This window comes from Maribellus luteus, assembly GCF_003576475.1.
GTDB classification, from domain to species: domain Bacteria; phylum Bacteroidota; class Bacteroidia; order Bacteroidales; family Prolixibacteraceae; genus Draconibacterium; species Draconibacterium luteum.
Genome location: NZ_QWGR01000019.1, coordinates 1 through 57,671 on the forward strand (window position 1 = coordinate 1; position 57,671 = coordinate 57,671).

Sequence of the window (57,671 nt, forward strand, 5' to 3'; positions counted from 1 at the left end):
ATAAAAATGCTGCCGAATAAAATGGCATTACAAATGCAAAACAACTTACCCCTCGTTGCAAACGAGGGGTAGAGGCGAACGGTTCCCTAAGTCAAGCGATTATTCCCTTACCTCGTCGGGATAGGGCACCCTCATCCCTGTGCTTTTAAACGCAGGCATGGGCGCCTTCCATTCGCGCAAACGATCGGAAATTAACGCGGCCAACTCTTTTACTTTTGCCGGATGCTGCAACGAAAGGTCGTTTAACTCGCCAATATCGGTATCAAGGTTGTAGAGCTCTCTTTTCCCGTTTCGCATGTTGTACACAAGCTTCCATTTTCCTTGCCGCACTGCACTGAAATAATTGATTCCGGGTCCGTCATTCCGGGTCCATTTATTCGGAGAATGCCACACCAAAACACGTGTTGTATCCGAATATTCCGGGTTTTCGAGGATCGGCACAAAGCTTTTTCCATCCACCGGCTGTACTATTTTGTAGTCTTTCACTTCGGCCATTTGCAGAATGGTAGGGAAAAAATCTTCGACAATTACATACTGACTGGCAACGGTTTTTGGCTGCACCACACCCGGCCATTTTACAATCATGGGTTCGCGAATCCCCCCTTCATACACCGATCCCTTTCCGGCTTTCAGTGGCAGGTTGTGGGTAAACGGCTCGCCGCCGCGTGGAGGAGTCAGGCTCAGTCCACCGTTATCGCTCATAAAAATGATAATGGTATTCCCGTCAACATCCATTTTCTCGAGGTAGTCCATAATATCGCCCAAACTCTTATCCATTCCCTCGATCAGCGAAGCATACCGGGCTTCTATCGGGTCGAGGCCGGCGTCGTAATATTTCTGTACAAACCTTTTGTCGGCCATAATGGGTGTGTGCACCGCATACTGGCACATGTTCAGGAAAAAAGGCTGTTTGTTCCGGATGGGTGCTTCCATGGCACGGATGGCTTCCAGCGTCAATGCTTCGGTTAAAAAAGTGTCGGTGCCAAAATATTCTTCCAGATCGGGAACGGCCTGTGGTTGGGCTTTCCCCGGAATATTTCCGTAGTTATCTTCACCGAGGTAACTCTGAGGATGACCGCCGGCATGACCGGAAATGTTCACCATAAAACCCATGTGGTGCGGGCTGGCACCGGGTGTTCCTTGCGAGGCCCAATGTGCTTTCCCTACGTGGATGGTAAAATACCCCGCCTCCTTTAACAGTTCAGGGAATGGGGTTGCATGGATGGTTTTTTCGATGCCCGGAACAGGACTCAATCCATTGAAATTCCACGAAGCGCCTGTCATTTGTTCATCGGAATTGTCCGTGTTGCGGTCTTTTAGCGGCGAGGTCCAGTTGGTAATGCCCTCGTGTGCCGCATTCATTCCACTCATCAAGCTTGTCCGGGTAGGTGTGCAAACCGGGCAGGCATAGGCGTTCGTAAATTTCATCCCTTCGGATGCCAGACGCGACATCGACGGGGTACGGTACCTTTTATTTAAGGGAGTAACCTGGTCCCAGAAAGGTTCCGACGTATCCTGCCACCCCATGTCGTCGACAAGAAACACAATGATGTTGGGTCTTTCCGAAGCCCGCGTCATCAACGAAAAAAATACAATGATTGCCGCAAGGCCAAGTCTGATTTGTTTGTACATAGCTGCTAATCTGTTTTGTAAAAATTAATCAATTAAAAAGGCTGAAAAATTACGGATCAATGGTTTGTCCACACTTTTCTCCACCGTAAGACGCAGGGCCGAGCAACTCACCGTATCAAAAGACTGAATTCGTTTGTGCCCCACCGATTCTCCCTCACACAGTTTTTTCCAGACACCGTTTATCCGGGCATCTACTGTATAGGTACGAATCCGTTCCCCGTGTTCAATATCTTCCTGAATGACGATGTGATTCAGTTTTTTCCCGGCAGGAATTTCAAGGGTTATCGTTTCTCCCGTTCCCTTGGTTTGAGCCACAGGAGCATCAAACCTGTTTTTAATTTCGTCGCCCAGCTCTTTGAGTCGTTTTACATCCGGCTCAGGCATTAGTCCGTCCGGATCGGGTGTAAGTCCCAAAATCAGCGTACTGTTGTGCCCCACCGAATTGTAATACATGTTCACCAGGTTTTCGAGCGGGAAAATATGTTCTTCGTCACCGGGTTCCCAGAACCATTCGTGGCGTCCGTTGTACCCCCGCAGCGGCGCATCACTCATGGCGGGCATGTAATACGCCCCATCCGGATCACCTTCTTTCAACAACTGAAAATTGTTTTTAAAAACAACTTCCTGGTTGGTTGAATGAGAATACACAAAGGGATAAGTGCCCCAACACGGATACGGAACAGTGCCACTTTCACTTCCTCCCCAACGGATATCGGCGCGTTGCGTGTTGTGGTAGAAAATGCCGTTCGGCTGGTGCTTCTCGAAAATTCCTAACACATCGGGTCCACCTTTTTCCGGGCCATGTGCACCACCGTCGAACCAAACAATGGCTAAATCTCCGTAACGCGACATCAGTTCTTCGGTCATCCCCTCGCACATGCGGTTGTAATATTTTTGCCGGTTTTCGGCAAAAGGTCCTTCGCCGCTCACTTTAAAATCGTGAATCCCCAAAAAAGAATTCCAGCGGATACCTATGTAAATTCCCGGTAAAACGTCGTATTTTCTGCACGATTCAACAAAATCCTTTACTATGTCACCCTTTCCATCTCTCCATTTTACAGCTTTCAGGCAATACGGATTTACATCGCTTTGGTACAAGGCAAAACCGGTTTCGTGAGTCGCAGTAAGAATGGCAATTTTACATCCGGCATCCTTTGCTGCTTTTATCCACTGGTCGGTATCCAGTTTTTTCGGATTGAAAATATTGTAATCCGGCACCGGTGTTATCCGGTTTTCGCGCTGGTTGTATTTCTTCCCGTCAAAAACATGCAGATCGTAATGGAAAACGGCAACAAGTTCAGCATTCTGCCAGTTGAGTTGTGCCTGGGTGGGCACAGGGATTTCCCTGGTTTCCTGGGCTTTCAAAAAGCCAGTACTTAATAAGGTAATACAAACAATTTTCAGAAATCTTGATATCATCATTTTTTCGTTTTAAATTTTAATACATAACTAATCGTACAATCGCCGCCATAAATATTGGTTCCCGAAGGCATATAAAGATATTGCGGCAAGCCATTCTTAAACAGCAGTTGCGGGCGTTCGAACTTGGCATAAGGGCGGTTCTTTGGGCCATAGTGAACGGCTACTTTATCCATATCGACATCAGCGTATGCATTTATGCGGTTAAATCCCTTTTCGTAGTTATCGAAATGAATGCCATCTTCCGAAGTCCAGAGGATCCCTCCGCCTTCCTCCATAATTCCGTGATTGTCGGTAGTAAGCAAGGCAAATTTTCCGTTGTACATAAAAGCGTATCCATCTTCAATGTTCCGGTCGTTAACGGTTACCGGGAAAGGCATTTGCACATACGGCCCTTCCAGGTTTTCTGCAACAGCCAGTCCCATTTTTGCTTTTTCTGATTTGAAGTACAGAAAATACCCCCCATCCGGATGTTGTAAAAAGGCCGGATTATTGACACCGTTACTTGCCTGGTAATTCCAATAATCAGGATTGTCGGGAGGTGTAAGAATTTTTCCGTTTTCGCCAGTCCTTTCCCATGGCCCGTACAAGCTTTTTGAGGTAGCCAGGCAAATAAACTGATTGGACGGATGTTTTTCAATGCCGGTATTCATAATAAAAAAAAGCGCATACAAACTATCTACTTTATGAATGGCCGGATTATGAGCGGCATAATAAGGTTCACTCTTTACTTTGTGAATAGCAGGATTACAAGGAGCTTGTCCCTCCATATCACCTTTCACCGCCACATCGGAAAACACGAAGGGACCTTCGGGAGAATCGCCTACATAATGTGCTATTTCGCTGTGGGTACGCCATCCCGGATCAACTTTTAATTCGCCGGGCCAGCGAGCCACAAACAGGTGTACTTTCCCGTCGTCGTCGTAAATGGGTGATGTTCCCCAAATGGTATAGCCCGAATCCTGCACTGCAATTCCCTTAAATTCCCATTGGTCGGCAAATGCATTTTGGGATTGAACGTTCATTGTGAAACAAAGGGCAAACAGAATCGAAAGTATCAGTACGCGTATCATATTAAAGTTCATTTATCCTACTATTTTGTAATTTATTTGTCGAACCTGAATTCAGCAATTACCGGATAATGATCGGATAAATACCAATTATCCTCGCCATTACAAACCTTTGCATTTGTACAATTTGCGTCAAGTTCGGCAGAAACCAGGATATAATCGATTCGTTCCAACCGAGCCCGCAGTTGTTCATGGCTTTCATTATTAACCGGCGCCAATGCCATAGCCGGAAAGCTTCCTCGTTCTTCTATTCCATTCGAAAAATTACGTGTAACATCGTACAATGGAGCTGAAAGAAAACCTGAAATGACCGAATAATCGAGATTGCCGTTATCAATATTTCCATCCAGCCCCTTACCTTCGTTACTGTTACGCAGACGTGTCAGAAGATCACCATCAGGTAGATACAAATCGGCATCGAACGGCGAATGTGCATTAAAATCGCCTAGTACAATGTATTTCGTATTTTCAGCTTTAATTTGCTCCAGTTTGACGAGCAGGATTTTCATCTCTTCGCGTCTGCGGCTTATGCTTCCGGGATGAAGATGAACGACCAGAAAATCGATACCGCTGGTTTTGCAATGCAAGGCTCCGTGATGCATTCCTTCAATCATTTTTTCTTTTACCTCGATTGGATACCTGGAAGTTAAACCGACCGAATAACCACTCTCCTTCAATAGTACAGAGTAATTGTGTCCCCAACTTTTGGCATCTGCCTGCAGCTTTTCCGGAGTATACATACACAATTCCTCAAGCGCAAACACATCTGGCTGCTGGGTATTCACCCAATGCTGAAGTTTTGCCCGTCGCGTTGCGTCTTTTCCCCAATCGAAACCGTTCCAGATATTGTAGGTCATCACTTTCACATTCTTTTCATTATTCTGAGAAAATGAGAAAAGAGGAAACACAAGAATTATCAGTAGGATAGCGAATTGTTTTAGCATTGTTTATAATTTATTCTTCAATATAATAAGCTGAAAACTCAAGAAGCTGGGTTTCACCAATGGATTCAGGAACTTTTATCCGGAGTGCTGAAACTTCCATATCATCAAATCGGTGAATAAATTTATGCCCGATGCAGGATCCCTCGAAAAGGATTTGCCAGCCCTGTTTTGTTTTTCCTTCCAGAATAAATTTTCGTACCCGCTCGCCTTTCGCGATATCCTCCATTACGACCACTTGGTTTACGCTTTGTCTTTCCGGTAGTTTCAGCATCAATTTTTTCCCCGTACCGGAAATGGTTGCAATGGGATTTGAGAAACGGCGTTGAATTTCATCGCCAAATTCTTTCATTCGTTTCACATCGGGATCTGGCATTAATCCGTCGGCGTTTGGTGTTACTCCAAGAATGAGTGTGGTATTGTGGCCTACGGAATTGTAGTACATGTTCACCAGTTTATCGAGCGGGTAAATAATCTGCTCGCGATTGGGTTCCCAAAACCAGTCGTGTCCACCGTTTCCGCGCAGCGGGGCATCACTCATGGCAGGGATGTAGTATTTTCCGTCGGGATCGCCGGTTTTCAACAATTGAAAATTATTGGCTCCTATTTCCTTTTTCGCCGATTCGCCCGCGCCTGTTGAAGGATAAGGGAAAGTCCCCCAACACGGGTAAGGAACAGTGCCTGTTTCGCTTCCTCCCCAACGCATATCGGCACGTTGCAGGTTGTGATAGAACAGGCAGTCAGGCTGGTATTTCTCGAAAACCGAAAGTACATCGGGGCCGCCTTGTTCCGGGCCGTGAGCACCACCGTCGAACCAAACCATCGCCCAGTCGCCGTAGTTGGTAAAGATTTCTTCCACAATATTTTCGATCATCCGGTTGTAGTGTTTCTGGCGGTTTTCAGCAAACTCGTCTTCGCCCTGCACTTTAAAATCATGCACACCGTAAAATGCATTCCATCGTGTACCGATGTACACGCCCGGCAACATATCGTGCCGTTCGCAGGCTTCTTTAAAATCGCGGAGAATATCGCCTTCCCCATTTTGCCATTTTAGTGCCTTCATACAATAAGGTGTGGCATCGCTCTGGTGAAAAAAGAACCCCGTTTCGTGGCTAACTGTAAAAATGGCGATTTTAAAACCGGCATTTTTCAGCGACACAATCCATTGATCCATGTCGTATTTCGAGGGATTGAAGGTGTTGTAATCCTTTACCGGCGTGATACGTACATTTTTTTGCACATAAAATTCGCCGTCGAAAACATGCAGGTCCCAACAAACCAAGGCAGCTAATTCGGTTTTTTGCCATTGTAACTGAGCCGGAGTTGGCAGCGGAACTGTTTCTTGTGCCAATAAAGCCTTACTACCTATCAGGACCAGAAATACTAAGCTGACAGTCTTTCTATAAAACACATCCTTCATAAAAACAAATATTGAAACGAACATACTTTCTTACGAATTTAACGAAATAGGCATAATTGCCCTTTGCCTTGCGAAAGTCGGGTGGTCTGTTATTGCCTGCCCGGGTTTTTATACGAAAATGTACTAATCAGTTATGTTATTCGGAAAAAAGAATCAGGCCATTAAAAAATGGCCTGATTTTATTGTTTTATTTTACCAACCTGGATTATTCGGTAAAAGATTTTCGTTCAACTGCCATTGCACTATAGGCAATGGGAACAAGTAGTTCTTGTCGGTAAAGTTTCTTGTCGATGCTTCTTCCAGCCAAACAAAATCAACTCCGTCGATTGTTTTCTTCTTCCCGGTGAACGCACTGTAAACTTTGGTTGTAGCCCCCAGCACATCCTGGTTCAGTTCTGCAACTGCAGTTCTCCAGCGAATCAGATCGTCGTATCTGAAGCTTTCATTGGCAAGCTCAACTTGTCGTTCCCTTCTGATCTCGGTTAACATATCCAACGAATTACTCGTTACGAAAGCAGATGTTAAATGCGGCATTCCAACACGGTCTCTCAACACATTGATTGACTTATTGAGTACCTGGTCCAGTTCTCCTCCGGTTGCCCCCAGTTCAAAGCTTGCTTCAGCATAATTAAGCAGAACCTCTGCGTATCTGATCACCATTACATCTCCATAACGTCTTTCTCCGCTCAAGTCGCCCACTGCATCCAAATAGGTATATTTTCGCGGGCAATAACCTGTTGTTGAAAAAGTTCCGAGCGAATTTATTTCAAAGGTTGCTCCCGAATTATCTTTATCAATACCTGGTCTGTAAAATGTGCCGAACATACGCGGATCCCGGTTTTCGAATTCTGAATTCTTCGTAACGTAACCCGTGAATCCGGAAGAAGAATGCGTAATGGGGAGACCATTATTCATCAGAAATGCATCAGCAAGATGTTTTAACGGAGATGAATAGTTATCAGTAATCAAAGCTCTTACCCAGATGTTGTAAGAACCATGATCCCGACTGTATTGGTAAGCCAGTATCGTCTCATCGTTCGCCTCATTCTCTTCATAGAATAAGTCAGAAAAATTCTCGTACGAAGACAATTCAAACAAAGAATATTCCTGGCTTGTAATCACCTTATCGGCAAAACTTTTTGCCTTTTGAAGCAGTGCTTCAGAACCCGTTTCTCCTGAGTACTTTTTCAGTGTACCGAAATACAATGCAACGCGGCTGGCAAAAGCATCGTTGGCACCTTTGGTAATCCTACCATAAGCCTCTCCCGCGATATCGCTTTTCTTCGGAAGGTAGTCAGAAGCTTCTTCCAGATCCTTCATAATAAAATCAATTACGGCGTCTCTTGAATCTCTGGCCCCATAAAGCTCGTCGGAATCAAAGTCTAATGTATTTTCTGCAATTATGATATCACCAAAGCGTTTACAAAGTTCAAAGTGATAAAATGCACGAAAAAACAGCGCTTCTCCCTTGTATCTGTTTTTGACCGACTCTGACACCGTTGCATTTTCATAATTCTCAAGAAAGTCGTTGGCGATCCGAATGTAGGTGTACGAATTGTTATAAACTCCATCAGAGTTGGGAGCCGAGTTGTTACCTGCGCTCACCGCATTTTGACTTTCAGCATAGGTATCAATGGTTCTGACATCACCCGTAAGGCCCGGGTTAATACCACGGTACAAATAATTCAATCCCAACTGTAAATCAGTTTCAGTTTGCCAAAAGAATTCGGGAGAAAGTTCTGTCATAGGAGTTTTGTTCAAGAAATCGTCAGTACACGATACGCCTATGACTACAAGCAGTATATATATATATTTTCTCATAGTTCGTTTTTTTTGTCTGTTATTCCATTATTAAAAGCGAATATTCAATCCTACCGAATAAGTTCTTTTCAGAGGATAAATAATCGAACCTCCTCTTCCGTTCCCAATTTCAGGATCAAAAGCATCCAATAAATTGGTTACCTCAAAAACGTTTTCTCCGCTTACATAAATTCTGCAATTGTCGATATGCACCTGACTTAAAAGTGATTTGGGCAATGAATAACCCAATTGAATATTTTTCAGGCGCAAATAAGCTCCATCTTCCAACCAATGATCGGAATACCAGTAATTAAATCCTTGGCCAACCGTAGGGCGTGGAAAACGTGCATTGGTATTATCGGGCGTCCAGTAATCGTTGTGATAGGTGTAAGAATAGTTATCCCAGCCGTTCTGAGTTTGGTTGATCAGGTTGGGGTCACCCGACTCCTGGTTGATTGAAATCATACGTTTTCCAACTCCCTGGAACAAAGCCTGAAAATCGAAATTCTTATAACTGGCATCGATATTAAAGCCCCAAACATAATGAGGTGAAGTTTCACCAAGGTAAACTACATCGTTTGGCGAAGTAATTTTATCATCATCGTTTAGATCGAGATACTTGATATCTCCTGCAGTGGCATTGGCATTGATGTAAGCATGACTTTTTGCTTCGGCATCGGTAGCAAAGTAACCATCGGTTCTATAACCGAATACGGCTGCCATTGGATATCCCTGCACCCTCATTAGTCCACGAGAGAATTCAGTAACATTGTATTTTACCAGTTCATCTTTCTGATCTGATATATTGAATCTCAACCCATAGTTAAAATCAGTGCCTATTTTATCGTTCCAGCTTACGGCTACTTCCCAACCTTTAACCTCTAAAGTACCATAGTTTCCGGTAGGTACTGTAATACCAATAATCGAAGGAACAACGGTGGATATCAACATATCCTTGTTCTTTTTGGTATAATAATCACCGGTAACATTTAAGCGGCTATTTAAAACCTGCATGTCAATACCGATATTCGATGTCTCGATCGTTTCCCAGGTTCTATCGGCCGAGGCAAGCTGTTCTTGCGTTGCCCACTGCACCAGGTTATCTCCCATCGGGTAGGTTCCGTTAAAGGAGTATACCGGGATATGGTCGTAATATCCCAATCCGGACTGGTTCCCCATTTGTCCCCACGATGCTCTTAATTTCAGGTTTTGGAACACTCCCCAATTCTTCACAAACTCTTCTTCAGAAAGTCTCCAGCCAGCAGAAAACGAAGGGAATAAAACCCGCTGGTTCTTCTCTGAAAATCTTGAAGAGGCATCTGAGCGAAAGTTGGCTTCAAAAAGATATTTTTCTTTGAAGTTATAATTAAAACGTCCGAAATACGATGACAAAGCCCATTCGTATAGAGAATTACCATTTCTGGCATTATCTGCATTTCCTAAATTTAAAGCAGGCAGAATATTGCTTCCTACAATTTCGTTTCTCCAGGCATACAATTGATCGCTTTTAGCTGATTCGGCGGATTGTCCTAACATAAGCGTAAGCTTGTGATTTGTTGCCAGCGTTTTATCAAAAGTGATGTAATTCTGAGTCGACATGTAATTGTATTGTGTGCTGTACCGTGTAACACTGTAATTCGACGGGCTTGGTTGTGCACGCATAGTGCCGTCAGCCATCCACTTCGCCACAAAATTACTGTAGTTATTTTCCTGTTGAAAGTTAAAACGTCCTCCGTTCAAACTGGTAAATGTCAAACCATCCATAATCTTTAAGGTCAACTTAAAGTTACCGTCAAAACGATTGTTTATGGTTGAATTTTCACCTCGTTCTTTCGCCTCCTGAATAGCATTACCTTGCATACGATACCGTAAATAGTTACCGTTCGTATCTTTCACCGGCATGGTTGGTGGTGTACGGTAGATATTATTTACATCAATATTGTTTCCGGCTGTATTTTCATTTGCATACGCCAGTTTCACATCCAGGCTCAGTATCTTGTCAATAAGATCCGTTTCTACATTTACCCGTCCGTTAATACGCTTATAGGAATCCGGAGCCCATTTTTCAAAAAAGCCTCCGTCGTCAATATACCCAACTGAGATTCGGTAATTTACATCACCGGCTTTTGCAATACTCAGGTTATGCGACTGATAGTTTGACTGGTCAAACATCATTCCCAACCAGTTTACGTCAGAAGCATGAAGCCAGTTATCTAAACTTGCAAAAGCAACTGTCGCACCCGCTTCAACAGGTATTACCGATACACTTGGATCTTTAATGGCAGCAATATGTGCATCAGAATAACCGATTTTACCCACCGAAGCATAAGCAGCATTCCATAAAATGGCATGTTCCAATCCTGAATTTGTCTGAGGCATTCTGGTTGGTGTTCTTACTGCAAAGTTGTTGCTGTAGGAAAATTGAGTCTTTTCGCTTTTTGCATTCTTCGTAGTTATCAATATTACACCGCCGGCAGCCCTCGATCCGTAAATAGCAGCCGAGGCAGCATCTTTTAAAACCGACATGCTGGCAATGTCATCAGGGTTAACGGTATTTAAAGTTCCTTCAACACCATCGATAAGAACCAGAAGAGGGTTACCGTTCACCGAGGTGTTTCCCCGCACGGTAATAGTTGATCCGGCTCCCGGCCGGCCATTTGTGCTGGTAACAACAACACCCGGACTAAGTCCCTGCATTGCAGATGAAACATTTGTTACCGGTCTGTTTTGAAGCGTTTCCTCATCAATAATCGCTACCGAACCGGTTAAATTTACTTTCTTTTGTGTACCATAGCCAATAGCCACTATTTCGTCCAAGCCAATAGCCCCCGACACCATTTCTACGTTTATAACGCTCTGCCCGGCAACTGCCATTTCTGTTGTTTCCATTCCAACAAACGAAAACTGCAGCGTAGCATCATCCGGAACACCGGATATGGAGAAATTTCCGTCTGCATCTGTAATCGTTCCCTGGGTTGTTCCTTTTACCAGCACAGTTACTCCGGGCAAAGGCTCTTTATTTTCATCCGTAACAGTTCCTGTAATTTTTTTATCCTGCAAGGCATCCAAAACAGATGAAAAATCTTTTGTTTCCGGAGTCAGTACAATCAAGTCATTGTCCAAAACCTTGTAACGGATACCCTGGTTTTCAAACAGAGCACTCAATATTTCGTCCACAGTATTCTGCTGAACACTTATCGACACAACTCTCTCTACATTAACTTGTTCTCTTTGATAAAAAAAGCGAAAATTACTCTGTTCTTCAATCTCGCGAAGCACTTCAACAACCTGTTTCCGGTTCATATCGAAAGAGAACCTGGTAGTTTGCGAATACACTGATGCTGATAACTGCATAAACGCAAGAAACAGAATAAGCAATGTTAGTTTCATCTTTAATAGTAGTTTCTGTCTTCTTCCTATATCCTGGAAAAAGATCAATACATTTTTTTTCATAAATTTGATGTGTTATTGTTTATACTAAATAAGGTGTGACCGCACCTATTTTTTAAACGTACACCGGTTTGATATGACCGTATCAGACCGGTTTTTCTTTCATAAGTTTTGTTTACATAGGCATCGTTTTTATTCGTGTCTTATAATTACTTTTTGATTCTCGATAACATAGGAAATTGGCAAAGTTTCCTTTAATACGTCCAGCACCTCCAGAATACTTTCATTCTTTATTGTTCCGTCGTAGTGATAATTCAAAATCGATGAATCAGTCATTTCGATCTCCACTCCGTATTTTCTTTCGAGCATGGTTACAAGCTCCTTCAAACTCATATTTATAAAAATGAGTTTATTATCCTTCCACGACGTGTAGTAGCGTGTATTTACATTCATGAGCCGGATATTTTTGGATTGACGGTCGAAAACCAAATGCTGCCCCGGTTTGAGAACAACATCCTCAGCTATTTTGAACTGATCGGATGAAGTGATTTGCACAGTTCCCCTTTCCAATGTCGTACTCACGGTATTGTCTTCGGGATATGCTTTTACGTTGAACTGAGTCCCCACTACATTAACATCGTAAAAAGGAGTATGAACAATGAACTGATTGTCCTCAACATGCTCAACATCGAACCAGGCTTCACCACTTAAGTAGACTTCCCGAAGTCCGCGTTTGCCATTAACTGCATATTTCAATTCAGATCCTGAATTCAGATAAACCAATGAATTATCGGGCAATACCACCTGAGAAACAGAGCCGTTGGGTGCGTACGACGTAAAATAGACCGGAGATGAACTCCAGTTATTTACCACAAGTACTCCAATTAAAGCTCCGATGAGAAGAATAGCGGCAATTTTAGCCAGGCCCAGGTAAAGATTTTTCCCTCTGCTTACTTTTTTACCCGTACTTGTAAAATTAATTTTTCGGTGAATCCGAAGAAGCATATCATTGAACTCATCGGGGCCAGGAACACTGCATTGTCCGTAATTCTCGGTTTCCCATACATTATACAATTGTGTCCTGATTTCAAGGTTTTTATAGGGTTCCTCAAATAACGAAAATGCATAATCCAATTCTTCCTTGTCGCATTCGTTATGAACGTAATTCCTTATTGCGTTTGATATCTTTTTCGTGTCTGTCATTTTTTTCGTAAAAATCCCCCAATAAATGGGGGATCTAATTCTATTCTAACCAAACTAACTCTATGATCAACCAAAACAATTTTTGGTTATTGACTTCTTTTCAGTTGTAATACGCAGAACTTGCGCTTACCCCCCAAAAAAAATTACAGAAAAATTGAAATAAATAGTAACGTTGCGATAATTCCTTTTCCCAATCGCTTCCGGATATGACTGATTGACAAGCCTATCTGGTTCTCTACCGTCTTTACAGAAATATTCAGTTTTTCTGCAATTTCTTTATTCGATAAACCAGCTTCACGACTCAAAATAAAAATCTGCTTCCTTTTGGCAGGCAATTCATCAATAGCCTGGTTTACCTTTTCCCGGATCGTTTCATAATCAATACTAACATCAAGTTCAAAGCTCTCCGATTCAAAAAACTGAACCAAGAACTTACGGTATTCTGCATCTTTCAACCGAACCCGTAACTGACTAATGATAAGGTTGTACGAAATTTTAAAGAGAAAAGATTTAAACGACTTTGAAGAATCAATTTTTGTCCGATTTTCCCAGATACGAACAAAAGCTTCCTGAACAATCTCTTTTGCATCCTCGTCATTTTTCAACAGCGAAAAGGCAAAGCGATAAAGCTTCTCGTTGTATTTATGAAAAAGAGCATCAAAAGCCTCTACTTCATTTGCAACAAGTTTATCAACAAGCATTTTATCATTGTTCAAAGAAGAACCCTCCATGAGCAGATTTAATCAGGTTGATAACAAAGATAATAAGGTATCGTTTAAACAGTGCATTCTTTGATACATTTATCGGATACATCAAATAACAAAGGCTGAATTCTGGCGACCAAAGAACTCATTAAAAGCAAAATAGAGTGAACTACTTTTGAAAAAACAATCATCCCGATTTTTTACTTTTCATTTCAGATAAATGATAAAAAGTTGTTTTTTTGACAACACTTACAACCCCGGAAGCAATACCGTGTAAATATTAACTCAATTTTTCCGTGTACGAACACGACAATTGAAAAAATTGCTTAATTTTGTATGCCTTCGAAAGGCGAAACAAAGCTAAAAACCTATAAAACATAGAGCTATCGAATCAAACAGACAAATACGGATCAAAGATATCGCAGCCCGGGCAAAGGTTTCCATCGGAACGGTGGACCGCGTGCTGCACAACCGTGGCGAAGTGGCCGAGTCGACCCGGAAAAAGATCCTCGAAATTGTGGAGGAGCTGAATTACCAGCCCAACATCCTGGCCAGTACGCTGGCATCGAAAAAATCGGCCGTTTTTGCCACTTTAATGCCCCAGCCGCTGTCGGAAGATGCTTACTGGAGCAAACCGTCGAAAGGCGCGCAAAAACGAATCGCGGAATTACGGCAATACGGGCTTCAGATGCAGCCTTTTACCTTTAACCAGGGCGATTCCAAAAGTTTTGAGCAAGAAGCACAACGGATACTCGACCTGCAACCCGACGGTGTGGCACTGGCGCCTTTTTTCAAAAAAGAAGCGCTTCGCTTTATCGATCAGCTGAATGAACTGAATATTCCCTTTGTGTTTATCGACTCCGAAATCAGGGATGCCGGCCAGTTGAGCTACATTGGGCAGGATTCGTACCAAAGCGGACTGGTATCGGGCAAACTGCTCGATATGATCTTACCCGACGGAAATATCCTGGTGATTCACTTTGCACGCGAAATGGACAACCAGAACCACCTTATCCAGCGCGAAAAGGCTTTTTATGACTGGTTTTCGCAACAAAACAACTCGCCCCACCAGCTTTTCACTACCGATGTACCTGACACCGACGATCCGGCATGGGAAGAAAAAATAGAGAACAAAATACGCTCGAACCACATTCAAGGCATTTTTGTAACCAACTCGAAAGTTTTTAATGTGGGGGCTTTGCTGGAAAAAACCGGCATCAAAGGCATTAAAGTGATCGGGCACGACCTGCTGAAGGAAAACGTTAGTTACCTGAAAAAAGGGCTGGTGCATTTTCTGATTTGCCAGCGGCCCGAGGAGCAGGGTTACGAAGCCATCAACAAACTGTTCAGAAGTGTGGTGCAGAAACGAACCATCGAAGAGAAGAACTATACTTCGATTGATATCATTACCAAAGAAAACGTTGACTATTACAAAGAATTTAAATAGCAGCTCTGTATACTTTAAACCGGAATTAAATACATGGATGGAATTGAAAAACAAAATTTCTGGCAAGAAGACCGAAGATGGAAGCCTGAAGATCAGGCAATCACGGGGATTTAATTCCTACTTCTAACTTCGAGCTTCAATTCATTTACATCTAAAGTATTGAAACTTAACAGTTACTACAGAGCTATATGATTTTAACAAACAACAAGAAAAAAAATATCATGAATCCATTATCATTTAACGACTTACAGGGAAAAGTTTGTGTGATTACCGGAGGCGCCGGTGTTTTGGGAAGCGCCATGGTTAAAGCCATCGCATCGGTGGGCACAAAAATAGCCATTGCCGACATCAACAAGGAAGTGGCGGATAAAGTAGCCGCTGAAATTGCAGCCGAATCCGGAGCACAGGTTATTGGCGTGGAAGCCAACGTACTCGACAAGGCTTCGCTCGAAAAAGCCAAAGCCGAGATCAACGAAAAGCTGGGCGAAATCGACATCCTGATCAACGGAGCCGGAGGTAATAGTCCGCAGGCTACCACCAAAGTGGAACAACTCCTCGAAGAAAACATTGACAGGCTCGAAGACAGTTTTTACGGACTGGAAATGGAAGGCTTCGACAAGGTGTTTGCCCTGAACTTCAAAGGCACGCTGCTGCCAACCATGGTTTTCACTACCGATATGCTGAAAAACCGCAAAGGCGTGGTGCTGAACGTGTCGTCGATGAATTCGTACAAACCGCTGACAAAAATTCCGGCCTACTCAGCCGCCAAAGCTTCGATCAACAATTTTACGGAGTGGCTGGCTGTTCACCTGGCCAAAGTGGGGATTCGTGTAAACGCCATTGCCCCGGGGTTCTTTATCACGAACCAGAACCGTTTCCTGGTTACCGATGAAAAAACAGGTGGCTACTCGCCCCGCGGACAAAAAATTGTGGATAATACGCCGATGGGTAAATTCGGAGAACCCGAAGACCTGCAGGGAGCAACCTTGTTCCTCATCTCGGATATTTCCAACTTTATCACGGGCATCGTTATCCCGGTTGACGGCGGATACAGCGCTTTTGGCGGTGTATAGATCTTAATTGTAATCAGTAAAAACCAAAACAATATAAAAGCCGGAGTGCTGCTCCGGCTTTTTAAAACAAGAGCTTCGTTAACGCTAACGATCTACCAAAAATCAAAATAGTAATCGTAAAAAAAGGATTGAAAGAATGTCATTGGAACAAACATGGAGATGGTACGGGCCCTCTGACCCGGTAACTTTGCAGGACATCAGGCAGGCAGGCGCAACAGGCATTGTAACGGCTTTGCACGAGATTCCAAACGGACAAGTTTGGCCTGTGGAAGCACTGGAAGAAAGAAAACGTTTTATTGAATGGGACGAAAGCACCACCCCTGCCCGCCCACGGGGACTTACCTGGTCGGTGATCGAGAGCATTCCCGTGCACGAAGATATTAAACAGGCCCGCCCCAACCGCGACAAGCTGATCGAAAATTACATCGAAAGTATCCGTAACGCTGGAAAAGTGGGAATACCGGTGCTTTGCTACAATTTTATGCCGGTGGTTGACTGGACACGCACCAACCTCCACATGGAACTGGAAGACGGCGCCCGCGCACTGTGTTTCGACATGGTGGATTTTGTGGCCTTTGATGTGTTTATCCTCCGCAGAAAAGGAGCCGAAAAAGCCTACAATGCTGAACTGCTAAAAAAAGCGCAGCGCCGCTTCGAGAGCATGAACAGTGAACAGCGTTACGAACTGGAAAAAACCATTATTGCCGGTTTGCCGGGTGCTGAAGAATCGTACACGCTGGAACAATTTCAGGCTAAACTGGATGAATACAAAAACATCGATGATAAAACCTACCGCGAAAACCTGAAGTATTTTCTGGATAGAGTGGCTCCGGTTGCCGAAGAAAGCGGCGTTAAACTGGCCATTCACCCCGATGATCCGCCTTTTTCACTGTTTGGATTGCCACGGGTAGTCAGCACCGAAAAAGACCTGGAGTACATTCTGAATATTTACGACAGTGTTTACAACGGATTTACGATGTGCACCGGTTCGTACGGTGTACGCGCCGACAATGACCTGGTGGGCATGGTAAAACGCCACGGGGCAAAACTAAACTTTGCCCACCTGCGCAGTACACAGCGTGACGAGCTGAACGGCTTTCACGAAGCCGGTCACCTGCAGGGCGATGTGGATATGTACGGCGTGATGCTGGCTATTTTGAAAGAGCAGCGCAAACGCCAGGCAGTGTACCGCCCCGATTACCGCATTCCGATGCGTGCCGACCACGGCCATACCATCCTCGACGACCTCAAGAAAAAAACCAATCCGGGTTACTCGGCTATTGGTCTTCTACGCGGAATGGCCGAACTTCGCGGCTTGGAAATGGGTATAAAAAGAAGCGGAGCGGTTTTCAGCGAATAAAATTTCCCGGAAATCCGGGTTCAAAAAAGTATAAACCTGTGAAGCCGGTCGGGCTGCAATACCTGGCCGGTCAGTAAAACAAAAAAATATGAGTATCCAACTAAAACAAAACTGTAAATACGCCATGTTGGTGCCTACCAGCATGGGTACGCGTATCACTCCCGAAAACGGGCAACCTGTTCACAGCAGCGACAAGTTTACCTTGTTCGCTACCAGCGCCGAAACCAACGTAGCCAGTATCGCTTCGTACCTCGGCATGCCCGTGAAAGTGCTCACCACTTTTGTAAAGGGAAGTCCGATTGCTCAATTCATCAAAAGCAATTTGCGGTCGAGAAACATGGATTACGAAGGCCCGGAAGTGCCGCAGGGAGATCCGTGGGGCTACCGTCACCAGATCAACATTGCCGACAGCGGTTATGGCTTGCGCGGCCCGCGTGTGTTTAACGACCGTGCCGGAGAAGTGGGAAGAACACTGAACGCAAAAGACTTTGACCTCGAACGTATTTTTGGAGAAGAAGGCGTGCAGATCGTTCACTTATCGGGATTGATCGGTGCTTTGTCGCCCGAAACTACGCAGTTTTGCCTCGAAGTGGCCCGCGCAGCCAAAAAACACGGCAGCCGTATTTCTTTCGACCTGAATCACCGCGCTTCCTTCTGGAAAGGCCGCGAAGAACAACTGCGCAAAGATTTCACCGAAATTGCTTCGGTTTCGGATATCCTGATCGGTAACGAAGAAGACTTTCAGTTGTGTTTTGGCATTGAAGGACCGGAAGCGGGAGGCGAAGGTTTGAATGCCAAGATCGATGGATTTAAAGGTTTGATCAACCGTGTGAAGGAGACTTTCCCGAATGCATCGGTTTTTGCCACTACCCTGCGCGAGGTGATCAGCGTAAACGAACACCTGTGGGGCGCTATTATGCTCGAAGGCGAGAACTGGCATGTGGTTGAGCCTCGTCCGATAAAAGTACTCGACCGCATTGGCGGTGGCGATGGCTTTGTGGGTGGTATGCTTTACGGCATCCTCAAACAATGGGAAGCCGAAAAATGGGCGCAGTTTGGCTGGGCAACCGGTGCACTGGCCACTACCTTCCTCACCGACTATGCACAACCTGCCGACGAAGAACAGGTGTGGAGCATCTGGGGCGGAAACGCGCGCGTAAAACGCTAGGCTGAGGAGAAGGCTAAGGCTGAGAAGAAGGCTGAGGCTGAGGCTGAGGGAAGAAGGAGGAGTTAATTTGAAGATCCATTCAAAATGATAAAGAAATACAATGATTTTAGGGATATGTCGGTGTGGCAAAAGGCTTTTGCCTTGCTTCGTGATGTATATAAAATCATTCGCCTTTTTCCTGTTGAAGAAAAATATGCACTTACCGATGATTTAAGACGGTCGGCGAATTCCTGTGTGCACAATATTGCAGAAGGATTCGGGCGTTTTGAGGCAAAGGACAAAACCCGTTTTTATAAAATATCAAGAGGAAGTGCATACGAAGCCATCAGCCAAATACTTGTCGCCGAGGCAGAAAAATATACCGAAAATGAAATTGCTGAAGATTTAATTTCAAGATACAAAGAGATGATCGAGGAACTAAATGCTTTGATACGTACATTGGAAAAGTAATGCGGTTGTCAGGCACAGTCTTGTTTACCTTAGCCTGTGCCTTGGCCTCCGCCTAAAACAAAAGATATGATATTCTACGAAAAAGGCTCAACCGAAACGTCGCTGTTGAGGGAAGATCTGAAAAAAGGCTTATTTGAAGCCCTCGATAAAATGGGTGCCAAACAAAAGGTGTTGGCAATCCCGCCCGACTATACCCGTCTGCCCTCCAAGGCAGGTGATCTGACTGAATTCACCTGGGAGTATTTCGGGGAAAAACTAACAGACGTTCTTCCGGCCCTGGGTACGCACACCCCGATGACCATGGAGCAGATCAGTCATATGTTTGGCAAATTGCCCACCGACCTGATTCGCGACCACGACTGGCGCAACGACGTGATCACACTGGGCACTGTTCCTGCCGAATACATCAAAGAAGTATCGGAAGGCGCGGTGGAATATACCTGGCCGGCGCAGGTAAACAAGCTGCTGGTGGAAGGCAATTTCGACCTGATCCTTTCCATCGGTCAGGTAGTGCCGCACGAAGTGGTGGGAATGGCCAACTACAACAAAAATATTTTTGTGGGAACAGGCGGTGCCGAAGGGATCAACAAAAGCCACTATATTGGCGCAGCCTACGGAATGGAGAAAATGATGGGACGTGCCGACACGCCGGTGCGGAAGGTATTTAACTATGCTTCCGAGAATTTCTCCAATCATTTACCGATTGTTTATGTGCAAACCGTGGTGGGCCTGAATAAACAGGGCAAACTGCAAACCTACGGGCTGTTTATCGGCGACGATTTTGAGGTGTTTGACAAAGCCGCCAAACTCTCGCTCGAAGTGAATTTCGAAATGCTCGACAAACCGATCAAAAAAGCGGTGGTTTGGCTCGATCCTACCGAATTCAAAAGCACCTGGCTCGGTAACAAAAGTATTTACCGCACCCGGATGGCACTGGCCGACGACGGGGAACTGATCGTACTGGCTCCGGCGTTAAAAGAATTCGGGGAAGACAAGCAGATCGATAAACTGATTCGTAAATACGGGTATTTCGGTACGCCGCACACCCTGCAACTGGTGAAAGAGAACGAAGACCTGCAAAATAACCTCGGTGCTGCTGCCCACCTGATCCACGGATCGTCGGAGGGACGTTTCAGCATTACTTATTGTCCGGGGAAAGGTCCGGAAAACATTACAAAACAAGAGATTGAAAGTGTGGGTTTTAACTGGGCTGATTTTGATGAAATGACCGCAAAATACAATCCTGAAAAACTGAAAGACGGTTACAACACCATGCCCGACGGCGAAGAAGTGTTTTACATTTCCAACCCGGCCATTGGTTTGTGGGCGTTTAGGGATAGATTTGAGTATTAGATACTGGATATTGGATACTGGATGCTGGATATTGGATGCTGGATGCTGGCTATTGGATGCTGGATGCCGGGAATTGGTATCCGAATACCGGTTTTCAGGCACTGAATCCCGGGAATTGGTCACTGATTACCGGGAGTCGCTCACTGATTACCGGGAATTGAAAACCAAATGCCGGTTGCGGGACACTGATTACCGGATACCGAATACTGAAAACTGAGACTGGGACTGAGACTGAATACTGAGACTGAGACTGAGACTGAATACTGAGACTGCATAAATAACTAAAAAACTGGATACCCATTGAAAAATAAAGCGCTACATACGATCCGCTGGGGAATTATCGGGGTCGGAAATGTGACCGAAGTAAAAAGTGGACCAGCCTTTTACAAGGTGCCGAACTCGCAGCTGGTGGCCGTAATGCGCCGCAATGCCGAAAAAGCGGCCGATTATGCACGCCGCCACAACATTCCCAAATGGTATTCCAATGCTTCGGAGCTGATCAACGATCCCGACGTGAATGCGGTGTACATTGCTACCCCACCCGATTCGCACGCTTCGTATGCCATTGAAGCCATGCGCGCCGGGAAACCGGTGTATGTGGAAAAACCCATGGCGCGCCATTATTCAGAATGTCAGGAAATGCTGGAAGTTTCAAAAGAAACCGGTGTACCCATTTGGGTGGCTTACTACCGCCGGACTCTTCCTGCCTTTCTGAAAGCAAAAGAGTTGATTGAGTCGGGAGTTATTGGAAAGCCGCTGATGGTAAACATTAAGCTCTACAAGGAAGCCGGTGAAAGAGGGAAAAAGCCGGATGAAATGAGTTGGCATGTGTATCCGGAGATTGCAGGTGCCGGGCATTTTTTTGATTTGGCATCCCATCAGCTGGATTACCTCGATTTTGTTTTGGGGAAGATCACCGAAGTAAAGGGAAATGCGGCAAATCTAGCGGGCCTCTATCCTGCCGAAGATACGGTTTCAGGAACATGGAAACACGAATCGGGCCTTATCGGAACCGGAAGCTGGTGTTTTGTGGTTGATAAAAATTCTGTCGAAGATTATATTCAATTTGTGGGAGAAAAAGGTGAAATTTGTTTGCCTTGTTTTTCGCATGGTAAAATGAAAGTAACAACAGCGAACGGAACAGAAGAACTGGAGTTTGAAAATCCGCAACACATTTCGCAAAACCTGGTGCAAAAGGTTGTCGAAGAATTACTGGGAAAAGGGAAATCCCCGAGCACCGGAGAGTCGGCAGCCCGAACCAGTTGGGTGTTGGATGAAATGGTGAAGGATTTTTATGAACCACAATAGGAGCAATAGATAACATAGAATAATGATGACAGATATTATAAAAGAAAAAATACTAATGTGTCCTACTGTGGCTAATGTGGTTTAAATAAAGAAATCTTACGAACCTCAATAGGAACAACAGATGCAATAGATAATGATAAAACAAGATCTTATTAACGACCTTATAAAAGAAAAAATAATGATGTGCCCTACTGTGGCTAATGTGGTTCAAAAAAAATTTTACCAACCACAAAGAAGCAGTAGATAACAAAGAACAATGATGATAACGCAAGATCTCATAAACGACATATCTTATGAAATAATCGGATCTGCCATTGAAGTTCACAAAGAGCTTGGCCCCGGATTATTGGAAAGTGTCTATGAAAAGTGCCTTGCCCATCTGCTTGCTCAGAAAAACATGAAAGTAACACGCCAACAAAGTATTCCCATTAATTTTAGGGGAATGGAGTTGGATTGTGACCTAAGATTTGATTTGCTTGTTGAGGACTTAGTAGTGGTCGAATTAAAAACAGTTGAAAACATATTACCAATCCATGAAGCCCAACTTTTAACTTATTTGAAACTGATGAATAAACCGAAAGGGATATTGATCAATTTTAATTGCGTAAATATTTTCAAAGAAGGTCAAAAAACATTTGTAACAGAACAATACAGACAATTGCCCAAAGGATACTAATGTGTCCAACTGTGGCTAATGTGGTTGTCAAAAGATTTATAAACCATAATAGCAACAATAGAAAACAAAGAATAATGATAGCGAAGCATATTATAAAAGAAAAAATACTACTATACCCTACTGTGACTAATGTGGTTCAAAAAATATTTACAAGGACAATAGGCAACAAAAAATGATAATGATAACACAAGGTCTTATAAAAGAAAAATATTTATATGTCCTACTGTGACTAATGTGGTTCAAAAATGAAAATTATCATCGACAATAAAATACCCTATATAAAAGGCGCACTGGAACCTTTTGCCGAAGTCGTTTACCTGCCCGGCAACAAAACCACTGCAGAAGTAGTAAAAGATGCGGATGCGATCATTACCCGCACCCGCACAATTTGCAACCGCGACTTGCTAGAAGGATCGAAAGTAAAATTTATCGCCACGGCTACCATTGGCTTCGATCATATCGATACCGATTATTGCAGATCGACCGGGATACAATGGACCAACGCTCCGGGATGCAATGCAGAAAGTGTAAACCAGTACATTGCTTCGGCGCTTGTTTCCTGGTCGATGCGCAAACGAATTGACCTCGCGGGACTGACCATCGGCATTGTGGGTGTTGGGAACGTAGGATCGCGGGTGGCTAAAACCTGCGAAATACTCGGGATGAAAGTTTTGCTGAACGACCCGCCGCGCGAACGGATGGAGGGTCCGGAAAAGTTTGTTTCGCTGGAAAAAATTCAGCACGAAGCCGATATTATCACTTTTCATGTTCCGCTCAATTTAAGCGGCCACGACAAAACCTATCACCTCGGCAACGAAACCTTTTTTCAGCATTTGGGAAAAACACCTTTGGTTATTAATTCGTGTCGCGGAGAGGTAATTGACTCAGAAGCGGTTTACGATGCCATCGAGGCGCAGGACATTCAGGGATACATTGCCGATTGCTGGGAAAATGAGCCCGACATCAACCTCGACCTGCTCAACCAAACCGAGTTTGGTACGCCCCACATTGCCGGGTATTCAAAAGACGGAAAAGCCAATGGCACCCAAATGAGTGTACAGGCAATCAGCCGCTTTTTCAACCTGGGTATCAACAACTGGCAAGCTTCGGGTGTGGAAGAACCGGCACATCCCATTATCGAGATCGACGGAAATCAGCGACGCGAATATTCAGTTTTAGCCGAGGCGATTCTTTCCACCTACGACATCGAAACCGATGATGAAGCCTTAAAAGAAACACCTCATCTGTTTGAAAAGCTCAGAGGCGATTACCCTGTTCGGAGGGAGTTTGGCTCGTACACGGTAAAGGCGAAGAATATGGAGGAAACGACTTTGGAAAAATTACGATTGTTGGGATTTAAAATCACAAGAGATTGATTGAGACTGATTGTGATTGATTGTTATTTTCCAAAACAATTAGTCACAATCAATTACGATAAGTATCAATAAATTACAATAGAATACAATATGAAAAAATTAGCAGACATTGGTTTGATCGGGTTGGCCGTAATGGGCGAAAACCTGGTATTGAACATGGAAAGCAAAGGTTTCACGGTAGCCGTTTTTAACCGTACAGTTGAAAAAGTAGATCATTTTATGAACGGCCGTGGTGCCGGGAAAAAATTTATCGGTACACATTCCATCGAAGATTTGTGTGCATCGCTCGAACGTCCGCGTAAAGTGATGATGCTGGTAAAAGCCGGTGCTCCGGTCGACGATTTCATCGATATGCTGATTCCTCACCTGGAACCGGGCGACATCATCATCGATGGCGGAAACTCGCATTTTCCTGATACCATCCGTCGTACCAAATACGTGGAAAGCAAAGGTTTGTTGTACATCGGAACCGGTGTATCAGGTGGCGAAGAAGGCGCATTGTTAGGCCCGTCCATGATGCCGGGCGGATCGCCTGCTGCATGGCCGCATGTAAAGGAAATTTTCCAGGCAGTAGCTGCAAAAGTGGAAGACGGTTCACCTTGCTGCGACTGGGTAGGAGAAGGCGGTGCCGGCCACTTTGTAAAAATGGTGCACAACGGAATCGAATACGGCGACATGCAGATCATCAACGAAGCATACCACATGATGAAGGAATTGCTGGGCATGAGCAACGATGAAATGTACGAAGTGTTCAAAAAATGGAATACCGAAGAACTCGACAGCTACCTGATCGAAATTACGCGTGATATTTTGGGATACAAAGATGAAAACGGCGAAGAAACCGTTGATTTCATCCTGGATACTGCCGGACAAAAAGGTACCGGAAAATGGACCGGAGTATCGGCGCTCGATCTGGGCATTCCGTTGACTTTGATCGGTGAATCGGTGTTTGCACGTTGCCTGTCGGCACAAAAAGACCTTCGGGTACAGGCATCAAAAGTAATTTCGGGTCCTGAAGTTGACTTCAAAGGTGACAAAGCTCAACTGATCGACGATCTCAAAATGGCGCTGTACGGTGCGAAGATCATTTCGTATGCGCAAGGGTATAACCTGATGATGGAAGCGGCTGCAGAATACGGATGGAACCTGAACTACGGAGGCATTGCCCTGATGTGGAGAGGCGGTTGTATTATTCGTTCTGCCTTCCTGGGCGACATCAAGAAAGCGTTTGATAACAATCCTGAACTTCCGAACCTGCTACTCGATCCTTTCTTCAAAGGAAAAGTAGAAGCAGCCCAGGCCGGCTGGCGCAGGGTTTGTGCCACAGCGCTTGAAAACGGAATTCCGGTTCCGGCGCTTACTTCGGCATTGTGCTATTTCGATGGTTTCCGCAGCGAACGTTTGCCAGCCAACCTATTGCAGGCACAACGCGACTATTTCGGTGCACATACTTACGAACGCACCGACAAACCGCGGGGCGAATTCTACCACACCAACTGGACAGGCCGTGGCGGCGACACAGCCTCGTCTACCTACAACGTTTAGGCGTTAATTAATCACGATAATAACTGAGAACCGGTCTTTTTACAGAGGCCGGTTCTTTTGTTTATGCAACCTTCTCTGTAATTTGTGCGTCCTATTGTTGACCCATAAAACAAGTTATAAGTAAATTAGAGTCGATGAACCAATTCTTACAAACAGATATACATGATAAAACCGGCACCCGCTAAATATCCCCCGTGAACTGATACACAAGGTGCCTGTTATATATATTTCCCAAGGATTTCTAACATAAAAATTATATGAAAAAACTGTTTACCATTTTGTTATTGCTGGCGACGATTGCTTCAGCATTTGCGCAGGAGACAAGGTTACTGCGCCAACCCACCATCAGCGACTCGCACATTGCCTACATTTACGGTAGCGACCTCTGGGTTTCAGATCTTGCAGGAGAACAAACCCTTCGCTTAACCAGTACCGGGGCTGTTGAGAGCGATCCCCATTTTTCGCCCGACGGAAAAACAATCGCCTTTAGTTCCAACCGTTCCGGAAGCACGGCTGTTTATACCGTTCCGGTGGAAGGCGGCACACCAACGCGTTTAACCTGGTATCCGAGCGCTGCAAACGTAAGAGGCTGGACGCCCGATGGCGAAAAAGTTCTTTATACCTCATCAAGGGAAACGGCACCCGCCGGTTACGGGCGTTTGTGGACGGTATCAAAAGATGGCGGCCCTTCTACCCTGCTCGCCAAACAATTTGGCAACGACGGTTCATACTCTGCCGACGGCAAAAAGATCGTTATCGACCGTGTTTCGCGCTGGGATGTGGAATGGCGTGACTACCGCGGCGGACAAAACACACCGCTGATCATTCTGAATCTGAAAGATTTTTCGGAAGAATTACTGCCCAACAACAAGGAAACAGACATTCATCCGGTTTGGCTGGGCGATAAAATCTATTTCCTTTCCGATCGCGATTTTGTGAGCAATATCTGGTCATACAACACAAAAACAAAAGCACTGGAGCAGGTAACTCAGTTTGAAGGATCGGATGTAAAATGGTTGTCAGGAAAAGGCAACACGCTGACCTTTGAACGCGACGGCTATCTGTCGTTAATGGACGTGAACACCCGGGAAATCACTAAGCTAAATATTTCGATTACAGCCGACTTCCCATGGGCAGAAACACAATGGGAAGACGTAAGCCGCTCGGTAAGCGCAGCTACGATTTCACCCACCGGAAAGAGAGCCATATTTGAAGCGCGTGGAGAAATTTTTACCGTACCGGCCGAGCACGGAGATACGCGCAACATCACACAATCTTCGGGAGTGGCCGACCGTGAACCACTGTGGTCGCCCGACGGAGCAAAACTCGCCTGGTTTTCTGACCGCAGTGGCAAAGGATATGAATTGCTGATCGCTGATCAGGATGGCCTTTCAGAACCCAAAAGTATTTCCATCGGTGAATCAAAACTGGGCTGGGAACCAAGCTGGTCGCCCGACGGGAAATACATCGCTTTTACCGACGACGATGTTCGCATTCGCGTGGTGGATATTGAAGCCGCAACTATCAAAACCGTCGACACCGGAAACAACAACCTGGAGCGCGGAAGAATGGGCCTTACCTGGTCGCCCGATTCAAAATGGCTGGCCTATGCCAAAAACGCTCCCAACAATTTCAGCCAAATCACACTTTGGTCGCTGGCCGACAACAGCATTCACCAGCTTACCAACAACTTTGCAAATGCCATTTCTCCGGCCTGGGACCGCGATAAAAAGCATTTCTACTTTCTGGCAAGTACAGACGTAGCCCTCGGGTCGGGTTGGGCCAATACCAGCTCGATGACTGCCGATGCCAGCTACAGCGTTTATGTAGTTAACCTGCAAAAAGACGAAGACTCTCCCTTCAAGCTGCAAAGCGATGAAGAAGAAGTGAAAAAGGAGGAGAAGAAAGACGAAGGCAAAGGCGAAGAAGGAAAAGAAGACAAGGATAAAAAAGAGGACAAGAAAGACGATAAGAAAGCCGAAGAAAAGGACGATTCAATAAAAATTGATTTTGACGGCATTGAGAACCGCACAATCGCACTTCCGATGCCGAAACGCAACTACAGAACCGTGGTTGCAGGACCGGAAGGAACCGTTTTTATTGCCGAATCTGTTCCCAACCAAACTGGCTACACACTCCAAAAGTTCACTTTAAAAGACAGAGAAGCCAAAGAATTTGTAAGTGGAGTCAGCAGTGTTTCGGTTTCCAACGATGGGAAGAAGATACTGGCACGTGCAGGTTCGTCGTGGAAAATCATGGATACCTCGGGCGCTTCAGGGAAAGACGGGAAAGCCCTTAGTGTAGATTTAAAAATGAAACTCGATCGCGCGCAGGAATGGAAGCAGATTTTTGAAGAAGCCTGGCGTTACGAACGTGATTATTTCTACGATCCGAACTTACACGGACGTGACTGGAACAAGGTTTACGAGCGTTATTCGCCACTCGTATCGCACATTAAACACCGTGCCGATCTGAACTATGTTCTGGATCAGATGAACGGCGAGCTTTCGGTAGGTCACAGTTTTGTGGGCGGAGGCGACTATCCTACAACCGAAAGCAACAAAGTGGGCCTGCTCGGAGCCGATTTTTCATCCGAAAAAGGATACTGGAAAATAGAACGCATTTACACCACTGAGAGCTGGAACCCCGAGCTTTCCAGCCCATTACAGGAACCCGGGCTTAAAGTAGCCGAAGGAAACTTCCTTGTAGGTGTAAACGGAAAAGAACTCAAGAGCACCGACGATCCGTATCAGTTTCTGGACGGGACATCGGGAGTTCAAACCGTGCTTCACATCAACGACAAAGCTGAGTTTGAAAACTCATGGAAAGTGACCGTGAAACCAATCAGCAGCGAATATGCTTTGCGTCAGCGTGCATGGGTGGAAGACAACCGCAGAAAAGTAGACGAACTGTCGGGTGGCAAGCTTGCCTACATTTGGGTGCCCAACACCGGAGGGCCCGGTTTTGTGTCGTTCAACCGCTATTTCTTTGCCCAGCAGGATAAGCTGGGTGCCGTTATCGACGAACGTTTCAACGGCGGCGGATTGCTGGACGACTACATGGTGGATTTAATGACCCGCAGCTTACGTGCCGCACTCACCAACGAAGTTCCCAACGGAAAACCTTTTAAACTTCCGGCCGGAATCCTCGGACCAAAAGCCCTGCTTATCAACGAAAAAGCAGGCTCGGGAGGTGACTTTTTCCCATGGGTATTCAGGCAGCAAAACGCCGGCCCGCTGATTGGAGCTACTACCTGGGGCGGCCTCGTTAAATCGTCGGTTCACTACCGCTTTATTGATGGCGGATCGGCAACTGCACCTGATAATGCAGTTTTTGATCCGATCAACAATAAATGGATTGCAGAGAACGAAGGCGTTGCACCCGACATCGCCGTTCGCCAGGATGCACAATCCCTTGAAAAAGGGAACGATCCTCAACTGGAACGTGCGGTAAAAGAAGTATTGAAAATGCTGGAAGAACAGAAAACAAAAGAGTTTACACCTCCGCCCTTCCCAACTCCTGCCATCAAAAAATAGATTTGAATCGCAAGAATACAAGAAAAACCGTCTTAGTTTTTAGGACGGTTTTTTTATGCCTTTCCAAATCTGAAGTGAACACCGCAACTTTCGTTATTTCATCCCTCTGTCATTCGTCAGTTGACGGATGACATCTCCCCTAAAACTCAGGGGAGAATATAAGGAACCCCGTGGTTTGCCACGAGGAATTATTTGATTAAAATACTTTCAGGTACTTTTACTTTTATAATTCCTTCATTTTTAATAACTTGTTTTAAAGCCCGGTTGAGTCCTTCAACGGGGCTTTCTTTTTTAACTGTGTAATATTAAAACTGAATGAAATGAAGAAATTGATTACCACGTCACTGATTTTGTTGGTTGTATTTTCCGTACAATCAGTCTTCGCACAAGAAGAAGCTCCCAAACCAAGGTACATTGTTTGGGAAGTTTGTGTTGAACCGGCACAAATGGATTTGCTGCTAAACGCACTGGATGCCATGCATTCCTTTCTGGGAGAAAAAGATTATTCCTATCCTGAACTTATCCAACGTACCAACGATGGCTACCTGTGGGCTTCTTCGCCCATCGAAAGCCTGGGAGACATTGACAAAATGCGGGAAGCTGAACAAAAGATCTGGAAAGCCAATGCAGAAAAGATGGAAGCTCTGGGTAAAAATTTTGAAAACACCTATCAAAAAGTAGGAGCATTGGTGCTTGAGTTACAACCCAATCTTTCAGTAATGGCCGAACAACCAAGCACACAAACGAGCGGCACCAAGTTTCGGGTTTACGAGAAATTTCATCTGAAAAACGGGAAATACAAGGAATTTGAGGCGGCTACCAAGAAATATGTGGAATTGAGAAAAAAGCACGGGTACAACCAGCCCTTTTATACCTTTTACCCGGTGCTCGCCCCCGATATGTCGGTTGTATATTTTGTTGATGAACTGGGAAGTAATCCGGTTGATTACTACACCAAAAACGAAGAGCAATGGCAAAAATTCGGGGAAGAAGGCACTCAACTATGGGAAGAAGTAAAGCCGCTGATTTCCGGGACGGAACATCATCTGGGCTTTATCGACTTTGATCACTCTTATCTACCTGACAATTAGCATAAGGCAAAGGGGCGTTTCTTTCGGGAAGCGCCTCTACTTTTTTAATAAACCAATTACATTCGAAGTCATTACCTCAATACCGGTTCTGATTGTATTTTCATAATCAGGAGCCAGCGTGGGCGAATGCAAAGGCGACGGGCGTCTTCCTTCGGCTTCCAGTTGCTTCATTAACTCCGGACTGGTGCTTCCCAACCAGATCAGACAAATCGGAATATTCTCAGGTGTCCTCCCGTATTTTCCAAAATCTTCCCCCACCATTTCCGGTTGCGTCTCTACTATATTTTCTGCTCCGATCACATCCGACGCAAAATGCTTTACTTTTTCACTCAAAGCCGCATTGTTAATCACCGGGGGCGTTTCAACCGGCAATACATGTACCAGCGGAAGCTTGTCATCGGGCATTCCGGCCATGCTGGCTGCTGCATTGCTGATTCGTTTTATCGAAGCAATAATTTTTGCGATGGTTTCATCCGAAAAGTAGCGCAAAGTAAGTTCAAGCTTTACCTCGTTCGGAATAATGTTGGGTCGTGTTCCGCCATGAATCGAACCAACGGTGACCACGGCAGGTTCTGTTGGGCTTAATTCGCGGCTGACAATGGTTTGCAGGTCAGTTACAATTCGGGAGGCAATCACAATGGGATCGATACACTTTTGCGGATAAGCACCGTGCCCTCCCACACCATACACGGTTATTTCAGCCGTTTTCACGCCGGCAAAAACAGGTCCGCCGCGCAAACCAATCTGCCCGGTTTTCAGCTCCGGGTTAATGTGATACGCCAGAGCATAATCGGGTTTCGGAAAAGTTGTAAATAAGCCTGCATCGATGGCATTTCCGGCGCCACCGCTGTATTCTTCTGCTTGCTGTGCAATAACCACCAGCGTTCCGCTCCATTCATCCTTGAGCTGAACCAGCGTACGCAAGGTTCCTGTCCAGGTCGACATATGAATATCGTGCCCGCAGGCATGCATTACCGAAACTTCATCACCGTTCAAATCAGCGGTTTTTGTGCTGGCAAAAGGTAGTCCGGTTGCTTCTTTCACCGGAAGGGCGTCCATATCGGTGCGCAAAAATACGGTTGGGCCTTCCCCGTTTCTCAAAACACCCACCACACTGTTGCCTCCAAAGTTGGGAGTTACTTCAAAACCGATCGCCTTCAATTCGGCCTGCATCCGTTTGGCAGTTTCAAACTCCTGAAACGACAGCTCCGGGTTCTGATGAAGATGTTTGCACAGCTCAAGAGCGTAAACACTTTGCTGCTCAGCCGCTGTTTTTACTTTTTTGCTGATGGAATTCTGGGCAATGCCCGAAATACTCAAACATATGGAAAGAATAAAAAGTACAATCTTCATCGAATCAAATTTTAACGTGGCTTGAAATTAAAAAAGTTTTGGTTCCTGTCAGGAACCAAAGACAAATAAAAGAACCGTTCTGCAAGCAGAACGGTTCAATCGTATCATAAAAAATTCAATGACAGTGTAATATAAAAACTTCTTCCGGGCGAATAAATGGGTCGAGCTTCGGCACTTCGCACCGAACGTGCCAAATGCTCGTAGTAAGCCGTATCCATCAAATTTAACACGCCACCCGAAACACTCAGGGGAGCGCTGATTTGCCAGGCTATTTTGGCATCCACAACCGAAAAAGCCGGTGTTTCTGTCTCTCCGTACGAAGTCGCAACACGGTCTTGTTTGAAAGCATGCCGGAACAGAATTTCAGGCCTGATCTTGTTGTCCGCAAAACTTCCTGCCAAACGATAACGCACATCCAGCGGCGGTATTTCGGGCAGTGCTTCATCGGTATCTTTGTTTTGACCGTAAGTATAAGCCACACTCAAATCATGGCTCAGGTTGTCCGAAAATTGCTGTTTCCAACTTCCTTCAAATCCCGCCATAACAGCTTTGCCGATGTTCACAAACTGGCGTACACCCGGTGCACTCGACATGGCCGGTTTCAAATCGGGTCTTATCTCCGATGAAATATAATCGCGAAGCGCTGATGCGAATAAATTCAGGTCAATCCGGGTATTCTTTTCTTCGAAAACAAAAACCAGATCGGCCTGGTTGTTAACCTCCGGATCAAGATTCGGATTACCCAGCATTTCATACGGATCAAGCCCCACCGGAAACTGGTTGATGTAGCGTTCGGTAATTCCTGCACTGCGGGACGCACGGCCCAACCACAAACCCAGCGAGATTTTTTCGTTGAAAAAGCGGGTTCCTCCCAAACTCACCGAGGGATGCACCGTGCTGGCTTCCAGATCGTCATAAATAGATGAAAAACGTGTATCAGGATCGTTTACCTTCGAGTTGTTCAAGTCCATTCTTCCGGAAAATACCAGCTGATAACCGGTCCTGTGCACATGCCATTCGCCAAACAATCCGGCCCGTTGCACTTCGGCATCCTGCCACACATTGTCGCTGAAAACTTTCCCGGCCATCGGGCCCATTAACATTTCACGTGTCCGGTGTCCCTCGGCCGATTCCGAACGGTAATCCATTCCGGCAAACACATGACTTCGGTCAAAATTAAAACGCAGCTCGGTTCTTCCCCCGTAATTTTTGGTGGAAGCGTCGGTGTAAGCATCCATCATCCTTGGGTCCAGCTCTTTATCCAGGTTGTCCATTTCGTGCTCCACAAATGTTCCGTACAAACTGGTTTTCCAGGTTGATAACGAATGCTCGTAAAACGTTGCCGAATGACTGGCATTAATCAGCCAGGTATTGTCTTTTCGCAAATCCATGGGAAGCGCCGGAAAATCAACGTCTTTTGCAAAATTATTGGAAACCATCATCCCCAGCGTTTGCGAATCACTGAGTTTCAGGCCAAGCTTTCCGCCCCAGTTCAAGCGGTTAAAACGCGCGGCAACATCCATTCCATCACCATCGGTATAATCATCACCCGCCGAGTAGGCGCCAAATACCCGGAAGTCAGCTTTTTTCCCGCTAACTCCTGCCACTCCTTCGGTTCGGAAAATTCCACCGTTGCTTTCGTAACTTGTTCCCAGGCGGCCAACAGGTGTAGCCTTTTCCCTGAATTCAGGCTCACTGCTTTTAAAATTGATCGTGCCACCAAAAACGTTTCCATAGCGCAAACTATACGGGCCTTTCAAAACTTCGGCCTGTGTAATCATATTGATCGGCACCTGACTTGCCCCGGGGTCCATGCGGTTGGGACAGGCAGCCGAGGCGGTTTGCACGCCATCGAGCACCAGGTTGATCTGGTCGTATTTAAAGCCCCGTAATACAGGGTCGAAGCCATAAGCTCCGCTTTTACGAATACTTGAAACCGACGGCACAGCCTCAAGCAGCGCTCCGGCATCGTGTGCCAGTTTACGTTGTGCCGAAAAATCGAGGGTTCCCGTACTTCCCGTTTCGGGGCGAACCAACACCAGTGTAACCGGCAACAGATGGTTTTCTGCCTCCTGAATTTTTAAAATTCCGCTACTGGCAGCGTTAACCACATCGGCTGGAACGATGCTTTGTTTGCCGTATTGAACATGCGAAAGGTGAAGTGTTTCGCCCTGTTTCAGAACAATCCGAATCATTCCGTGCTCATCCGAGATCCCCGATTGTCCGTTGTACGTAAAATGAACGTCGCGAATAGCAGTCCCGTCCTGTTTATCAACCAACTTGATACTTTTCTCCTGCGCATACGCATGCATTCCCACAACCAACAGCGCCAGCATAAGTAAATACACACGCATTCCGGAGTACAAAGATTTTATCTTCATTCCAAAATGATTTAAAAGTTTTTCTTTTAAGCTAAGGGGTTTCCGAAAAACTTTTATCCCTGGGGAGGACGAAATATTTCCACTGAAATCAAACGGGTGTATTCACATGCAATTGCTTCTGTCAAGTCCTGTTGCTCAGGAAAATAAAAAATAAGGGCATCCTGTTTTTCCCTGACCACAAAAATGTTCTCTTTTTCGGTTTGAACCGGAGGTAATTCTTCTTTTTGCTGCTGTTGCTCATCGAGTTTTTTCTTGAGCTGGCAACATCCCTTACAGGTAGAGTCCTCCACGTCTTTTTCAACACACAGGTTTTTGGCGATGTAATCCTGTCTCAGTTTAAAACCGGCTACAACCAATAACTCCGATAATTGAAAACTCAGAATTGAGAAGATTAATATGAATGCCAGGAAAAATTTCACCCCTTAAAATATGGCTATTTTGTATTGTTTGTTTCGTTCATCCATTTTAGCTGCGGCCACGTTTCGGGGCCATCATTTTTTTGAAGTACACCCACGGTGCTTCTTCCGTTCTTTACAATCGAAGTAAGTTCCGAGCGGTATTCTTCCAAAACTTCCGGGAATTCGCTTTCCAGGTTGTTTTGTTCTGCGATGTCAGCTTCCAGGTCGTACAGTTGCACGGGAGGCAGCGCCTTTGCTTCTTCTGATCCGGGTTGCGGAGCGCTCCAGCCACCCGATCCCGGGCAAAAAATCGCTTTGTATTTTCCTTTTCGGTAGGCAAACGAACCGTTTAGCGAATGATGAACAATGTTTGTACGCTCGGGTGCCTGCGATTCCAGCCCCAGTGCACTCAGAAAACTGTAGCTGTCTTCAGCTGCATCATCCGGGTATTCGGCGCCAATTGCATCGGCAAAAGTCGCGAACAAATCGGTGGTACACACCAGTTGCGATGAAACACTTTTGCTCACTTTTGCAGGCCAGCGCACCACAAACGGAACCCGGTGCCCACCTTCGTAAATATCAGCCTTAGCCCCCCGAAAAACGTAGCTCGGATGATGACCTTTGGTCGCCAGTTGTTGAAAATCGGCCTGTGGCGAACATCCGTTATCGCTGGTAAAAATCAACAATGTATTTTCTGCTTCACCTGTTTCTTCCAAGGCTTTCATAACCTGGCCCACCACGTCGTTCACCATCATTACAAAATCGCCGTAAGCATTGTCCACACCACTTTTCCCTTTAAACTTCTCGGTTGGAAGAATTGGAGTATGTGGCGCCGGCAAAGGCATGTACACAAAAAACGGAGCATCGTCCTTCGCATGTTCGTGAATATAACTCACTGTTTTTTCAGTCACTTTTGGCAAAACATCTTCGTGAACAAAGTCATCGGACGTTGGCCCGTTTCTCCACCAGGTTTGTTTACCGGTGTTTACAGTGTATTTAGCAGGAACCATCGTAGGCACATCGTTTTCCACCCAAACATAGGGTGCCATGTCCAGCGAGCCGCAAAAAACAAAGCTCTCATCAAAACCTCGTGTTTTGGGGCCGTTTTCAACCGGGCTTGCGTAGTCAACATTCGGAAGGGCATTCAGATCATCTTTACTCAGAGAATCGTTTTCGATGATTTTCCAGTCCCAGCCGAGGTGCCACTTTCCGAAGCAAGCGGTTTGATACCCGTTGTTTTTCAGGAAATCCTGCAAGGTGAGTCTTTCCGGGTCAATCAGCGCCGTGCTGTACCCGCTCAGTACGCCGTTTTTTAAGGTTGAACGCCAGTTATAGCGGCCTGTTAAAACGCTGTAACGTGTTGGCGAACATACCGCCGAACTGGTGTGTGCATCGGTAAACATTACACCGTTAGCTGCCAGCAGATCGATATTGGGTGTCTGTATTTTTGAGTTTTCATTAAACGATGAAACATCTCCGTACCCCATATCATCGGCCAGAATAAAAATAATATTTGGCTGGGTTGCCTCCTGTTTTTGAGAACTGCTACAACTCATTAACACGGCAAACATGGCTACAAGAAAAATTGATTTAATGCTATACATAACAAAAGTTAGTTATTAAAATTTGGTTTTTATTTTTAATCGTACTGCTTTACCAAATCAGGTCGCAGGCGTCTTCCGGCATCCAGTGTTTGTGTTTTCCTTCCCATTTTACATTGCAGCCAATGGGATTGGTTAGCGGAACCGAAATGGGTTTCCCCGAAGTCAGTTCTTCCAGTGCACGGTCCAAATCATTTACGGTCATTTTTGAAGGATCACGTGGGCTATCTACTCCCCTGCCTGTGTAAACCAGTTCCCGCTTTTCATCAAAAACATAAAAATGAGGTGTCCGCAAAGCACCGTAAGCCAAGGCTGTTTCCTGCGATTCATCGTACAAATACTTCCACGGAAAATGGTGTTCTTTCATCCGTGCTACCATGTGCTCAAAATCGTCTTCGGCATAGGTATTTTTACTGTTCGAATTTATCCCGACAAAGGTTACACCTTTTTCTGCAAATTTCTCCACACTTGCACGGGTAATTTCGTCGCTGTTCACCACATACGGACAATGATTGCAGGTAAAAAATACCACCAGGTATTTCGAATCCTTAAAACTATCCAGCGAATACGTCTGCCCGTCGGTTGCAGGTAATTTAAAATCAATTGCTTTTGCTCCGATATTTAATGTAAATGCCATAATTACTCCTTTTGTTTGTTTAAAAGTAAAAGATATTTCGGCATCCATTTGTTTAATCAGAAACAAAATCTTTCTCTATTTTTAGCCATTGCAGTTGGAATCGGCCACAGGCAAAATCATAATCAATACAGAAAATGGATCAGCAACAGGCATTACAAAAGATAAAAGAACTTCAGACAGAACTCGAAGAGCACAACTACAACTACTATGTGTTGGCGCAACCTTCGATCAGCGATTATGAATTTGACATGAAGCTGAAAGAGTTGGAAAGCCTGGAAAAAGAACACGGGATTGATGATCCGAACTCGCCTACCAAAAGAGTGGGCAGCGACTTAAGCAGCGACTTTGAACAGGTGGAGCATAAGTATTCGATGCTGTCACTTTCCAATGCATACTCCGAAGAAGAGATCCGGGATTTTGACACCCGTGTAAAAAAGCTGATCGGTACCGAATGTGAATATGTTTGCGAACTGAAATACGATGGCTCGTCGATTAGCCTGACTTATGAAAACGGGCAGCTGGTGCGGGCGGTTACGCGTGGCGACGGTGTTAAAGGCGACGATGTTACCACCAACGTGCGTACCATCAAATCGATTCCGCTGAAATTGCGCGGGACAGATTACCCGGAAAGTTTTGAAATAAGAGGCGAAATTCTGATGCCTTTCGAGGTTTTTAATCAGCTCAATGCCGAGTTGGAGGAACGGGGCGAAGCGCTTTTGGCAAATCCCCGGAATACTGCCGCCGGAACCTTGAAAATGAAAAACTCTGCGGTGGTAGCCTCCCGCAAACTGGATGCTTACCTGTATTATTTACTGGGTGAAAATCTGCCCGAAGACGGACATTACCAAAACCTGCAAAAAGCAAAGGAATGGGGCTTTAAAATATCGGAGCACATGCAGCTCTGCCCTACGCTGGAAGATGTTTTCGATTTTCTCCGGAAATGGGATACCGAGCGTTTCAACCTTCCGGTAGCTACCGACGGCGTGGTAATCAAAGTCAATTCAAAACGTTTGCAGAACAACCTGGGTTTTACCGCTAAATCGCCGCGCTGGGCCATTGCCTATAAGTTTAAGGCAGAAAGCGTTTCCACCCGAATTTTAGGAATAACATACCAAGTAGGAAGAACAGGTGCAATAACTCCTGTTGCAATTCTAGAACCAGTTCAAATTGCTGGCACAACAGTTCGCCGGGCTTCTTTGCACAACTCTGATATTATCGAAAGCTTAAACCTGCATGAAAACGACTATGTGTTTGTTGAGAAAGGTGGTGAAATTATTCCGAAGATAACAGGAGTAGCGCAAACAAATGAGTTCAATACTGCATTCCTGTTCCCCAAAAAATGTCCAGAGTGTGAATCGTTACTAATCAAAAAAGAGGATGAAGCTGCTCATTATTGTCCTAATGAAGACAATTGTCCTCCACAAATAAAAGGTAAGATAGAACATTTTGTAAGCAGAAAAGCACTTGATATTGATGGTATCGGTGAAGAAACAATTAGTCTTTTATATAAAAAGAATTTGTTGAACGATGTTTCCGACCTATATAAGATTGAAGAAAATTCAAGCAGGATTATTGGATTAGAGACTCTGAATATCCCTGAAGATGAAACAAGTGAAGAGTATATTGACGCATTAAAAATACCTTTAGAACGAATCATTTATGCATTTAAAGATGCTCCAACATTAAAGCTCTGTAAAATATTAGCGACCGATTTTACGTCCGAAGATATTTCAAATATTAGTATTGAAGCTATTTCTGACAAACTCAAAACAGACAATACTACAAGTCGGAAAATTTTCAACTTTTTCCAAAATACTCCGCAACTAAGAAGCTTTTTAGTAAATAGACCTAAAAATGCAAAATGGACTTATCCAGAAGCAATCTTGACTAAAATTGCGGGGATTAATCCTTCAGATGCTGAAAAAATAAGTTCATATTACAAATTCTACTACTTCATAACAAAAGCTGGGATTAAAGAAATTGAAGAAAAAGGACTTATAAACTTCATGGAGGCATCCAAACTTTCTGCATTTTTCAACAACAAAAAGATTGACCATGAGAAATTAAACCATATCAATAAGGTCAGTATTCAGCAAAAAACCTTTGACAATATTATCAAAGGTTTAGAAAATAGCAAAAATGTAACTTTTGAAAGAGTTTTGTATGGGCTTGGAATAAGATATGTGGGTGAAACGGTTGCAAAAAAATTAGCTAAAGAATTTAAAACAATAGATCGGCTGGTGAAAGCCACTATTGAAGAGATGGTTGAAGTTGAAGATATAGGAGAAAGAATAGCCGAAAGTGTAAAAGCTTACTTTCAAAACGAAAAACATTTGCTGCTTATTGAGAAACTTAAAATAGCAGGTCTTCAATTCGAGGTTCAAGAAAAAGAATCAAGTTCAGACCAAATATTGAATGGATTAACATTCGTTGTAACTGGCAACTTTGGTTCTAAAGTTATCAGGGAAAACCTCAAGTTGAAAATTGAAGAACTAGGTGGTAAAGTTTCTTCTAGTATCTCAAAAAATACTGATTACTTAATTGCTGGAGAAAAGGCAGGACCTGAAAAATTGAAAAAAGCAGAAACTCTAGGTGTAAAAGTTAGAAATAAAGATCAGTTCGAAGAAGAATTTAACATCAACCTATAAAATATGAATCCTCTAAATTTCACTGCATTAGATTTTGAAACTGCAACATCAGAGCACAACAGTGTATGCCAAGTTGGACTGGTAGTCGTACATGAAGGAGTAATTGAAAAGAAATTTTCGGCCTTGATTAAACCTCCTGAAAATGAATTTGCGTATCACAACATTAGGGTACATAAGATTGAACCTCATATAACACAAAATGCTCCAACATTCGATCTTATTTGGAAAGATATTTCCAAATATTTTGAGAACCAACTCATTGTCTGTCACAATGCAAATTTCGATTTATTAAAGCTCGAATCAACTCTAGATTTTTACAATGTTCCAATTCCTAAATATTCTTATGCGTGTACAATGGAAATATTTGGAGGAAAACTTGACAAATGCTGTACAGAACAAAATATTGAATTCCATAATCACCATGATGCTTTAGCCGACGCTGAAGCTTGTGCAAAACTATTTCTTAAATTCCTGCAAAACAAAGGAGAATACACCCCGCCCACAAAAACCTCAGTACCTTTTGCTGAAAACAAAATTGAAAAAAATGATTTACGTCCGAATTTTGACATTGAAAATACAGACAACCCTTTTTATAAGAAAAAAGTTGTATTTACTGGAGATTTGAGCAATTTCAACCGTAAAGAAGCAGCACATATAGTCAAGCTTCTAGGTGCAGATGTAAATACCTCAATCAGTAAAAAGACTGACTTTGTTATAATTGGGAAGAATCCAGGACCTTCGAAAATCGAAAAAATTTCAAATCTGGGCATCCCCACCATCAGCGAAGACGATTTTCTGAAAATGCTGGAACAATAGCAGGCAAAGGCTACGGTTTTTTGATAAAGAAATCTGAGATCAATCGAAAATATAGTCTCAGTTGACAGGCGCAGTTTTCATTAACGCAACTCGATAGTTAGTTGAAAAACAAGAAGCTTCTATTCGCAGCAGAATTCACTGGCCGCGAATATGAAAGCAGTTAAGCATTACCGCATTTATGCATTCAGGTATTCAGGCATTTTCAAAAATGTAGTTACATTTGCTTTTCAGATTTAAACAGCCATGATAAAAAACTTTTTATTTGTTATCCTTTTTATTTTCTCTGCAACAGTTGCTTCGGCTCAAAATATGCTGGAATGGTCGGCTGAACATTCGCTAACCGTGAAAAATTTTGAAGCACCGGCCCCCAACAACGGGCAAATGCAAACCGTTTCCGGAAGTTTTTCGGTTTCGTACGAATTTGGCGGATTAAGCCTGATTGCCACCCGAAACCTGAATCAGTACGTACATGCCAACTTTCAGAAAGATGCGTCGTACATCGACCGGGCCGATGCTGCAACCACTGAACGTTTGCTGGCCTATCAGCAACTTATTTTTAATGTTTACGAACTACAAGCGCGCAATCTTCGCAAAAAATTCTTTGATGAAAGAGGGAAACTCCTGACCAAAGGTCCGGGGCCTTTGTACCAGGAAGTAGCAGCAGAGCATTCCCGCTTGCTGGGAAAAGTGGAAGGCGAAACATTTCACGGAGCCAGCATGGAAGAAATTAAGCGCTGGAACGAATGGGTGCTTCAGGAACTCGAAAAATTAAACGAATTTTGTAAAGACTGTAAACCTTCGAAGAAAAAGAAGAGAAACCAATAAAGGGAAACCGGCCAATGGGATTCAAACAAATATACCGCGAACGAAAACTCAGGCAAGAGCTGGCCAAAATACAGCGCTCGCCGGTGGTTCATAACATCGACGATATTAAGAAAGTAGGTGTTATCTGGCAACCTTCGCAAAAGGAGGCTGTAAGTTACCTGCGAAATTATTTCAACAAAAACCACATTATTTTTCGCACCTACTGTGTGTTTGATAACCTGAGCAATCCCAATGTAGCCAACAACACCTTAACCGTAAACGACCTAAACTGGTGGGGCATTCCCAAACCCGAAAAAACCAAGGATTTTCTGCAGATGCATTTCGATGTTTTGCTAAATATAGCGCTCGAGCAAAATTTTGTACTCGACTATATCACAGCCATTTCCCATGCCGATTTAAAAGTGGGCTGGTCGCCAAAAGAAACCAACTACTTCGACCTAAACATTAACATTGGGGAAAATCAGGATTCGATGTTCCTTGCCAAACAACAAATTTTTTATCTTGCGCAGCTAAATAAAAATACGAGCAAATGAGTCAGCTTTTTACAGGTGCAGGTGTTGCATTGATTACCCCGTTTACAAAGGAAAGCCATGTGGATTACAAATCGCTTGAAAAAGTGGTTGAGAATCAGGTGAAGGGAGGAATGGACTACCTTGTTGCATTGGGTACCACTGCCGAAACCGCCACGCTAACACAGGAAGAGAAATCGAATGTGGTGGAGCTGGTAAAAGAAAAGTCGGCCGGTTTGCCGGTTGTTGTCGGAATGGGTGGAAACGACACCCGCGCCATCACCAACCAAATCGATCATTTTAATTTTGATGGAATCTCGGGTATCCTGGTGGTTACTCCGTTTTACAATAAACCCACACAGGAAGGCATGTACCGTCATTATGTGGAAGTGGCCAAGGCCAGTCCGGTTCCTGTAATTTTGTACAATGTTCCGTCGCGGACAGGTATCAATCTGGAAGCCGAAACCGTTGGTCGAATTGTGGAAGCCACAAACAATGTGGTGGCCATAAAAGAAGCTTCGGGCGAACATTCTCAAATGACCAAAATTCTGAAATATACACCGGAGGATTTCACGCTGATCTCGGGCGACGATCTTTTGGCGATCACCATTTCATCCATTGGCGGAAAAGGCGTAATATCAGTTATAGCCAACGCTTTGCCTGAAAAGATAAGCCAACTGATGCACCTGGCAATGGAAAACAACTATGCCGAGGCCCGGAAAATTCATTTTGAATTGATCGAGATGTTTCAGCTAATGTTTAAAGAAGGAAACCCGGGCGGTGTGAAAGCCTTGATGAATCTTCAGGGAACCATCGAAAATGTATTGCGTTTGCCGCTTTACCGCATTAGCGATCAGCTGATTGACCAAATAAAAGAACGTTACCTAAAACTTTCGTAACAGCTTTAAAGAGTAAATTTTCCCCAATTTTAAAAGTACAAGGCTGCTTTGCACTTTTTAACGTAGGCCGCTTTACGGCTGTCGTAAAAAAAAGTAACTTCGTGACCATTATTGATTTGGATGAAAAATCTTCTTATAGTCATATTACTTTTCCTAAGCGTTGGTGCTTTTGCACAGGAAGGCTTGCAGTTGTTGATGCCTGAACCGGATTCCACGCAACTGGAGCTGGAGCGCAAGCTGGAATATTTCAGGCTAACAACCGGATTACCGGCCAGTGATCTTTTTATGAACGATCTGGAACTTCCCGGATTAAACCTCCAGCAGGAATTTATGAACCGCTATGCCATAAATCCTTCGATCACCGCTTTTCCGAGCATCCAACTGATTCCGGAAACATCGTTTAACTTTGCCTCGCCCTTTTGGGTAAACGGTCAGATTTTAGGAGGTTCGGTTACGCAACTCAGCGATAAATTTACCATCGGGGGGTTTAGCTACGGAGCGAATTCCGTTTTCTCGGCGCCGCTTCCCAATGCCAACAAAAGCTATTTCGATTCGTACGGTTCCACCATGTTTATGCAGTACAAAGTGTCGAAAAACTTTAAGATCGAAACCAGTGTGAGCGTTGGCCGCCAACAGGGACCACCTCCGCCTCGGGGATTTTAGAAAGATTGAAAGTTTAGAGTTCAGTGTTCAAAGTTCAGAGAAAAAGAACTCGGCGTTCTAACCTCGGAAGCTCCAACTTACGGCTATTTAGCAATTACTCATGGCTAGAAGCTAGTTCCAGCGTTTTAGAATTTATGCCTACTGAACTTTACTAATTGCCTACTTAGAGCTTAGTGGATTGAAAAAATAAAGACAATACATAAATGATTAAATGTCTTAGTAATTTTCCGGACTTTGAACGCTGAACACTGAACTCCAAGTTTTCATTATCTTTAGACATTATTCTATAAACATTAAACTCTTTCATGCTCACTGTTTACAAAGCTTCTGCGGGATCAGGAAAAACCTTTCAGCTGGTAGTTGAATACCTGAAACTGATATTGGGAAATCCGTACAACTACAAACATATTCTGGCGGTGACGTTTACCAACAAAGCCACCAACGAAATGAAGAGCCGGATTCTGGAACAGCTCCACAAACTGGCCGATAATCAACCATCGGACTATATTGCCCCGCTTCAGAAAGAAGGCGATCATTCCGAGCAATTTATCCGCCAGCGGGCCCGGCAGGTACTCAAAAATATTCTGCACGATTACAACCGTTTTACCATCAACACGATCGATTCCTTCACCCAGAAAGTGATAAAATCGTTTAACCGGGAACTGGGTATTTCGCCCAATTTCTCGCTGGAGCTGGATACCGATATTATTTTGGAAGAGGCTACCGAACGGATGCTTGCGCGTTTGGGAGAGGACCGCGATTTGCTGAAATGGCTGCAGGAATACAGCCGCGAAAAAATTGAAGGCAACTACAGTCAGCGGATTGATAAAGACATCAAAGACCTCGGGAAAGAACTTTTCAAGGAACGTTTCCAGGTTTTCTTTCCCGAAGACGGAGAATCGGTATACAACCGCCAAACACTGAATGAATTTGGGAAAGAACTGCAACAACTGAAAAGCGTTTTTGAAAGCACCTTGAAGACAAAAGCGCTCGCACTTTTGCAAGCCATCGGCAATCATGGTTTCAGTGTCGATGATTTCTCGTATAAAAAATCGGGGGTGGCTGGTTATATTGCGGCAGTGGCCGGTGGAGCGATCAAAGAACCAACCGCCAGAGCCGTTTCCGCTTCCGAAGATGTGGAGAAATGGTTCGCCAAAAGCCACAAACAAGTAGCAGAATTGGGAGCTTTGGTTCAGCAAAATCTTCAACCCGGGCTGGCAGAACTTGTCCTTTATTTCTACGAGCATTTTACCCGTTACAACACCACCATCGCAGTATTAAAACAACTCCGCACACTGGGTATTTTAACCGACCTGCGAAAAGAAATTGAAGCTTTGCTGCGGGAAAAGGAAATGCTACAATTGTCGGATTCCAACCTCCTGCTCAGCAAAATAATCGGGGAAAGCGATTCGCCCTTTGTTTACGAGAAAATCGGGAATTTTTATCATCATTTTATGCTCGATGAATTTCAGGACACTTCGGGTTTGCAATGGCGGAATTTTAAACCGCTTGTAGTCAACTCGCTTTCAGAAGGCCATTCGAACCTGGTGGTGGGCGACGTAAAACAGTCGATCTACCGCTGGCGAAACAGCGACTGGAACATTCTGGCAGAAGAGCTGGACCGCGATTTTACCGAAGCCCAGAAAAAAGAAGAGCACCTCGATTTTAACTGGCGAAGCGATAAAAACATCATCGATTTTAACAACGAAATCATCGCCCGGCTGATGGATGTTTTTGAATCGAGGCTTTTCTCCACCATTCCCGACAATGAACGCTACCTGAATAAATTCAGCAATATTTATGCTTCGTTTCAGCAAAAACCCGGAAAAAAAGAAGCAGATCCCAAGGGCTTTGCGCAAGTGAACTTTTTGCCGGGCGACGATTTTTATGAAACAGCCACCAACACCCTGGTAGAGCAAGTAAAAATGTTGCAGGACAAGGGGATTAAACCCGAAGAAATTGCCATCCTCGTAAGGAAAAACGGTGAAGGCACCCGCATTGTGGAAGCCTTTTTGGAAGCAGCTCAACAGGAAGAAAACAAGGATTACAACCTGACCGTGCTTTCGAATGATTCATTGTTTCTTTTTGCCTCCAAAGCCGTTTTGTTTATTATTCACACCATAGAATGGCTGGTGGATCCGCTAAGCGAAATCAACAAAGCTACGCTGCTGCACCTGTGGATGAGTTGGTTGAAACCTACGCAAAAAGGCTTCGAAAGCACCTTATTTCCTGTGCCAACCGAAAAATGGCAGCTTGGAAATGATTACGATGCACTTTTTGAAAGTGAACTGGGCGAAAAACTGGAACAGGTAAAGAAAAAAGTGCTGCTTTCATCGCTCGATGAAACGGTTACCCGAATTGCCTCCCTATTCGGCTTATTAAAACTTCAAAACGAGCTTCCGTACATACAAACACTGATTGACAAAGCCGGTGAACTGAAAATTTCACTTTCAAACGATTTGTCGAACCTGCTTTTTTGGTGGAACGAAAAGGGCTCAACTACCTCGGTAAGCGTAAATGAAGGAACAGGTTCCATTCGTTTGCTAACGATCCATAGTTCAAAGGGTTTGGAATTTAAGGCCGTTCTTCTCCCCTATTTTAAGTGGGAAACCAGCCGGAGTGGCGACATTATCTGGTGCCAGCCAAGCAGCGAACCGTTCAATAAATTTCCGCTGCTGCCCATCAAAAGCGGAAAGGAAATGGAAGCCTCGGAATTTGCTCCGGCTCATTTCGAAGAAAAAGTCAGCAGCTACATCGACTCGCTCAACCTGATTTATGTGGCGGTAACCCGGGCAAAATCGGCACTGTTGATTAATTGCCCCCAGCCAAAGCTTAACCAGAAAGGCGAATATTCGGGGTCCGATGTGGATCTTCTACTGTTTCTGGCCGTTCAGCAAACGACATCCAATCCTCTGTTCCGCGAATGTTTTGACGAAGAAGCAGGCATTTTTGAGTTCGGATCCGTTTCGCCAAGCGAAGGGAAAAAGGAGGCATCGAGAAGCATTACCGTCACCAATTACCGCTTTTCTGACCTCGGGGACAGGATCAGCCTGCGCTTGTCGGGAGAGGACTTTTTAGTGGCGAGTGACAAGCACCATTCCGAGAAAAACCTGGGGAAACTGGTACACGAAATACTTTCGGGCATCGACACAGTTAAAGATGTGGAGGCAGCTTGTTTGAAAGCGCTAAACGAAGGAAGAATTGACAACGCTGAAATGGCAGAAATTCAAAAAACGATTAATGAAAACCTCCAACTTCCGGAAGTAAAAAGCTGGTTCGATGGCAGCCTTCAGATTCTGAATGAGCGTGATTTGCTAACCGGGCAAAAATTGCTTCGTCCCGACCGTATTATGTTTTCGGGCGATACCGCGATTGTGGTAGACTATAAGACCGGTGAAAAGATTCCTTCGAAATACAACAAGCAGGTAAATGGTTATGCCAAAACCTTAAAAGAAAGTGGCTTTAAAAAAGTTAGCGGTTACCTCTGGTACCTGGCTACCAACGAAGTAGAGAAAGTTTGTGAGTATTGATTTTCTTGCTCTGCGCCAACAATAAAACACCATTAGGTGTTTTATTGAAAAAGATGTATCATGGAACGAAAAGACTTTCTTAAAAACGTTGCGGTAGGAGGAAGTATTTTATTGACTTCTTCGATGCTTTTTAACGCCTGTTCGAAAGATGAAGACCTGGGAAACCCCAATGATCCCGGAGGTTCATCAAACACCATTGATTTGACTGCGGCAGCTTATTCAGCCTTAAATACAGTTGGAGGCTACGCCTACAAAGGTAACATTATGGTTTTCAGAACAGGAGAAAACACTTACCTGGCATTGTCAAAAATTTGTACGCATGAAAGTTGCAGTGTAACCTATAGTCATGCCGACGGTAATGTTCCCTGTCCTTGCCACGGGTCAAAATATACCACAGCAGGTGTTGTAATTAACGGGCCGGCCACTGCCAACCTGAAAAAGTATTCGGTTACAAAAAGCGGAAATATGCTGACAATCTCCTGAACAGCCGCTTAGTTGCTTTCAATTACCTGGCCTTCCTCGCGGTAAAGATCCACTTTTCCGTCAAGCAAAACAGCAATGACCGTCACCTGCGGATCAAGTACTTTCTCGGGTACATCAATGTATACAATTCCCGGAACAGCGCTCCAGTATTGCTTCATTTTCACATCCCAGTTAAGTTTGGTGCCATTGCCAACCACCCAAATCCGGTTGATTTTATTTTTGATTCCTTTCAGCATAAGTGGCCCGTTGGGCTTGTGCGGAACATACAGATACAGAATATCTCCTTTCTGATTCAAGGCTGTTGGCCCGTAAAAATGCTCGTACGGAATTCCGGCACGTGTACCATAAATCGCTTCCGAGTGTTTGTTGGTCCAGCGACCCAGTTCTTTCAGTATGTTCACCTGTTCTTCCGGAATGCTACCGTCGGCTTTTGGTCCAATGTCCAGCAAAAGATTTCCGCCTTTGTTGATCACGTCCACCAACATGCGAATTACCTGGTTGGGCGTTTTGTAGTTATGATCGTTGTGCTGATACCCCCAGCTGTCGTTCATGGTCATGCAAAGTTCCCAGTAACGGTTTCGCGGCCGGGTTACCGGAAGTCCCTGCTCGGGTGTAGCGTAATCGCCGTATCCCTGAATCCGGCTGTTTAGTATGATACCTTTGTTCCACTCCCGCAGTTTTTCGCTTAGTTCACGCGCTTTCCATTTTTCAGCCGAAGCTTCCCAGTCGCCGTCAAACCAGTACAGATCGGGTTTAAAGTCTTTAGATAATTCTTCCAACTGGCAAAAATTGAAATCCACAAAACGGTTCCAGCGCACCGAGTCATTTTCGTAACGTTTTTCAACCCGCGTTTTGTTGGGATAATCAGGATGCGACCAGTCGAGCAATGAATAATACAAGCCTACTTTCACGTCGTTTTTCTTCAGCTCTTTCACAAAAGGTGCGATCAGATCTTTTTGAGCCGGCGACTTTTTTACAACACTTAAATCGTTGCAATGCGTATCCCAAAGTGCAACGCCGTCGTGGTGTTTGGTAGTAATTACCGAATATTTGGCCCCACTTTCAGCGATAAGTTTTGCCCACGCAGCCGGGTCGTAATTTTTTGCTGTGAAGCCGTCCAGCTGCTTCATATAATCGTCGTGCGAAATATAGCTGTTAAAAAACGACCAGCTTTCGTCAATTCCGTTTACACTGTAAATTCCCCAATGAATGAAAATACCCAACTTGGCATCTTCAAACCATTGCATTCTTTTCTCTTTTGCGGCAGAATTCTCCTGGCCAAACCCGTTCAAAACGAGCAAACAGGCAAGCAATACCCAAACTATTTTTCGCATAGACCTTCAAATAAATTATTATCTATGCAAACTTTGTAAAAAAAATTAAAATCTCAAATATTATTCGAACGAATAATGTTTTTTAATGGCAGAATGAATGTCCCAAACACACTCCAGCCCTTTTGGGAAGGTCACAAAATCTCCGGCTTTGATCGTCACCGATTCAAATTCACTAGTAATCGTTGCCTCTCCTTCTACGATATAACAAAGTTCGTTCTGATTGTAGTACCAATCGAACTTTTCCTCATCGCGCTCCCAAACGGGCCAGCCAAATACGCCTTCTTGCTCTAATTCGTCCTGAGAATACTGTGTAACATCAATCTTCATACAATAAAATTTACTTTGTGATACCATTCAGAACAGTAAAGAACCTTCTGTTTAATTTAAAATTAAATATAATTTAATCGATATTAATTAGCAATAATCTTGCTCTCCGTTATATTGCCACAAATTTATGACAAGAATTAAATTATAGTATCATGAACAGAACATTTCTTTTTGTCATTTTTATGTCGATGTTTCAGGCGATGATTTCCAGTGGGAATACGTTGATTTTGGCTGGAATGTGGAGCCTTCTAAAAACTAAGGAGTCTTCTTTTTAGCTGAAAACGGTAAGCACTACACGGCGTGGGCCACCGTAATCGCGAAATTCACAAAGATAAATCCCCTGCCAGGTGCCAAGGTTTAACCGGTGCCGGGTTATGGGCACAGTGATTTCAGCACCGATCACTGCCGACTTCAAATGTGCAGGCATATCATCGCGGCCTTCGTAAGTGTGAATGTAAACAGGATCGTCTTCGGGAATCATTTTATTGATGAAATTCTCGAAGTCGGTTCTTACCGTTGGATCAGCGTTTTCGTTCAGCGTAATTCCAGCCGAGGTATGCTTCACCAGAATATGCAGTAACCCGGTTTCCGGGAGTTCGGGCAATTTCTCTTCAATCAATCTGGTTACCAAGTGATAACCTCTCCTGAAAGCAGGCAAAGTAATTTCTTTTTGTTGGATCATTCTTATCGAGCTTTGAAAGCAAAAATACAAACTATTTAAAATGTGCTCTTTACTTTCATTCTTGAATGAGTCACGATTTCCTTGATTTACCTGTAAAAATGGCTCGTTTACCGTTTAATTTTGTCAACTGAATATTCATTTGCGTACTTTCAGTCCGAATTTTAAATCGAAAGAAAAATGATCGCAACCATCGTAATTATAAGCATGCTGATAAGCATTGCCTTCAACAAGCTGAGAAACAGGGAAACTGTAAAACCCGGTTTTGTAAAAGTCCGGTGTCAGAATAGTAAACCATTTAACAACTAACTTTAACCACAACTACTTATGAAAATTTTAGGAAACTTAATCTGGCTGATATTCGGAGGTTTTGCCATTTTTCTGGAGTACATTCTCGCAGGCCTGGCCCTGTGCATAACCATTGTTGGAATTCCGTTTGGGCTTCAGTCGTTTAAACTGGGCGTACTGGCATTGTGGCCGTTCGGGCAAAAAATTGAATACATGGATTATGCCCCGGGCTGTCTTTCCACCATTATGAACATTCTTTGGTTTTTTATTGGCGGAATTTGGATTATGCTCACCCACCTGTTTTTTGGCTTACTGCTCGGAATCACCATCATTGGCATTCCATGGGCACGCCAGCACTTTAAAATGGCTTCGCTGGCACTTACTCCGTTTGGCAGAAAGCTGGTTTGAGATATTGAGGGACTGAAGGGCTGAGAGACTGAAGGATTGAAGGACTGAATTAAGCTGGGAGTTTCATTCTGCAAACAATTGTAAAACTGTGAAATTGTAAAACGCTAATGCTTTTTATGGTTACTCAGATACTAAAAACTGCGGCTTGGTTTTATACAAATTACGCCCCAAACCACGCCGCTCAACGCTGGGCATTGAACTCTGACCTCTGAACTTTCAACTCACCTGATCACGGTTCCTTTGGCGCCCCACCAGAAAAATGCTTCCATGCTGAGGCGGCCTGTTTTCACGGCCGGATCTTCTGCTTCCAGTTTCAGCGCTTCCTCCACCGTAGCTACGTCAAAAATCAGCAGGCCGCGATGATCTCCGCCTTCTTCAAAAGGACCGGCAACGATCAGTTTTCCCATTTCGGAAAGCTTATTCAAATGCGCCAGATGTTGCTCCTGAATTTTAGCCGCCTCGGTAGAATCCTGACTTCGTGTTTCGCCCTTGTTCAGCAACATGAAAACATAGCGTTTCATTACATAAGTAGTGTCTCCTTCGGTGTAAGAAAATTCGCGTTGATCCTGTGCGTACGACGCGATGGCAAAACCAGTCAGCAGTATCACTAAAAGCAGCTTCTTCACAATCCGTTGATTTATTTCTTTAGCTGATCTTTAAAAACTTTTCTGAATTTATCGAGTTTTGGTGCGATAATAAACTGACAATAGCCTTGCGATTTATTTCGTGCATAATAATTCTGGTGATAATCTTCGGCTACATAAAAAGTATCGTAAGCGGTAATTTCCGTTACGATTGGCTGCTCGTACACTTTCTCCTCCTCCAATAAACGAATCACTTTTTCAGCCGTTTCCTTTTGCTGTTGGTTATGATAAAAAATCACCGATCGGTACTGCGTTCCCACATCGTTCCCCTGGCGGTTGAGGGTAGTTGGATCGTGTGTCGCAAAAAACACTTCAAGCAGCTGGCTGTAGCTTACAACCTCCGGATCGAAAGTTATCTGAACCGCCTCGGCATGACCGGTAGTTCCGGTGCAAACTTCCTTGTACCCCGGATTTTTAACATGCCCGCCGCTGTAGCCGGGTTTTACATCCACCACTCCTTTTAATTCGAGATAAACCGCTTCCGTACACCAGAAACAACCACCTCCAAGTGTTGCTTTCTCCAGTTCTTTTGCCATAGCTGTTGTTGATAGGATCAAAAATATAATTACAATAGATTTTCTCATAATTCCCGATTTACTTCGATCAAAACCTTACTGCACTTTCCGGGAAGTTTCCATTTATCAGAAATAACAAAACACGCATGAAGTATGTTTTATCAGGCCCGTAATTTCAAACAAAAAGGGAAAAAAATCAATGCTTAGATTTGGTGCGTTTGGTATACAATATAACCATAAACGGCAAAGCGTAAAAGACGAAACAAGGCGTATTTCAGAAACCGCTTGGAAGGATAACCCGCCGAACCTACCAGCAAACTTACACCCGACCATGGCAGCGGAGTGAGCGCTGCTACAATGATCAGAAAAATGCCGTATTTTTTTACCTGGCTCGCAGAATCCTTCAGCAGCCGTCGTTTCAGGTTCGTGAAAGTCTCGTTCTTATAAAAAAAGCCACCAATCAAAAAATTGATATAGCCCATCAGGTATGAAATGCCGGCAAACAAAGATAGGTTAAAGAGGTAATGCCATGTGTCGCCTTTGTTGATGGCCCAAATCATAAATAATTCAGGAGGAATGAGCCCAAAAAAGAACTCGGAAAAACAATAGATCAGGTAGATGATCATCGGGCGGGCATAAAAACGCTCTACCCATGCATCGGGCTTATGCGTGATCACCACTTCCCGAAACAGAAAATAAGCCGCTAAAAGCACCGTCAGCCATAAAAAGCCTTTGAGCCCGTTGCGTACAAGAAATTGCATTCTTGGACTAAGTTTCATCTGTTTTCTGTTTTGTTGGCCGAAAATACAACTATTTTACTGATTTACGGGTACGAATCTTCCACTTAAACCGGGTCAAATCAACATTCTTTCCCGTTCTGGCAAGAATCAGTTCACCTTCCGCGGTTTTAGCTCTTCGAAGAAAATATCGTTGTTGGGAACATCAAAATCCATCCCGGTTATCTTCAGGTTATTATCCATATTGAACTTAAGCGTTCCGAAATTAAACCAGGCATGCATAATGTCCCAGTCAAGCTTCCACACATCGAAATGCCAGTGTTCCAAAGTAGCCGACAGTTCGGGCGACCGTTCAAAATAAACCCTCAGCTTTCCGTTCTCCAGCTTCACTTCAATATTGCCGTAAATATCAGCCTTGTAAGTTCCTGTGTATTCTTCAAGCTCCAGCGAAGGGTGTGTTCCTTCCACACGGCTTGCCAACCGCTCTTCCACCCGCGTGTCCTTTTTGCTGCGCTCTTCCTTTCTTTTTAGCAGAGCAGCCGACCAGTCTTTGGTTTCTTCTCCTAAAAAGGCATTCAGCGCATAATATGTAACCGCCATCATCGGAGGGTTCATTCCGTTGGAAAGCACCACCACTCCCAGTTTCTCATCCGGGATCATGGTAACGGCCGAGATCATGCCGTCGTAACCACCGGTATGGCCCACACGCAAGCGTCCGTAATAATCAGACAAGCCCCAGCCCAAACCGTAACCACTAAAATGCATGTCGAAATCGTTTGCTTTGTCGCGATTAACGGTGTAACTGTTCAGCAGTTTCCACAATTCGTTTTTAGCCTTGTTATCCGAACTCATCATAAAAGTCATCCATTTTGCCATGTCGTTTACCGAAGAAATCAGGCCTCCCAAAGCGCCAACTTCTTCCCAGTCGGTATACGGAATCGGAATATTTTTACCGTCTTCAAAAGCATGCGGAGTGGTATAATTACCAACTACATCGAGTTTTGGTAATGAATAAATCGTTCGATCCATTTTCAGCGAATCAAGAATACGTTCCTGTACATTTTGCCCCCAGGTTTTCCCGGTCACTTTTTTGATCAGCTCACCCGCGGTAATGTACATTAGGTTTGAATAGCCAAACCCGTCGCGAAACGAAAACTCCGGTTCGAGGTATTTCATCCGCCGGATAATCTCTTCGGAAGTCAGGTCTGATTTATACCACATTACATCGCCGCTAAACGTTCCGAGGCCCACCCGGTGACACAACAAATCCTTAACGGTAACCTGGGCGCTTACCCACGGATCGTACAACTCAAAATACGGCAGAAACTTTTGTACTTTATCATCCCAGTTCAACTGTCCTTCGTCCACCAGTTGCGCAATAACATAGCTGGTAAATGCCTTTGAGTTGGAAGCAATTGCATACAAACTGTTACCGTCGGGGCGGGCAGCCTCGCCAGCTTCCATTACTCCGTATCCTTTGCTGAAAACAGTTTGTCCGTCTTTCACAATGGCCACACTCATTCCGGGTGTCCCCCAGTCTGCCAGCGATTTTTCAAAATACTGATCGAGTTTTGCCAGATCTACTTCCTGCGCATGAAGGAATACAGAGAAGAAAAGCAACAGAAGAAATAAACTTTTTTTGATCATAATCTGTGTATTCTACTAAATCATTATACAATAATAATTCCTTTACTTTTTAAGCTTTTGATTTTTACCAATCAGGAAATAAAGGATGGAGCCAATCAGATTAAAGAAAATAACAACAATAACCCAAATCAACTTATTGTTTCCCTCAAAGTCGCTTCGCAATATATCAATCAATGCGATCAGTGGAAAAATAAACAAAAGCGAGAGTATCAGAAGAATGATAATCTCTTGCGGTCCGATAAACCCTAGTAATACCATGGTAATTTGTTTTGGTTTGTCCAAATGTATTCAATATGTTAATCAGTACATAATTCTATGCTAATTTTCTGAAGTTGAAAAAAGGGAACCTTTACAGATTCCCTTTTGATATTTTCTGATGCGTTTATTTACAAAGAATCGCCAAAGTCGGCCCTGAATTTGGCTACCAGTTTTTCGGTCCAGTCACCAATCGGCTCCAGTCTTCCCATGAAGAAACGAAGCATTGGAGGTTCTTCCACCCATTGCAATCCGCCAATTAATTCCCGGTTATCGTACAGCCATTTTACCCGGTCGATTACATACATGGTTTGCGAAAGCGTAAACACACGACGAGGAAATGCCAAACGCAGCAACTCAACATCGGCTAAAATATCCTTCCCGTTTTCGTCGCGAACACTGGAAATGGTTCCGCGTTCCATCCCCCGAATACCGGAAACAATGTACAAAGCAGCTGCCAGGGCACCTGCAGGGTACTGTTCCTGAGGAACGTGCTTCAGAAAGCCCATTGCATCTACATGGCAACCGAGGGCACCTGCCGGTGTAATTACCGGTACTCCTGCTTCGTCCAGGTTATCCACTGCATATTTTATAAACGACGGCGACTGATTGATCACAGTATCGTCGCAGGTCTCGCGCAAACCAACTGCCATGGCCTCGATTTCGCGCACCGACATACCACCATAGGTAAGAAACCCTTCGTACAGCACGAGCAAGTCCCTCATCTTCAAATAATATTCATTTTTGTCGGTTAAAATTCCGCCACCACGTGTTGAGCTCACTTTCCGGCTTGAGAAATACACCAAATCGGCATAGCCGCACATTTCCAGCAGAATATCTTTTATCTCGGCGTTCTTAAATTCATCTTCGCGTTGTTTGATAAACCAGGCGTTTTCTCCTATCAAACTGGCATCGAGCACCATCATGGTGTCGTTTTTATCGCAAACTGCACGAACATCACGCATGTTTTGCATCGAAAAAGGTTGCCCGCCAATCAGGTTCGTCGATGCTTCCATGCGCACAAAAGCCACTTTTTCTTTTCCGTATTTCTCAAAAACAGCGTTGAGCTTTGCAATGTCAATGTTTCCCTTAAATTTTTTTGAGCTTTTGATATCCAATGCATCATCAGCATAAATCTCCAGCACTTTCCCGCCATTGAGTTCCATGTGTTCTTTGGTAGTGGTAAAGTGGTAGTTCATCGGAATAACATCGCCTTGTTTTATAAATGCCTGCGACACTATGTTTTCGGCTGCACGCCCCTGGTGAACAGGTAAAACGTAGTGTTTACCAAAAACTTCCCGGGCTGCCTCTTCCATCCGGTAAAAACTTTGTGATCCGGCATAGGCATCATCGGCCTGTAACATCGATGAAATCTGGTTATCGCTCATTGCGTTTGTTCCGGAATCGGTCAGCATATCCAGAAAAACATCCTTTGTATTTAACAGGAATGTATTAAAGCCCGCACCTTCCATGGCAGCCTTTCTTTCTTCAATCGGTCGTAAAAATAATTTCTGTACGATACGTACTTTGTGTTGTTCCACTGGAATCTGTTCGCCACTATAAAATTTAATGGCATTGCTCTGGTTCGTCATTTTTTAATGGTTTTTAATTTCGAAATAACAATTTTATAAAGATAAAATCTTCAAATTGATATTTGAGCTTTTCTAAAAAGACGAGCATTATTTGAATGATATTTATAATCGTTCAAAACAAACTGGCGATTAAAAGCAATAATATCCGGTTAAAACACAAAGGGGCTGTCCCAAAAGTTCTTTTGTGTTAGACTGAACTTACGATTTGTAAGTAACCACTAGGGTTTTCACCCCTAAATCCCCTATAGGGGACCTTAAGCCTCCCCCTTTAGGGGAGGTTTGGAGGGGTAAAATCAAAGCCGATCATAAATTGTAAGTTTCTTTTAAAATAATTTGACTTTTTGGACAGCTTCTTTGATTATTTTGGGAGAAGAAAAATATCCTAGTATTAACCGGAAGCTGACGATTAACAACAAAAAAATGCCCGGAACCTAGCAATAAACCAGTTCCAGAATTTTCTCGAGCCACCGGGCATCTACTTCGGAGAAAGAACTCTTGTCTTTACTGTCGATATCCAATACCCCGATGATCTCACCTGCCTTGTTTCTGAAGGGAACTACAATTTCAGAATTCGATCGCGAGTCGCAGGCAATATGCCCCGGAAAAGCATGTACATCTTCCACCACCAACGTTTTCTGTTGGTTAAAAGCCGCCCAGCACACCCCTTTGTCCTTTTCCAGAATCTGACAAGCCACCGGTCCCTGGTACATGTTTACCGTCATCTTCCCGTCATCGATCAGGTAAAAACCCGTCCAGAAATAATAGTCCATTTTATGGTGCAGAACGGCAATAATGGTAGCCATCCGCGCCTGCGTATTTTCACTTTTCCGCACCAACTCGCTCAACTGCGCATAAATTCGCTCGTAACGTCCTTCTTTCTTTTTGTCTTCCATAACTGTAACATGAATCTGAGTACGAAATAACAAAAATCAATTGTGAATTAACTTCATACCACTGTATTTTCATCCACTTATTTCGTTCTCCTTTTCCAAATTTTGGGATTTCGACTGTGATGAAAGAATGAATAAATCTCCACATGACTTTCAGCAATCGAGAAAACAACTGAAAATGGAAACCTCTTTAAAACAGCCACTCTTACATCAGACCTGATTTTACGAAAACGGTGAGGATTGGAGATAATTTGCTTAAGTTTCGCTTCAACTTCTCTTATAAATTCATCTCCCAAATTTTCCTTTTGAAAATTGTACCATTTCCGGGCATCCATTAACTCAGATTCCGCAAAGGGATGAATTTTAAGAACATACAATTTCATTGCGAGTCCAGACTCTTTTTTATATCCTCCCAGCTACGCCACTCATCCGGATGATTCTTCATGTATTCTTTCCGGGCATCCACCTCTTGCAAAATATCGGCTTCGATATCTGTTTCATCTTCAATAACCGTCAGAAACGAATAATCTTTGGCCAACTCTTTCATCATATTGATAATACTTTGTGCTTTGGCAGAAGAACCCGTTATTTTTACAGTAAAACTCATATCCTCCAATCGTAAGTTATCTCAAAGATACTGAATTTGAATCATAGTGAATTCTGCATAGCTCGATAGAATTTTATATTTTTGCGCCCAAATTCAAAGAATCATGGCACAGAAACCTTCGATACCAAAAGGCACCCGCGACTTTTCACCCGTTGAAATGGTGAGAAGAAACTATATTTTCGATACCATCAAAGATGTTTTTCGTTTGTACGGATTTCAGCCGATTGAAACACCGGCCATGGAAAACCTGTCGACACTGATGGGCAAATACGGGGAAGAAGGCGACAAGCTGCTTTTTAAGATTCTGAATTCAGGTGATTTTATTTCGAAAGCACCACAGGAGGTAATCGACGAAAAAAATTCGAACAAACTTACAACTCATATTTCCGAAAAGGGATTGCGCTACGACCTGACGGTGCCCTTTGCACGCTACGTAGTACAATACCGTAACGACATTGTTTTTCCGTTTAAGCGTTACCAGATTCAGCCAGTTTGGCGTGCCGACCGCCCGCAAAAAGGTCGTTACCGCGAATTTTACCAGTGCGATGTAGACGTGATTGGCAGCGACAGTTTGCTCAACGAACTGGAGCTGGTGCAGATTATCGACGATGTTTTTCAACGCCTGCAAATTAATACGGTCGTAAAAATCAACAACCGGAAAATACTGGCTGGAATTGCCGAAGCCATTGGCGAAGCAGATCGCATGGTGGATATCACCGTTGCTATCGACAAACTGGACAAAATCGGCTTGGAAAAAGTAAATGCTGAAATGCTTGAAAAAGGCATTTCGGAAACCGCGGTTGAAAAGCTACAGCCCATTTTAAAACTCGAAGGCAGCACAGCAGAAAAGCTTGAGCAAATAGCTACCGTTATCGGGCACACCGAAATCGGCGCCAAAGGAATTTCGGAAATGCAGACACTGTTTGCCTACCTCGCAAACTTTGACCTGAAAACCGAAGTGGAGCTCGACCTGACATTGGCCCGTGGTTTAAACTACTACACCGGCGCTATTTTCGAAGTAAAATCGAAAGATGTGCAGATCG

Annotated in this window: 50 protein-coding genes (1 of these 50 running past the window's edge); 24 read left to right on the forward strand and 26 right to left on the reverse strand. The window is 44.2% G+C overall.

The window, feature by feature from the left end:
- Positions 1 to 99: 99 nt before the first annotated feature.
- The 9 genes from D1614_RS21070 to D1614_RS21110 all read right to left on the reverse strand — a co-directional run bounded on the left by D1614_RS21070 (position 100) and on the right by D1614_RS21110 (position 13,576).
- On the reverse strand, positions 100 to 1,632 hold the full coding sequence (locus D1614_RS21070) for a sulfatase (RefSeq protein WP_119439975.1): 1,533 nt from the start codon (positions 1,630 to 1,632) through the stop codon (positions 100 to 102).
- Positions 1,633 to 1,656: 24 nt separating this feature from the next.
- Positions 1,657 to 3,054, reverse strand: a complete 1,398-nt coding sequence (locus D1614_RS21075) for an alpha-L-fucosidase (RefSeq protein WP_206610105.1) — start codon at positions 3,052 to 3,054, stop codon at positions 1,657 to 1,659.
- Positions 3,051 to 4,124: a glycoside hydrolase family protein gene (locus D1614_RS21080; RefSeq protein WP_147384335.1), complete on the reverse strand. Its 1,074-nt coding sequence runs from the start codon at positions 4,122 to 4,124 to the stop codon at positions 3,051 to 3,053. Before D1614_RS21080 ends, D1614_RS21075 begins: the two co-directional genes overlap by 4 nt.
- Positions 4,125 to 4,156: 32 nt before the next feature.
- Positions 4,157 to 5,065, reverse strand: coding sequence for an endonuclease/exonuclease/phosphatase family protein (locus D1614_RS21085; RefSeq protein WP_119439978.1), 909 nt, complete (start codon positions 5,063 to 5,065; stop codon positions 4,157 to 4,159).
- Positions 5,066 to 5,075: 10 nt separating this feature from the next.
- Positions 5,076 to 6,413, reverse strand: a complete 1,338-nt coding sequence (locus D1614_RS21090; protein WP_206610106.1) for an alpha-L-fucosidase — start codon at positions 6,411 to 6,413, stop codon at positions 5,076 to 5,078.
- A gap of 261 nt (positions 6,414 to 6,674) precedes the next feature.
- Positions 6,675 to 8,303 carry a RagB/SusD family nutrient uptake outer membrane protein gene (locus tag D1614_RS21095; protein ID WP_119439980.1) on the reverse strand — a complete coding sequence of 543 codons (1,629 nt, stop codon included), beginning with the start codon at positions 8,301 to 8,303 and terminating at the stop codon, positions 6,675 to 6,677.
- Between the two features lie 30 nt (positions 8,304 to 8,333).
- A complete protein-coding gene (locus D1614_RS21100) occupies positions 8,334 to 11,735 on the reverse strand; it encodes a TonB-dependent receptor (RefSeq protein ID WP_119439981.1) in 3,402 nt (1,133 codons plus the stop codon).
- Positions 11,736 to 11,864: 129 nt separating this feature from the next.
- Complete coding sequence (locus D1614_RS21105) at positions 11,865 to 12,875, reverse strand: FecR family protein (protein WP_119439982.1); 1,011 nt, start codon at positions 12,873 to 12,875, stop codon at positions 11,865 to 11,867.
- Positions 12,876 to 13,018: 143 nt separating this feature from the next.
- Complete coding sequence (locus tag D1614_RS21110; RefSeq protein WP_162304592.1) at positions 13,019 to 13,576, reverse strand: RNA polymerase sigma-70 factor; 558 nt, start codon at positions 13,574 to 13,576, stop codon at positions 13,019 to 13,021.
- Positions 13,577 to 13,997: 421 nt separating this feature from the next.
- Between D1614_RS21110 and D1614_RS21115 the strand changes: the two genes are divergently transcribed.
- The 12 genes from D1614_RS21115 to D1614_RS21175 all read left to right on the forward strand — a co-directional run bounded on the left by D1614_RS21115 (position 13,998) and on the right by D1614_RS21175 (position 29,962).
- Positions 13,998 to 15,026, forward strand: coding sequence for a LacI family DNA-binding transcriptional regulator (locus D1614_RS21115; protein WP_262707235.1), 1,029 nt, complete (start codon positions 13,998 to 14,000; stop codon positions 15,024 to 15,026).
- 221 nt (positions 15,027 to 15,247) lie between these two features.
- Positions 15,248 to 16,099, forward strand: a complete 852-nt coding sequence (locus D1614_RS21120) for an SDR family oxidoreductase (RefSeq protein ID WP_119440069.1) — start codon at positions 15,248 to 15,250, stop codon at positions 16,097 to 16,099.
- Between the two features lie 136 nt (positions 16,100 to 16,235).
- The gene (uxuA, locus tag D1614_RS21125) at positions 16,236 to 17,459 is read left to right on the forward strand and encodes a mannonate dehydratase (RefSeq protein WP_206610107.1); all 1,224 of its coding nucleotides are present in this window, start codon (positions 16,236 to 16,238) and stop codon (positions 17,457 to 17,459) included.
- Positions 17,460 to 17,547: 88 nt separating this feature from the next.
- Positions 17,548 to 18,627, forward strand: coding sequence for a sugar kinase (locus tag D1614_RS21130; protein WP_119439985.1), 1,080 nt, complete (start codon positions 17,548 to 17,550; stop codon positions 18,625 to 18,627).
- 84 nt (positions 18,628 to 18,711) lie between these two features.
- On the forward strand, positions 18,712 to 19,077 hold the full coding sequence (locus tag D1614_RS21135; protein ID WP_119439986.1) for a four helix bundle protein: 366 nt from the start codon (positions 18,712 to 18,714) through the stop codon (positions 19,075 to 19,077).
- A 66-nt stretch (positions 19,078 to 19,143) separates the two neighbouring features.
- On the forward strand, positions 19,144 to 20,430 hold the full coding sequence (locus D1614_RS21140; protein WP_119439987.1) for a nickel-dependent putative hexonate epimerase: 1,287 nt from the start codon (positions 19,144 to 19,146) through the stop codon (positions 20,428 to 20,430).
- Between the two features lie 300 nt (positions 20,431 to 20,730).
- Positions 20,731 to 21,738 (forward strand): Gfo/Idh/MocA family protein, encoded by a 1,008-nt coding sequence (locus D1614_RS21150; protein ID WP_119439989.1) that lies wholly within the window; start codon positions 20,731 to 20,733, stop codon positions 21,736 to 21,738.
- Positions 21,739 to 21,994: 256 nt separating this feature from the next.
- Entirely contained in the window at positions 21,995 to 22,414 is a 420-nt protein-coding gene (locus D1614_RS21155; RefSeq protein WP_119439990.1) for a GxxExxY protein, read from the forward strand.
- A 245-nt stretch (positions 22,415 to 22,659) separates the two neighbouring features.
- Positions 22,660 to 23,790 carry a 4-phosphoerythronate dehydrogenase PdxB gene (gene pdxB / locus D1614_RS21160; RefSeq protein WP_119439991.1) on the forward strand — a complete coding sequence of 377 codons (1,131 nt, stop codon included), beginning with the start codon at positions 22,660 to 22,662 and terminating at the stop codon, positions 23,788 to 23,790.
- 90 nt (positions 23,791 to 23,880) lie between these two features.
- Complete coding sequence (gnd, locus tag D1614_RS21165) at positions 23,881 to 25,335, forward strand: decarboxylating NADP(+)-dependent phosphogluconate dehydrogenase (RefSeq protein WP_119439992.1); 1,455 nt, start codon at positions 23,881 to 23,883, stop codon at positions 25,333 to 25,335.
- 257 nt (positions 25,336 to 25,592) lie between these two features.
- A complete protein-coding gene (locus D1614_RS21170; RefSeq protein WP_119439993.1) occupies positions 25,593 to 28,871 on the forward strand; it encodes a S41 family peptidase in 3,279 nt (1,092 codons plus the stop codon).
- 320 nt (positions 28,872 to 29,191) lie between these two features.
- Positions 29,192 to 29,962, forward strand: coding sequence for a hypothetical protein (locus D1614_RS21175; RefSeq protein WP_119439994.1), 771 nt, complete (start codon positions 29,192 to 29,194; stop codon positions 29,960 to 29,962).
- 36 nt (positions 29,963 to 29,998) lie between these two features.
- On the opposite strand, the gene D1614_RS21180 is transcribed toward D1614_RS21175, so the two are convergent.
- The 5 genes from D1614_RS21180 to D1614_RS21200 form a co-directional block, all read right to left on the reverse strand.
- Positions 29,999 to 31,315, reverse strand: coding sequence for a M20 metallopeptidase family protein (locus D1614_RS21180; protein ID WP_119439995.1), 1,317 nt, complete (start codon positions 31,313 to 31,315; stop codon positions 29,999 to 30,001).
- A gap of 104 nt (positions 31,316 to 31,419) precedes the next feature.
- Entirely contained in the window at positions 31,420 to 33,696 is a 2,277-nt protein-coding gene (locus tag D1614_RS21185) for a TonB-dependent receptor (protein WP_119439996.1), read from the reverse strand.
- A gap of 53 nt (positions 33,697 to 33,749) precedes the next feature.
- Positions 33,750 to 34,115 carry a hypothetical protein gene (locus tag D1614_RS21190; protein WP_119439997.1) on the reverse strand — a complete coding sequence of 122 codons (366 nt, stop codon included), beginning with the start codon at positions 34,113 to 34,115 and terminating at the stop codon, positions 33,750 to 33,752.
- Positions 34,116 to 34,129: 14 nt separating this feature from the next.
- The gene (locus D1614_RS21195; protein WP_119439998.1) at positions 34,130 to 35,698 is read right to left on the reverse strand and encodes a sulfatase family protein; all 1,569 of its coding nucleotides are present in this window, start codon (positions 35,696 to 35,698) and stop codon (positions 34,130 to 34,132) included.
- Positions 35,699 to 35,747: 49 nt separating this feature from the next.
- On the reverse strand, positions 35,748 to 36,332 hold the full coding sequence (locus tag D1614_RS21200) for a thioredoxin family protein (protein ID WP_119440071.1): 585 nt from the start codon (positions 36,330 to 36,332) through the stop codon (positions 35,748 to 35,750).
- Between the two features lie 134 nt (positions 36,333 to 36,466).
- Between D1614_RS21200 and ligA the strand changes: the two genes are divergently transcribed.
- The 8 genes from ligA (at position 36,467) to D1614_RS21240 (ending at position 46,705) form a co-directional block, all read left to right on the forward strand.
- On the forward strand, positions 36,467 to 38,980 hold the full coding sequence (gene ligA / locus D1614_RS21205; protein WP_119439999.1) for an NAD-dependent DNA ligase LigA: 2,514 nt from the start codon (positions 36,467 to 36,469) through the stop codon (positions 38,978 to 38,980).
- Between the two features lie 3 nt (positions 38,981 to 38,983).
- The gene (locus D1614_RS21210; protein ID WP_119440000.1) at positions 38,984 to 39,796 is read left to right on the forward strand and encodes a BRCT domain-containing protein; all 813 of its coding nucleotides are present in this window, start codon (positions 38,984 to 38,986) and stop codon (positions 39,794 to 39,796) included.
- A gap of 243 nt (positions 39,797 to 40,039) precedes the next feature.
- A complete protein-coding gene (locus tag D1614_RS21215) occupies positions 40,040 to 40,621 on the forward strand; it encodes a hypothetical protein (RefSeq protein WP_119440001.1) in 582 nt (193 codons plus the stop codon).
- A gap of 14 nt (positions 40,622 to 40,635) precedes the next feature.
- On the forward strand, positions 40,636 to 41,154 hold the full coding sequence (locus D1614_RS21220) for a DUF6913 domain-containing protein (RefSeq protein ID WP_119440002.1): 519 nt from the start codon (positions 40,636 to 40,638) through the stop codon (positions 41,152 to 41,154).
- Positions 41,151 to 42,029 (forward strand): 4-hydroxy-tetrahydrodipicolinate synthase, encoded by an 879-nt coding sequence (gene dapA, locus D1614_RS21225; RefSeq protein ID WP_119440003.1) that lies wholly within the window; start codon positions 41,151 to 41,153, stop codon positions 42,027 to 42,029. Before D1614_RS21220 ends, dapA begins: the two co-directional genes overlap by 4 nt.
- Positions 42,030 to 42,149: 120 nt before the next feature.
- Entirely contained in the window at positions 42,150 to 42,692 is a 543-nt protein-coding gene (locus D1614_RS21230; RefSeq protein ID WP_147384337.1) for a hypothetical protein, read from the forward strand.
- Between the two features lie 305 nt (positions 42,693 to 42,997).
- Positions 42,998 to 46,222, forward strand: coding sequence for a UvrD-helicase domain-containing protein (locus D1614_RS21235; RefSeq protein WP_119440005.1), 3,225 nt, complete (start codon positions 42,998 to 43,000; stop codon positions 46,220 to 46,222).
- A 60-nt stretch (positions 46,223 to 46,282) separates the two neighbouring features.
- On the forward strand, positions 46,283 to 46,705 hold the full coding sequence (locus D1614_RS21240; protein ID WP_119440006.1) for a QcrA and Rieske domain-containing protein: 423 nt from the start codon (positions 46,283 to 46,285) through the stop codon (positions 46,703 to 46,705).
- A gap of 8 nt (positions 46,706 to 46,713) precedes the next feature.
- Here D1614_RS21240 and D1614_RS21245 read toward each other — a convergent pair whose 3' ends face one another.
- Both D1614_RS21245 and D1614_RS21250 read right to left on the reverse strand, forming a co-directional pair.
- Positions 46,714 to 48,039, reverse strand: coding sequence for an alpha-L-fucosidase (locus tag D1614_RS21245; RefSeq protein WP_119440007.1), 1,326 nt, complete (start codon positions 48,037 to 48,039; stop codon positions 46,714 to 46,716).
- Between the two features lie 60 nt (positions 48,040 to 48,099).
- Complete coding sequence (locus tag D1614_RS21250) at positions 48,100 to 48,366, reverse strand: cupin domain-containing protein (RefSeq protein WP_119440008.1); 267 nt, start codon at positions 48,364 to 48,366, stop codon at positions 48,100 to 48,102.
- A 152-nt stretch (positions 48,367 to 48,518) separates the two neighbouring features.
- On the opposite strand from D1614_RS21250, the gene D1614_RS26390 reads away from it, so the two are divergent.
- The gene (locus D1614_RS26390) at positions 48,519 to 48,641 is read left to right on the forward strand and encodes a hypothetical protein (protein ID WP_262707232.1); all 123 of its coding nucleotides are present in this window, start codon (positions 48,519 to 48,521) and stop codon (positions 48,639 to 48,641) included.
- Here D1614_RS26390 and D1614_RS21255 read toward each other — a convergent pair.
- On the reverse strand, positions 48,638 to 49,048 hold the full coding sequence (locus tag D1614_RS21255) for a secondary thiamine-phosphate synthase enzyme YjbQ (protein ID WP_119440009.1): 411 nt from the start codon (positions 49,046 to 49,048) through the stop codon (positions 48,638 to 48,640). The genes D1614_RS26390 and D1614_RS21255 overlap by 4 nt on opposite strands.
- A 177-nt stretch (positions 49,049 to 49,225) precedes the next feature.
- Between D1614_RS21255 and D1614_RS26395 the strand changes: the two genes are divergently transcribed.
- Positions 49,226 to 49,354 (forward strand): hypothetical protein, encoded by a 129-nt coding sequence (locus tag D1614_RS26395; protein WP_262707233.1) that lies wholly within the window; start codon positions 49,226 to 49,228, stop codon positions 49,352 to 49,354.
- Between the two features lie 18 nt (positions 49,355 to 49,372).
- Positions 49,373 to 49,741 (forward strand): YccF domain-containing protein, encoded by a 369-nt coding sequence (locus D1614_RS21265; protein ID WP_119440011.1) that lies wholly within the window; start codon positions 49,373 to 49,375, stop codon positions 49,739 to 49,741.
- 221 nt (positions 49,742 to 49,962) lie between these two features.
- On the opposite strand, the gene D1614_RS21270 is transcribed toward D1614_RS21265, so the two are convergent.
- From D1614_RS21270 to D1614_RS21310, 9 genes are all read right to left on the reverse strand, one after another.
- On the reverse strand, positions 49,963 to 50,367 hold the full coding sequence (locus tag D1614_RS21270) for a YciI family protein (RefSeq protein WP_119440012.1): 405 nt from the start codon (positions 50,365 to 50,367) through the stop codon (positions 49,963 to 49,965).
- Positions 50,368 to 50,378: 11 nt separating this feature from the next.
- Positions 50,379 to 50,969, reverse strand: a complete 591-nt coding sequence (gene msrA / locus D1614_RS21275; protein WP_119440013.1) for a peptide-methionine (S)-S-oxide reductase MsrA — start codon at positions 50,967 to 50,969, stop codon at positions 50,379 to 50,381.
- Positions 50,970 to 51,103: 134 nt separating this feature from the next.
- Complete coding sequence (locus tag D1614_RS21280; RefSeq protein ID WP_206610109.1) at positions 51,104 to 51,661, reverse strand: hypothetical protein; 558 nt, start codon at positions 51,659 to 51,661, stop codon at positions 51,104 to 51,106.
- Between the two features lie 126 nt (positions 51,662 to 51,787).
- On the reverse strand, positions 51,788 to 53,284 hold the full coding sequence (locus D1614_RS21285) for a serine hydrolase (RefSeq protein WP_119440015.1): 1,497 nt from the start codon (positions 53,282 to 53,284) through the stop codon (positions 51,788 to 51,790).
- Positions 53,285 to 53,326: 42 nt separating this feature from the next.
- Positions 53,327 to 53,542, reverse strand: coding sequence for a PLD nuclease N-terminal domain-containing protein (locus tag D1614_RS21290; protein ID WP_119440016.1), 216 nt, complete (start codon positions 53,540 to 53,542; stop codon positions 53,327 to 53,329).
- Positions 53,543 to 53,670: 128 nt separating this feature from the next.
- Positions 53,671 to 55,131, reverse strand: coding sequence for a tryptophanase (locus tag D1614_RS21295; RefSeq protein WP_119440017.1), 1,461 nt, complete (start codon positions 55,129 to 55,131; stop codon positions 53,671 to 53,673).
- A gap of 431 nt (positions 55,132 to 55,562) precedes the next feature.
- Positions 55,563 to 56,024: a GAF domain-containing protein gene (locus tag D1614_RS21300; protein ID WP_119440018.1), complete on the reverse strand. Its 462-nt coding sequence runs from the start codon at positions 56,022 to 56,024 to the stop codon at positions 55,563 to 55,565.
- A gap of 77 nt (positions 56,025 to 56,101) precedes the next feature.
- Entirely contained in the window at positions 56,102 to 56,404 is a 303-nt protein-coding gene (locus D1614_RS26505) for a type II toxin-antitoxin system RelE/ParE family toxin (protein WP_119440019.1), read from the reverse strand.
- Entirely contained in the window at positions 56,401 to 56,628 is a 228-nt protein-coding gene (locus tag D1614_RS21310) for a hypothetical protein (RefSeq protein ID WP_119440020.1), read from the reverse strand. Before D1614_RS21310 ends, D1614_RS26505 begins: the two co-directional genes overlap by 4 nt.
- Positions 56,629 to 56,731: 103 nt before the next feature.
- Here D1614_RS21310 and hisS point away from each other — a divergent pair, with 103 nt between their 5' ends.
- Positions 56,732 to 57,671, forward strand: the 5' portion of a protein-coding gene (gene hisS, locus D1614_RS21315) for a histidine--tRNA ligase (protein ID WP_119440021.1). It continues 422 nt past the right edge of the window; 940 of the gene's 1,362 nt are visible here — the first part of the coding sequence; the start codon lies at positions 56,732 to 56,734; the stop codon falls past the right edge of the window.

What these genes read in the sequence shown, in the direction of transcription:
- pdxB (WP_119439991.1), top strand. Translation starts at nt 22,660, where the DNA reads ATGAAAATTATCATCGACAATAAAATACCCTATATAAAAGGCGCACTG.
- D1614_RS21170 (WP_119439993.1), top strand. Translation starts at nt 25,593, where the DNA reads ATGAAAAAACTGTTTACCATTTTGTTATTGCTGGCGACGATTGCTTCA.
- D1614_RS21185 (WP_119439996.1), bottom strand. Translation starts at nt 33,696, where the DNA reads ATGAAGATAAAATCTTTGTACTCCGGAATGCGTGTGTATTTACTTATG.
- D1614_RS21075 (WP_206610105.1), bottom strand. Translation starts at nt 3,054, where the DNA reads ATGATGATATCAAGATTTCTGAAAATTGTTTGTATTACCTTATTAAGT.
- D1614_RS21300 (WP_119440018.1), bottom strand. Translation starts at nt 56,024, where the DNA reads ATGGAAGACAAAAAGAAAGAAGGACGTTACGAGCGAATTTATGCGCAG.
- D1614_RS21285 (WP_119440015.1), bottom strand. Translation starts at nt 53,284, where the DNA reads ATGATCAAAAAAAGTTTATTTCTTCTGTTGCTTTTCTTCTCTGTATTC.
- D1614_RS21085 (WP_119439978.1), bottom strand. Translation starts at nt 5,065, where the DNA reads ATGCTAAAACAATTCGCTATCCTACTGATAATTCTTGTGTTTCCTCTT.
- D1614_RS21235 (WP_119440005.1), top strand. Translation starts at nt 42,998, where the DNA reads ATGCTCACTGTTTACAAAGCTTCTGCGGGATCAGGAAAAACCTTTCAG.
- D1614_RS21155 (WP_119439990.1), top strand. Translation starts at nt 21,995, where the DNA reads ATGATGATAACGCAAGATCTCATAAACGACATATCTTATGAAATAATC.
- ligA (WP_119439999.1), top strand. Translation starts at nt 36,467, where the DNA reads ATGGATCAGCAACAGGCATTACAAAAGATAAAAGAACTTCAGACAGAA.
- D1614_RS21110 (WP_162304592.1), bottom strand. Translation starts at nt 13,576, where the DNA reads ATGCTTGTTGATAAACTTGTTGCAAATGAAGTAGAGGCTTTTGATGCT.
- D1614_RS21245 (WP_119440007.1), bottom strand. Translation starts at nt 48,039, where the DNA reads ATGCGAAAAATAGTTTGGGTATTGCTTGCCTGTTTGCTCGTTTTGAAC.
- D1614_RS21105 (WP_119439982.1), bottom strand. Translation starts at nt 12,875, where the DNA reads ATGACAGACACGAAAAAGATATCAAACGCAATAAGGAATTACGTTCAT.
- uxuA (WP_206610107.1), top strand. Translation starts at nt 16,236, where the DNA reads ATGTCATTGGAACAAACATGGAGATGGTACGGGCCCTCTGACCCGGTA.
- D1614_RS21295 (WP_119440017.1), bottom strand. Translation starts at nt 55,131, where the DNA reads ATGACGAACCAGAGCAATGCCATTAAATTTTATAGTGGCGAACAGATT.
- D1614_RS21265 (WP_119440011.1), top strand. Translation starts at nt 49,373, where the DNA reads ATGAAAATTTTAGGAAACTTAATCTGGCTGATATTCGGAGGTTTTGCC.
- D1614_RS21240 (WP_119440006.1), top strand. Translation starts at nt 46,283, where the DNA reads ATGGAACGAAAAGACTTTCTTAAAAACGTTGCGGTAGGAGGAAGTATT.
- D1614_RS21220 (WP_119440002.1), top strand. Translation starts at nt 40,636, where the DNA reads ATGGGATTCAAACAAATATACCGCGAACGAAAACTCAGGCAAGAGCTG.
- D1614_RS21095 (WP_119439980.1), bottom strand. Translation starts at nt 8,303, where the DNA reads ATGAGAAAATATATATATATACTGCTTGTAGTCATAGGCGTATCGTGT.
- msrA (WP_119440013.1), bottom strand. Translation starts at nt 50,969, where the DNA reads ATGAGAAAATCTATTGTAATTATATTTTTGATCCTATCAACAACAGCT.
- D1614_RS21130 (WP_119439985.1), top strand. Translation starts at nt 17,548, where the DNA reads ATGAGTATCCAACTAAAACAAAACTGTAAATACGCCATGTTGGTGCCT.
- D1614_RS21140 (WP_119439987.1), top strand. Translation starts at nt 19,144, where the DNA reads ATGATATTCTACGAAAAAGGCTCAACCGAAACGTCGCTGTTGAGGGAA.
- D1614_RS21310 (WP_119440020.1), bottom strand. Translation starts at nt 56,628, where the DNA reads ATGAGTTTTACTGTAAAAATAACGGGTTCTTCTGCCAAAGCACAAAGT.
- D1614_RS26390 (WP_262707232.1), top strand. Translation starts at nt 48,519, where the DNA reads ATGAACAGAACATTTCTTTTTGTCATTTTTATGTCGATGTTTCAGGCG.
- D1614_RS21250 (WP_119440008.1), bottom strand. Translation starts at nt 48,366, where the DNA reads ATGAAGATTGATGTTACACAGTATTCTCAGGACGAATTAGAGCAAGAA.
- D1614_RS21070 (WP_119439975.1), bottom strand. Translation starts at nt 1,632, where the DNA reads ATGTACAAACAAATCAGACTTGGCCTTGCGGCAATCATTGTATTTTTT.
- D1614_RS21135 (WP_119439986.1), top strand. Translation starts at nt 18,712, where the DNA reads ATGATAAAGAAATACAATGATTTTAGGGATATGTCGGTGTGGCAAAAG.
- D1614_RS26505 (WP_119440019.1), bottom strand. Translation starts at nt 56,404, where the DNA reads ATGAAATTGTATGTTCTTAAAATTCATCCCTTTGCGGAATCTGAGTTA.
- D1614_RS21210 (WP_119440000.1), top strand. Translation starts at nt 38,984, where the DNA reads ATGAATCCTCTAAATTTCACTGCATTAGATTTTGAAACTGCAACATCA.
- D1614_RS21230 (WP_147384337.1), top strand. Translation starts at nt 42,150, where the DNA reads ATGAAAAATCTTCTTATAGTCATATTACTTTTCCTAAGCGTTGGTGCT.
- D1614_RS21080 (WP_147384335.1), bottom strand. Translation starts at nt 4,124, where the DNA reads ATGATACGCGTACTGATACTTTCGATTCTGTTTGCCCTTTGTTTCACA.
- D1614_RS21290 (WP_119440016.1), bottom strand. Translation starts at nt 53,542, where the DNA reads ATGGTATTACTAGGGTTTATCGGACCGCAAGAGATTATCATTCTTCTG.
- gnd (WP_119439992.1), top strand. Translation starts at nt 23,881, where the DNA reads ATGAAAAAATTAGCAGACATTGGTTTGATCGGGTTGGCCGTAATGGGC.
- D1614_RS21175 (WP_119439994.1), top strand. Translation starts at nt 29,192, where the DNA reads ATGAAGAAATTGATTACCACGTCACTGATTTTGTTGGTTGTATTTTCC.
- D1614_RS21215 (WP_119440001.1), top strand. Translation starts at nt 40,040, where the DNA reads ATGATAAAAAACTTTTTATTTGTTATCCTTTTTATTTTCTCTGCAACA.
- D1614_RS21100 (WP_119439981.1), bottom strand. Translation starts at nt 11,735, where the DNA reads ATGAAAAAAAATGTATTGATCTTTTTCCAGGATATAGGAAGAAGACAG.
- D1614_RS21200 (WP_119440071.1), bottom strand. Translation starts at nt 36,332, where the DNA reads ATGGCATTTACATTAAATATCGGAGCAAAAGCAATTGATTTTAAATTA.
- D1614_RS21120 (WP_119440069.1), top strand. Translation starts at nt 15,248, where the DNA reads ATGAATCCATTATCATTTAACGACTTACAGGGAAAAGTTTGTGTGATT.
- D1614_RS21280 (WP_206610109.1), bottom strand. Translation starts at nt 51,661, where the DNA reads ATGCAATTTCTTGTACGCAACGGGCTCAAAGGCTTTTTATGGCTGACG.
- dapA (WP_119440003.1), top strand. Translation starts at nt 41,151, where the DNA reads ATGAGTCAGCTTTTTACAGGTGCAGGTGTTGCATTGATTACCCCGTTT.
- D1614_RS26395 (WP_262707233.1), top strand. Translation starts at nt 49,226, where the DNA reads ATGATCGCAACCATCGTAATTATAAGCATGCTGATAAGCATTGCCTTC.
- D1614_RS21195 (WP_119439998.1), bottom strand. Translation starts at nt 35,698, where the DNA reads ATGTATAGCATTAAATCAATTTTTCTTGTAGCCATGTTTGCCGTGTTA.
- D1614_RS21255 (WP_119440009.1), bottom strand. Translation starts at nt 49,048, where the DNA reads ATGATCCAACAAAAAGAAATTACTTTGCCTGCTTTCAGGAGAGGTTAT.
- D1614_RS21180 (WP_119439995.1), bottom strand. Translation starts at nt 31,315, where the DNA reads ATGAAGATTGTACTTTTTATTCTTTCCATATGTTTGAGTATTTCGGGC.